General features: G+C 71.2%; 46 protein-coding genes (1 of these 46 only partly in view). 24 read left to right on the forward strand and 22 right to left on the reverse strand.

The window, feature by feature from the left end:
- Nucleotides 1-59: 59 nt before the first annotated feature.
- From ACFWY5_RS14430 to ACFWY5_RS14450, 5 genes are read left to right on the forward strand one after another with little or no spacing between them, the layout of a single operon-like run.
- The gene (locus ACFWY5_RS14430) at nt 60-1,061 is read left to right on the forward strand and encodes a hypothetical protein (protein ID WP_379632160.1); all 1,002 of its coding nucleotides are present in this window, start codon (nt 60-62) and stop codon (nt 1,059-1,061) included.
- Nucleotides 1,062-1,072: 11 nt separating this feature from the next.
- Nucleotides 1,073-3,220, forward strand: a complete 2,148-nt coding sequence (locus ACFWY5_RS14435) for a hypothetical protein (RefSeq protein ID WP_379632162.1) — start codon at nt 1,073-1,075, stop codon at nt 3,218-3,220.
- The gene (locus tag ACFWY5_RS14440; RefSeq protein ID WP_379632164.1) at nt 3,217-5,388 is read left to right on the forward strand and encodes a hypothetical protein; all 2,172 of its coding nucleotides are present in this window, start codon (nt 3,217-3,219) and stop codon (nt 5,386-5,388) included. Before ACFWY5_RS14435 ends, ACFWY5_RS14440 begins: the two co-directional genes overlap by 4 nt.
- A gap of 14 nt (nt 5,389-5,402) precedes the next feature.
- Nucleotides 5,403-7,553 carry a hypothetical protein gene (locus ACFWY5_RS14445; RefSeq protein WP_379632166.1) on the forward strand — a complete coding sequence of 717 codons (2,151 nt, stop codon included), beginning with the start codon at nt 5,403-5,405 and terminating at the stop codon, nt 7,551-7,553.
- Nucleotides 7,550-8,350: a hypothetical protein gene (locus ACFWY5_RS14450; RefSeq protein ID WP_379632168.1), complete on the forward strand. Its 801-nt coding sequence runs from the start codon at nt 7,550-7,552 to the stop codon at nt 8,348-8,350. Before ACFWY5_RS14445 ends, ACFWY5_RS14450 begins: the two co-directional genes overlap by 4 nt.
- Here the strand turns inward: ACFWY5_RS14450 and ACFWY5_RS14455 are convergent.
- Entirely contained in the window at nt 8,301-9,518 is a 1,218-nt protein-coding gene (locus ACFWY5_RS14455) for a hypothetical protein (protein ID WP_379632170.1), read from the reverse strand. The two genes, ACFWY5_RS14450 and ACFWY5_RS14455, sit on opposite strands and share 50 nt — an antisense overlap.
- Entirely contained in the window at nt 9,515-10,615 is a 1,101-nt protein-coding gene (locus ACFWY5_RS14460; RefSeq protein ID WP_379609514.1) for a HesA/MoeB/ThiF family protein, read from the reverse strand. The genes ACFWY5_RS14455 and ACFWY5_RS14460 overlap by 4 nt, the downstream gene beginning before the upstream one ends.
- Nucleotides 10,616-10,843: 228 nt before the next feature.
- On the opposite strand from ACFWY5_RS14460, the gene ACFWY5_RS14465 reads away from it, so the two are divergent.
- Nucleotides 10,844-13,669: a BTAD domain-containing putative transcriptional regulator gene (locus tag ACFWY5_RS14465; protein WP_379632172.1), complete on the forward strand. Its 2,826-nt coding sequence runs from the start codon at nt 10,844-10,846 to the stop codon at nt 13,667-13,669.
- Here the strand turns inward: ACFWY5_RS14465 and ACFWY5_RS14470 are convergent.
- The 3 genes from ACFWY5_RS14470 to ACFWY5_RS14480 all read right to left on the reverse strand — a co-directional run bounded on the left by ACFWY5_RS14470 (nt 13,666) and on the right by ACFWY5_RS14480 (nt 17,381).
- Nucleotides 13,666-15,750: a RecQ family ATP-dependent DNA helicase gene (locus ACFWY5_RS14470; protein ID WP_379632174.1), complete on the reverse strand. Its 2,085-nt coding sequence runs from the start codon at nt 15,748-15,750 to the stop codon at nt 13,666-13,668. The two genes, ACFWY5_RS14465 and ACFWY5_RS14470, sit on opposite strands and share 4 nt — an antisense overlap.
- 168 nt (nt 15,751-15,918) lie before the next feature.
- On the reverse strand, nt 15,919-16,809 hold the full coding sequence (locus ACFWY5_RS14475) for a glycerophosphodiester phosphodiesterase (RefSeq protein WP_379609511.1): 891 nt from the start codon (nt 16,807-16,809) through the stop codon (nt 15,919-15,921).
- A gap of 77 nt (nt 16,810-16,886) precedes the next feature.
- Nucleotides 16,887-17,381, reverse strand: coding sequence for a beta-class carbonic anhydrase (locus ACFWY5_RS14480; RefSeq protein WP_379609510.1), 495 nt, complete (start codon nt 17,379-17,381; stop codon nt 16,887-16,889).
- 138 nt (nt 17,382-17,519) lie between these two features.
- Between ACFWY5_RS14480 and ACFWY5_RS14485 the strand changes: the two genes are divergently transcribed.
- A complete protein-coding gene (locus ACFWY5_RS14485) occupies nt 17,520-17,828 on the forward strand; it encodes a hypothetical protein (RefSeq protein ID WP_379609509.1) in 309 nt (102 codons plus the stop codon).
- 40 nt (nt 17,829-17,868) lie between these two features.
- On the forward strand, nt 17,869-18,255 hold the full coding sequence (locus tag ACFWY5_RS14490) for a VOC family protein (RefSeq protein ID WP_379609508.1): 387 nt from the start codon (nt 17,869-17,871) through the stop codon (nt 18,253-18,255).
- On the opposite strand, the gene ACFWY5_RS14495 is transcribed toward ACFWY5_RS14490, so the two are convergent.
- On the reverse strand, nt 18,252-21,287 hold the full coding sequence (locus tag ACFWY5_RS14495) for a glycoside hydrolase family 3 N-terminal domain-containing protein (RefSeq protein ID WP_379632176.1): 3,036 nt from the start codon (nt 21,285-21,287) through the stop codon (nt 18,252-18,254). The two genes, ACFWY5_RS14490 and ACFWY5_RS14495, sit on opposite strands and share 4 nt — an antisense overlap.
- Before the next feature lie 119 nt (nt 21,288-21,406).
- Nucleotides 21,407-23,917: a DNA topoisomerase (ATP-hydrolyzing) subunit A gene (locus ACFWY5_RS14500; protein WP_379632178.1), complete on the reverse strand. Its 2,511-nt coding sequence runs from the start codon at nt 23,915-23,917 to the stop codon at nt 21,407-21,409.
- Between the two features lie 85 nt (nt 23,918-24,002).
- On the opposite strand from ACFWY5_RS14500, the gene ACFWY5_RS14505 reads away from it, so the two are divergent.
- The 3 genes from ACFWY5_RS14505 to ACFWY5_RS14515 all read left to right on the forward strand — a co-directional run bounded on the left by ACFWY5_RS14505 (nt 24,003) and on the right by ACFWY5_RS14515 (nt 27,117).
- Nucleotides 24,003-24,827: a TauD/TfdA family dioxygenase gene (locus ACFWY5_RS14505; protein WP_184974407.1), complete on the forward strand. Its 825-nt coding sequence runs from the start codon at nt 24,003-24,005 to the stop codon at nt 24,825-24,827.
- 74 nt (nt 24,828-24,901) lie between these two features.
- Entirely contained in the window at nt 24,902-26,161 is a 1,260-nt protein-coding gene (locus ACFWY5_RS14510; RefSeq protein ID WP_379609505.1) for a 6-phospho-beta-glucosidase, read from the forward strand.
- Entirely contained in the window at nt 26,158-27,117 is a 960-nt protein-coding gene (locus tag ACFWY5_RS14515; RefSeq protein WP_379632180.1) for an N-acetylglucosamine kinase, read from the forward strand. Before ACFWY5_RS14510 ends, ACFWY5_RS14515 begins: the two co-directional genes overlap by 4 nt.
- Before the next feature lie 180 nt (nt 27,118-27,297).
- Here ACFWY5_RS14515 and ACFWY5_RS14520 read toward each other — a convergent pair whose 3' ends face one another.
- Nucleotides 27,298-29,352 (reverse strand): type IIA DNA topoisomerase subunit B, encoded by a 2,055-nt coding sequence (locus tag ACFWY5_RS14520; RefSeq protein WP_379609503.1) that lies wholly within the window; start codon nt 29,350-29,352, stop codon nt 27,298-27,300.
- A gap of 246 nt (nt 29,353-29,598) precedes the next feature.
- Here ACFWY5_RS14520 and ACFWY5_RS14525 point away from each other — a divergent pair, with 246 nt between their 5' ends.
- Nucleotides 29,599-29,829, forward strand: coding sequence for a hypothetical protein (locus tag ACFWY5_RS14525; protein ID WP_379609502.1), 231 nt, complete (start codon nt 29,599-29,601; stop codon nt 29,827-29,829).
- A gap of 86 nt (nt 29,830-29,915) precedes the next feature.
- Here ACFWY5_RS14525 and ACFWY5_RS14530 read toward each other — a convergent pair whose 3' ends face one another.
- The gene (locus ACFWY5_RS14530) at nt 29,916-30,698 is read right to left on the reverse strand and encodes a GNAT family N-acetyltransferase (protein WP_379632182.1); all 783 of its coding nucleotides are present in this window, start codon (nt 30,696-30,698) and stop codon (nt 29,916-29,918) included.
- A 31-nt stretch (nt 30,699-30,729) separates the two neighbouring features.
- Between ACFWY5_RS14530 and ACFWY5_RS14535 the strand changes: the two genes are divergently transcribed.
- Genes ACFWY5_RS14535 through ACFWY5_RS14545 form a run of 3 tightly spaced genes read left to right on the forward strand, consistent with a single transcriptional unit; the run spans nt 30,730 to nt 32,515 of the window.
- Complete coding sequence (locus ACFWY5_RS14535) at nt 30,730-31,356, forward strand: hypothetical protein (protein WP_379609500.1); 627 nt, start codon at nt 30,730-30,732, stop codon at nt 31,354-31,356.
- Complete coding sequence (locus tag ACFWY5_RS14540) at nt 31,353-31,922, forward strand: hypothetical protein (protein ID WP_379632184.1); 570 nt, start codon at nt 31,353-31,355, stop codon at nt 31,920-31,922. Before ACFWY5_RS14535 ends, ACFWY5_RS14540 begins: the two co-directional genes overlap by 4 nt.
- Nucleotides 31,919-32,515, forward strand: a complete 597-nt coding sequence (locus tag ACFWY5_RS14545; protein WP_379632185.1) for a hypothetical protein — start codon at nt 31,919-31,921, stop codon at nt 32,513-32,515. The genes ACFWY5_RS14540 and ACFWY5_RS14545 overlap by 4 nt, the downstream gene beginning before the upstream one ends.
- On the opposite strand, the gene ACFWY5_RS14550 is transcribed toward ACFWY5_RS14545, so the two are convergent.
- The gene (locus ACFWY5_RS14550) at nt 32,412-33,524 is read right to left on the reverse strand and encodes a hypothetical protein (RefSeq protein ID WP_379632187.1); all 1,113 of its coding nucleotides are present in this window, start codon (nt 33,522-33,524) and stop codon (nt 32,412-32,414) included. The genes ACFWY5_RS14545 and ACFWY5_RS14550 overlap by 104 nt on opposite strands.
- 133 nt (nt 33,525-33,657) lie before the next feature.
- Between ACFWY5_RS14550 and ACFWY5_RS14555 the strand changes: the two genes are divergently transcribed.
- Entirely contained in the window at nt 33,658-34,398 is a 741-nt protein-coding gene (locus ACFWY5_RS14555) for a YaaA family protein (protein ID WP_379609496.1), read from the forward strand.
- Nucleotides 34,399-34,551: 153 nt separating this feature from the next.
- Here the strand turns inward: ACFWY5_RS14555 and ACFWY5_RS14560 are convergent, their stop codons facing one another.
- Complete coding sequence (locus ACFWY5_RS14560) at nt 34,552-35,772, reverse strand: MFS transporter (protein ID WP_379632189.1); 1,221 nt, start codon at nt 35,770-35,772, stop codon at nt 34,552-34,554.
- 368 nt (nt 35,773-36,140) lie between these two features.
- A complete protein-coding gene (locus ACFWY5_RS14565) occupies nt 36,141-36,728 on the reverse strand; it encodes a TetR/AcrR family transcriptional regulator (RefSeq protein ID WP_379632191.1) in 588 nt (195 codons plus the stop codon).
- A gap of 183 nt (nt 36,729-36,911) precedes the next feature.
- Here ACFWY5_RS14565 and ACFWY5_RS14570 point away from each other — a divergent pair, with 183 nt between their 5' ends.
- Nucleotides 36,912-37,673 (forward strand): ABC transporter permease, encoded by a 762-nt coding sequence (locus ACFWY5_RS14570; RefSeq protein ID WP_379609493.1) that lies wholly within the window; start codon nt 36,912-36,914, stop codon nt 37,671-37,673.
- Between the two features lie 464 nt (nt 37,674-38,137).
- On the opposite strand, the gene ACFWY5_RS14575 is transcribed toward ACFWY5_RS14570, so the two are convergent.
- From ACFWY5_RS14575 to ACFWY5_RS14585, 3 genes are all read right to left on the reverse strand, one after another.
- Nucleotides 38,138-39,778 (reverse strand): RNA polymerase sigma factor, encoded by a 1,641-nt coding sequence (locus ACFWY5_RS14575; protein WP_379609492.1) that lies wholly within the window; start codon nt 39,776-39,778, stop codon nt 38,138-38,140.
- Between the two features lie 241 nt (nt 39,779-40,019).
- Entirely contained in the window at nt 40,020-42,113 is a 2,094-nt protein-coding gene (locus ACFWY5_RS14580) for a SpoIIE family protein phosphatase (RefSeq protein WP_379609491.1), read from the reverse strand.
- A gap of 206 nt (nt 42,114-42,319) precedes the next feature.
- The gene (locus tag ACFWY5_RS14585; protein WP_379609490.1) at nt 42,320-42,889 is read right to left on the reverse strand and encodes an HhH-GPD-type base excision DNA repair protein; all 570 of its coding nucleotides are present in this window, start codon (nt 42,887-42,889) and stop codon (nt 42,320-42,322) included.
- A gap of 207 nt (nt 42,890-43,096) precedes the next feature.
- On the opposite strand from ACFWY5_RS14585, the gene ACFWY5_RS14590 reads away from it, so the two are divergent.
- The 6 genes from ACFWY5_RS14590 (at nt 43,097) to ACFWY5_RS14615 (ending at nt 48,037) form a co-directional block, all read left to right on the forward strand.
- Entirely contained in the window at nt 43,097-43,321 is a 225-nt protein-coding gene (locus tag ACFWY5_RS14590; RefSeq protein WP_184974436.1) for a hypothetical protein, read from the forward strand.
- Between the two features lie 105 nt (nt 43,322-43,426).
- A complete protein-coding gene (locus tag ACFWY5_RS14595; protein ID WP_379609742.1) occupies nt 43,427-44,998 on the forward strand; it encodes a hypothetical protein in 1,572 nt (523 codons plus the stop codon).
- 10 nt (nt 44,999-45,008) lie between these two features.
- Nucleotides 45,009-45,767, forward strand: coding sequence for a thioesterase family protein (locus tag ACFWY5_RS14600; protein WP_379609488.1), 759 nt, complete (start codon nt 45,009-45,011; stop codon nt 45,765-45,767).
- Between the two features lie 11 nt (nt 45,768-45,778).
- Nucleotides 45,779-46,534 carry a LamB/YcsF family protein gene (locus tag ACFWY5_RS14605; RefSeq protein ID WP_379609487.1) on the forward strand — a complete coding sequence of 252 codons (756 nt, stop codon included), beginning with the start codon at nt 45,779-45,781 and terminating at the stop codon, nt 46,532-46,534.
- 25 nt (nt 46,535-46,559) lie between these two features.
- A complete protein-coding gene (locus ACFWY5_RS14610; protein WP_379609486.1) occupies nt 46,560-47,177 on the forward strand; it encodes an allophanate hydrolase subunit 1 in 618 nt (205 codons plus the stop codon).
- Nucleotides 47,174-48,037, forward strand: a complete 864-nt coding sequence (locus ACFWY5_RS14615) for a biotin-dependent carboxyltransferase family protein (protein WP_379632194.1) — start codon at nt 47,174-47,176, stop codon at nt 48,035-48,037. The genes ACFWY5_RS14610 and ACFWY5_RS14615 overlap by 4 nt, the downstream gene beginning before the upstream one ends.
- 258 nt (nt 48,038-48,295) lie before the next feature.
- Here ACFWY5_RS14615 and ACFWY5_RS14620 read toward each other — a convergent pair whose 3' ends face one another.
- On the reverse strand, nt 48,296-49,123 hold the full coding sequence (locus ACFWY5_RS14620; protein WP_379609484.1) for a PhzF family phenazine biosynthesis protein: 828 nt from the start codon (nt 49,121-49,123) through the stop codon (nt 48,296-48,298).
- A 10-nt stretch (nt 49,124-49,133) separates the two neighbouring features.
- Nucleotides 49,134-50,225 (reverse strand): winged helix DNA-binding domain-containing protein, encoded by a 1,092-nt coding sequence (locus tag ACFWY5_RS14625; RefSeq protein ID WP_379632196.1) that lies wholly within the window; start codon nt 50,223-50,225, stop codon nt 49,134-49,136.
- Nucleotides 50,226-50,381: 156 nt separating this feature from the next.
- On the opposite strand from ACFWY5_RS14625, the gene ACFWY5_RS14630 reads away from it, so the two are divergent.
- On the forward strand, nt 50,382-51,104 hold the full coding sequence (locus ACFWY5_RS14630; protein ID WP_379609482.1) for a hypothetical protein: 723 nt from the start codon (nt 50,382-50,384) through the stop codon (nt 51,102-51,104).
- 3 nt (nt 51,105-51,107) lie between these two features.
- On the opposite strand, the gene ACFWY5_RS14635 is transcribed toward ACFWY5_RS14630, so the two are convergent.
- From ACFWY5_RS14635 to ACFWY5_RS14655, 5 genes are all read right to left on the reverse strand, one after another.
- Nucleotides 51,108-52,814, reverse strand: coding sequence for an ABC transporter family substrate-binding protein (locus ACFWY5_RS14635; protein ID WP_379632198.1), 1,707 nt, complete (start codon nt 52,812-52,814; stop codon nt 51,108-51,110).
- Entirely contained in the window at nt 52,811-54,865 is a 2,055-nt protein-coding gene (locus tag ACFWY5_RS14640) for a dipeptide ABC transporter ATP-binding protein (RefSeq protein ID WP_379632200.1), read from the reverse strand. The genes ACFWY5_RS14635 and ACFWY5_RS14640 overlap by 4 nt, the downstream gene beginning before the upstream one ends.
- Nucleotides 54,862-55,770, reverse strand: a complete 909-nt coding sequence (locus tag ACFWY5_RS14645) for an ABC transporter permease (protein WP_379609479.1) — start codon at nt 55,768-55,770, stop codon at nt 54,862-54,864. The genes ACFWY5_RS14640 and ACFWY5_RS14645 overlap by 4 nt, the downstream gene beginning before the upstream one ends.
- Nucleotides 55,767-56,753, reverse strand: a complete 987-nt coding sequence (locus ACFWY5_RS14650) for an ABC transporter permease (RefSeq protein ID WP_379609478.1) — start codon at nt 56,751-56,753, stop codon at nt 55,767-55,769. Before ACFWY5_RS14650 ends, ACFWY5_RS14645 begins: the two co-directional genes overlap by 4 nt.
- Before the next feature lie 77 nt (nt 56,754-56,830).
- A protein-coding gene (locus ACFWY5_RS14655) for an AAA family ATPase (protein WP_379609477.1) crosses the window boundary here: on the reverse strand, nt 56,831-57,671 show its end. Its footprint extends 1,496 nt past the window's final position; 841 of the gene's 2,337 nt are visible here — the last part of the coding sequence; the start codon falls outside the window, past its right edge; its stop codon occupies nt 56,831-56,833.

Consider the following 57,671-nt stretch of genomic DNA (forward strand, 5'->3'; position numbering starts at 1 on the left):
GGGTGGGGCGGGGGGGGGGGGGGGGGGGGGGGGCGCTCTTGCCCCGGGGGGTGGTGGTCGTGGGGCGGGGGCGGCCTTCCCCCCGGCGGCACATCGTGCTGGACCGCGACGACTTCCCGCTGCCACTGCGCGTGGTGCTGGCCTCCGACGCGCTGCTGGCGCTGGCGACGGTGGACGTGATCAGGCAGTCCGGCCGTACGGCGGCGCGGCTCGCACCGGGCACGCCCACGGTGGCGGTGCCCGACCTGCCCGGCGACCCGGTGGCCAGGCTGGTCATCCGGCCACTGGGGCGGGGCCGGGTGCTGGAACTGCCGGTGGACGACCGGCAGCGGCTCGACCTGGACCCGGCGGTGCTGCCGGGGTTCGGCGGGCACCGGGCGCGGCTGGTGGCCCTGCGTCCGCCGGTCACCGTCGAATGGGCGCCCGAGGCGGAGACGGAGGTGCGGCGGGTCCCGCTGAGCGTGGCCCGGCCGGAGGCGGAGATCGGGTGGACGGCGGACTCGCCGTTCCGGCCGGGCATGCGGTGGCGGGTGGCGCCGGGGCCGTGGTCGGAGCCGGTGGACGGGCCGGTCATCACCGTGGACCAGGCCGCCCCGGTCGTGGTGGACGGCGTCGAACTGGTGCCCGATCCGCGGGATCCGAGCGTGTGGGTCTATGTGCCGCCGGGGCCGTTCCTCGACCGCGAGCCCAGCCTCCTGGTGGCGGGCGAGACGGCGTTCCTGCAGCTCACCAGCCGGATCGACCTGCCCGAGCCGGCGAAGGCGGCGCTGCTGGGCGCACTGGCCGGGCGGGCCGGGCAGGTCCGCGCGCTGCCGGTCGAGGTGCCGCGCGTGGCACTGCAGGTGAAGGAGGACGGCGTCTGGCAGGACGTGGCCACCGGCGGCAGCTCGGGGTCGCCGCCCTGGCGGACCGCGCTGTCGGCCGTGCTCGGCCCTTCGCGGGCGGAGGCCGTGAAGGCGGCGTTGTCGGGGACGGCGGGGCGGGCGCGCCTGGTCGCCGAGCTGATCGAGTCGGACATCGTCCGCGTCCAGAGCCGCGATCTCGCGGATCTCATCAAGTAGGGAGAAAGCTCATGCTCTTGTTGCTCGAATCCATCCAGACCCCCGACGCCACCGTCTACCGCGACAGCGACAACCCGCTGAAGTTCTACGTCCTGCCGGAAGATCCGACGATGCGGATGGAGAACGGCAGGCCGGTCTTCAAATACCTGATCTACCGGACGCTCAAGCCCCTGCCCAACGGGGGCAACGGCGCGGCGCTGGTGTTCATGGACATCGAACTGGCGCTCAACGAGACCCAGACGGCCGCGCTCGCGGTCCTTCTGGCCGAGAAGGTCACGCAGGAACGCGGACCGGGCGCCCAGCCGGTGGACCCGAAGGCGATCGTCCTGAGCAAGCCCGAGTTCACCGCGGGCACCGTCACCGTGGACATGCTGGGCGGGTCCGGCAACCTCGTGCAGCGCGTCAACCACGCCGGCAAGCCGTCCATGTACGGCAACAACATCGTGGCCATCTCGGCCGAGCTGACCGAGTTCGGCGCGTCGATCTTCGAGGCCGCGATGAAGACCGCCGGCGCCGGCGGCGTGCGGGTCACCTACGACCTGTCGTTCGCCGCGCGGCTGCCCGAGGTGCGGGCCACGGGCCACTGGACGGCCAGCAAGTTCTACAGCTTCGTCCAGCAGGTCGACTTCGAGGAGAACTTCTGGTCCGAGGACGACTTCACCGAGAGCGTCGACGAGATCTTCATCAACTCCGAGTCGCGCGTCGTGGACATCGACCCCGGCGTGCTGCCGAGAGACCACCCGGTGCTCAACACGGTCAGAGGGCTGATGACCCAGCACCTCGACGACGCCATCAAGCGCAACCTCATCGAGGCCATCCCGCCCGAGAACCGCGACTTCTCCAAGGTCCGCGACGCCGACTTCGAGAACATCAAGCGCAGCGTCATGGTCAACAAGTCGTCGGACGTGTTCATCCAGTTCAGGGAGAAGCAGGTCACGACCGTGACCAAGGGTCCGCAGGCCAACGTCAAGTCGATCGTCGAGATGGGGCTGAAGTTCGAGGACTTCTCCCAGGAGGTGGACGCCGACCATCCGTTCCTGCGCCAGCTCAACCTCACCATCCAGGTCAACGCCGAGTTCGAGGTGCTGCCGATCTTCAGCGTGGACGTGACCGTCGACTTCCCGCCGCACACCGCCAAGCACGGGGTCAGGACGTTCACGTTCAAGAAGGCCGACGACGTGGGCAAGTTCGACGCGTTCCTCGACGGGCAGCCGAAGAAGTTCAAGTACCGCTACGTCGTCAACTACAAGGGCGAGAGCCGTACGTTCACCAGCCCGCTCATCGACCACGAGGGTGACGACCTCAAGATCAACATTGATGACCTCGGTCTCTGGATGGTCGACGTCGAGATCGGCGACATGAACTTCGACCAGGTCACCAAGGCCGTCCTGACGCTGCGGCACCCGGAGATCGCACCGGGCGACCGGCCGGCCAAGACGTTCCAGATCGACAAGAACTTCACCAAGCAGAGCGTCAAGGCGGTGCTGCTGCAGCCCGCGCAGCCGTATGGCGGGTCGCTGAAGTACTTCATGAAGGACGGCAGGGAGTTCGTGCGTGAGCTCGCCGGGCTGACCGACAAGACGTTCATCGTGGACGACCCGTTCTCGGCCAACAAGACCATCCAGGTACGCAGCAGGGGCGACTTCGAGCGTTCCATCGACACGATCTTCATCGACTTCGACTACACCGAGACGGGCAACGACTTCCAGCAGACCCCGTCGGTGATCATCGACAAGGGCAACCGGGGCGTCAACGTCAGCTTCCCGGTCATCGACGAGGCGAAGGGCAAGCTGACCTTCCGGGCGATCACCACCTTCCGCGACGGGCGCGTCTCCGACCCGGGACCGAAGGAGCTGACCGAGCGGACGCTGGTGGTCGGCGAGCAGGCCAACATCCTGAGCGTCACCGTGCTGCCCGACCTCATCGACTGGACCACGGTCAAGCTCGCCACGGTGGAGCTGACCCACGGGGCGGAGAGCGAGACGTTCGTCTTCCGCAAGGGCGAGGCCACCGAGCGGACCTGGGAGCTGGCGCTGCCCGACGGGGAGAAGAAGGAGTACCGCTGGTTCGCGAAGTTCTTCATGGAGAACGGGGACTCGGTCACGGACCGGTCGCAGGAGCCGGTGGACGACGAGAAGCTGGTCGTGGAACTGCCATGATCATCGAGGCTCCGCCGTACTTCATGATCGACGGTGTCACCGTGATGCGGGACCACTCCGACCCGCGCCAGTTCTACTACCTGCCGCTGTCGCCCTCCTTCCGGATGGAGGGCGGCGTGCCGGCGTTCAGCCTGCTGAAGTTCTTCTCCACCTCGGGGACGGGCGGCTTCGCCGACTTCGACGTGCACCTCGGCCTGGGCCCCCAGCAGTTCGCGCAGGTACGCGCGGAGGTCAAGCGGCTGGCCGGGCTGGCCGACGAGCCGAACCTGGCGCCGCTGCCGGTCTTCGACGGCGGCGTCACGCTGATGCTGTTCGGCCAGCAGAGCGGCGGGACCGGCGGAACCTTCGTCAAGGCCATCCGGCACGGCGGCAAGCCGTCCCTGTTCGGCGACAACAACGCCGCCTTCTCCGTCGAACTCGACGCGCGCGGCGTGGAACTGCTCGACCAGGCCATGGAGCTCACGCTGTCGCCCATCGGCGTCGTCTACCAGCTCGACTACCTGGCCCTTCGCCCCGCCTACCACGTACGGCTGAGCATCGACTGGAGCCGGGCCCAGGAGATCCTCGACGAGTCGTTCGGCCAGGAAGGCCTGTTCACCTCCGTCCAGATCCAGGACGTCATGGAGAAGCTGGAGGAGCAGCAGGCGATCGTCTTCGAGGTCGACACCACGGTCCCCGAGGACACCGAGTCCGGCACCTTCGCCGCCCGCAGGGACGCCGCCGCGGCCCGCGTCCGGGGCATGATCACCGACGCGTTCTTCGAGAGCTCGCTGGACCCGCTGCGCGAGCCGCCCGACGGCTGGGACCGGGCCCGTGAGGTGGTCCGCTCGTTCTCCCCCGCGCGCAGCACCCCGCTGGGCGTGTTCACCTACAAGAAGACCCACTTCACCAGGATCGACCGCAAGCGCCTGGACGTGAACCTGTCCGAACGCGCCACGGTCCGCCGCACGATCTACCCGCAGGGGCACCTGAGCGGGTTGTTCCGCGAGAGCGGCGGCGTGGACAGGACCAAGCACGTCAAGGTGATCAACGCCGACCATCCGTGGTTCCAGCGGCGCCGGGTCAAGGTCATCTCGCACGCCGACTTCGCCAAGGACCCGGTGCGCTCGATGACGGCCTTCCTCACCTACCGGGGCGAGGTCAAGAGCGTCCACCTCGACCAGGCCCGTCAGGAGGACACGGTCGAGTGGCTCTCCCACGTCGAGGACGGCAAGCTGATCGAACCGGTCGCCCTGCGCTTCGCCGTGGACCTCCACCCCGACCCGACCGGCGAGCGGCCGCACCGGCTGGAGTCGGAGACGACGCAGGTCACCGGCGAGACCGCGCCGATCCAGCCGCGGGCGCTGTTCGCCCAGGAGCAGATCCCGGTGCTGACCCGCGCGTCGTTCCCGTGGGAACGCTACCCGCTGGTGCAGGTGGAGCTGCGCTACGACGACCCGGGCCACGGCATCCGCCAGCACGACGTCGTGCAGCTCACGCAGGGCCACCCGTCGGACACCTGGGAACGGTTCCTGGTCGGCGAGCCCGCCGGGCCGGTCATGGCGCGGATCACCTACCGGGCCGCCGACAACCGCGACCGGGTCACGCCGCTCGCGCCGGTCACGCAGCCGCTCATCGACGTGCCCGACCCGTTCCCCGCCCGGCTGCGGGTGACGCTGACGCCCGTCCTGGACTGGACGCGGGTGGAACGGGCCTTCGTCGACCTGTCGTACGAGGACCCGGCCAACGGCATCCGGATCGGCGACTCGATCGAACTGGTGCAGGGGCAGCAGCCGCGGCAGTTCGTCGCCGACCGCCTGGACGTGACGGTCGAGCGGGTCGCCTACCGGGTCACGATGCTGATGCGCGACGGGAGCGTGGTCAAGGCGCCGCGGTCCAGCACCCTGCGTTCCCAGATCTTCGTCGGCCCGCGCGGGCAGCGGGCGATCGCGGTGCGGGCGCCCGGCGACTTCGACGGCCTCAAGCGGATCGAGGTGGCGGCCAGGACGCCCGGCGGGTTCTCCGACGCGTTCACCTTCGAGTCGGGTGGCGCCAGCGCCGTTTTCGACTACGAGTTCACCACCCAGGCGGACGACTTCTACGAGCTCAGGGTCGAGCGCTTCTTCACCAACGGGCTCAAGTCCACGCGCGACTGGCAGGTGCACGACACCGACGCCGTCGTCGTCTGACCGGGGAGGCCGGGATGTTGCAGTTGGGGTCGCAGACGTTCGAGGTCGACGGGGTCACGGTGTTCCGCGACCATGCCGATCCTGACCAGTTCTGGTATCTGGCGACGGAGGTGGTGCTGCGTACCCGCTCCGACGGGCGGGCGGCGTTCAGCTTCCTGCAGTACCGGCCCGACGTGAAGGACGCGGGGATCGAGGGCGGGGGCTTCCTCATGCTGGAGACGGCGGTGACCCTGCCCGCCGCCACCCGGAGCAAGATCCTGGGTCAGGCGCAGGCGCTGGCGGCGAACCCCCGGCTGGCGGCGGCGCCGGTGGAGGCCGGCAGCGTGCGGTGCCTGGCGCTGAACCTGGAGGGGCCCGGCGGGACCACGGCGCCGCCCGGCGCGTTCACGCCCGTGACGCGGATCATGGGCGCGGCCAAGCCGTCGCTGGTCGGGGAGGAGACTGCGGCCTTCTCCCTGGTGCTGGACGAGGCGGGGGCGACGATCCTGGAGGCGGCCTTCGCCAACGGGCTGACGCCGATCGGGGTGGTCTACGACCTGACGTACTCGGCGCTGACCCCGGATCTGCACGTGGAGATCACCGCGGACCTTGACCGGGTCTACACCCATTTCTCCGCCGGGCTGGAGGCGCAGATCTACTGGCTGCGGGTGGGGATCGACGCCGGGTTCGAGGAACTGGTCGCGAACGGGGCCATCACGATCAAGGTGATCGACTTCGAGGGGACCGGGGACCAGGCGGAGAAGTGGGCGCTCGACTTCTTCAAGACCGACCTGCTGTCGAAGTGGTTCGAGCCGTCGCTGTCGCTGGGCAAGCTGCAGGGCCCGACGCAACCGGAGGGGCTGGACGCCATCTTCGACCGGGCCAAGAAGCTCATCAAACCAGGAACCCCATCCGGCGGAGGCACCCCACCCGGCGGAACACCCCCAGGCGGCACCCCACCTGGCGGCACCCCGCCTGGCGGCACCCCGCCTGGCGGCACCCCGCCTGGCGGCACTCCTCCCGGGGGCACCCCGCCCGGAGGAACCCCGCCCGGGGGCGCACCACCCGGGGGGACGCCGCCGCCTCCGCCGCCGCGGCCCGCGCCCGGCCCCCAGGAGGGCGGCGCGGCGTCCATCCCGGCGCTGGTCTCCTTCAAGCTCAAGGTCCTCCGTCAGGAGGAACGCAAGAAGGTCACCCTCGTCTTCGAACGCCGCAAGGCCGTCAAACGCACCTACGCCCCCCAGGGCTTCGTCGGCCTCCTGCTCGACGACCTGGCCGACAAATCGTCGTATTTCCTGAAGGTTGATCTGGCCGACTCCTTCTTCAAGAAGATCGACGTCGACGTGGCCGCGCCCGTGGACTTCGCGGGCATCGGCCTGTTCGCCACCGACGTGGCCATCGACTACGGCGGCAACGGCCCCGAGGACTTCCGCCTCACCCAGGCCGCCCCCGGACCGGCCCGCTTCACCACGTTCCTGAACGCCGCCCGTGACCTCGACTTCACCGTCGGCATGGAGCACCACTTCCTCGCCAACTCCGGCTGGATCGGCGAGAAGCTCTCCTACCAGGTCCCGCCCCGGCGTACCAAGGACCGCACGCTCAAGGCCGACCCCCAGGACGACCTCGGCTTCCTCAAGCTGGAGATCTTCCCGAACCGCATCGACCCCGGCATCGTCGACGCCGTGGACGTGGACCTGCGCTACGACGACGGCCACACCTTCCAGCGCCGCGACATCTTCCGCGTCCGCCCGAAGGACGCCGCACAGCAGTGGCGCCTGCGCCTGACCAGGCCCGCGGAGAGGTCGTGGACCGCCCAGCTCACCCACCACCTGAGCGACGGCACCACCCGCGTCACCCCGGCCTTCTCCGGCGACGCCTCCTTCCTGCCGGTCAACGACCCCTTCCCCGACTCCCTCGACATCCTCGCCCTCCCCCTGTTCGAGCAGGGCACGGTCAGGATGGCCTTCCTGGAGGTGGAGTACGACGACCCGGCGAACAACTACCACCGGCGCGCCCGCCTGGAGATCCCCGGCAGCGCCGTGAGCCCGCTGCCCCTGCGCGTCGCGCTCGTCGACCCCGCACGGCGCGAGTTCCGCCACCAGGTCACGATCATCCGCCAAGACGGCGCGCTGATCCGCCACCCGCAGGCCCTGGGCGTGGACACCCTGATCGGGATCCACCTGTGAAAGCGGCCCTGCGCGCGATCGCCGGCCACGACCTGCCGCCGCTTCTGGACGACCTCCTCGACCGGCTGGCGGCCGGCCGCTGGCCGGAGGTGACGTGGCGGTGGAGCCGCCTGACGCCCTCGGGCTGCCCGGTGGAGCTGACGCCGGGACCCGACGGGCTGAGCTGGGCGGCGGAGGTGGCGCCGCCGGAGTTCCCCGACGCGGACCGGCTCGGTGAGGTGCTGCGCGTGCTGGAGGAGGCCGGGCAGCCCTGCCTGGAGCCGCTGCCGGGGCGGGTGGCTTCGGCCAGGTTCGGGGCGTGGATCGGGGGCAAGCCCGACGGGCGGCTCAAGGTGTACGCGGAACTCGCTGACGGCCCGCCGTACCCCATGCCGGAGCCGATCGCGGCGGTGGTGGCGAGGCTGCCGGTGGGCGCCCGCCCGCGCATGGCCGGGACGGAGCCGAAGACGGGCAAGACGGAGCTGTACTTCCGGCTGCCGATGCTGGACGACCCGCTGGATCTGCTGCCGGTGCTGCTGGAGAGCGGCCACGCGGCGGCCGTGCGCGCCCTGGAGGAACACCTCCCGGGCGGGCTCGGCCGCCTGCGCGGCCGGCGGCTCGGGCTGAGCGTCGCCTGGCACAGCGGGTCGCGGGGCAGGCCGCGGCTGGCGCTGTTCGCCTCTGCCAGAACACTCTTCCCTGAGGAACCCGAGCCGCACCCCGGCGTTCGCCGGGGCCTGGTCACGATGGGCCTGGACCCTGAGGGTCTCAGCCTTCCTGTGGTTGTGGCACTCTCGCCCGTCCCCGCGCGGCCCTGAGCCGTCCCGCCCAGTGGACCACGGCCATCGCGGCGGCGAGCGTCTCGGGACCGAGCAGCAGCGTGGCGCAGCCGAGCCGGTACCAGAACGTCACGGTGAGCGGGCCGAGCACGAGACCCTCGGCGGTCCATTCCAGGACGGTGACGATGACCGGCAGCAGCAGGAACCAGAACCAGGCCAGGACCCCGGCGAACCCGGCCAGCCAGACCCACCGGAACCACCGGGCGGCGCGGAGGTCGGCCGGTGCGGCGGCGGCCAGCTCCTCGGCCTGGGCCGGGGTCAGCCGGCCGAAGGCCCGCCGCAGCATGAGCGACTTGACCTCCCACAGGTTGCGGCAGCCGAGCCAGTTGACCAGGACGGCGTACAGGTCGGTGCGCATGAAGATCATGCACTGCCAGAGCAGGCCGGTGAGCTTCACGAACACCCAGACGGCGAGGGTGTCGTCGACGGGCTGCGGCGGGCCGGTCAGGCGGATGCCGAGCAGGACGGCGAGCGTGACCACGTCGATGGCCATGCCGCCGAGCAGCGGCCCGTAGCGTCTGCGCCGGGGAACGCTCCACACCTGGGTGAGGTCGGTCTCGAAGACCAGCAGCATCATGCGCCGGTCCACGCCGAAGCGGGACCTGATGCCGATCGCCCGCGCGGCCAGCCAGTGCCCGGCCTCGTGCAACGCCATCGACGCCATCGAGAACGGCACCAGCAGCAGCGCGCTCAGCCCGATGTCGGCCAGCACGAACGCGTCCTCGCCCGGCTGGGGGAAGAGGCGTGGTTCGACGACGAAGACGGCCAGGCAGAACACCGCGCAGGCGGCGTAGATCGTCCAGGCGACCGGGCCGAAGAACGGCCTGACGTGCTCCTCGCGTACGCCGCCGAGCCAGCGTCTGCCCTGGATGGGCGCGGTCTTGGGCGCCTCCTGTTGTTCGCCGTCGTCGACGAAGCCGAGTTCCTGGAGTACCTCGACGAAGGAGGGCACGTCCACGGGTTCGCCGGCGAACGCCTCGGCCTCGCGCGCCGCCTCCTCGGTGGTGGCGCCGCGCTGCAGGGCGGAGATGACGACGCCGCCGACCGCGGGGATGGTGATGAAGGTGCCCGATTCGGGGTCGCCGACCAGGACCTCCTCGCCTTCCTCGACGAGGCTCAGCGGGCGCAGCCGTACGGTCTGGGTCATGGGGTGCCTCTCCGCGGGGCGAGCGCGCAGGCCGGACAGCCGGGATCGGCCGGGAACGGCTCCCACACCGGCACCAGTCCCGTCCTGAGATCGAGCATCACGCGCGCCCCCGCGGCCCGAGGCGGCTCGAATCCGGTCAGGTAGCGCAGCGCCTCGTAGGCGATGAGCGAGCCCATCTGCGCGGCGATGGGGCCGATGAGCGCGTTGTTGAGCTGGAGCCCCTGGCTGAGCCGCTGGGCGACGCCGCCGGAGGTGGGCGAGCTGGGATCGGGCCGGTCGGACTCGTCGCACAGCAGGCACGGGCTCCTGCCGGGGTCGACGGAGCAGTACATCAGCTGCGTACGGCCCATGCCGCCGGCCACGAGCGGGATGCCGGCGCGAAGGGCGGCCTCGTTGACCCACAGGTGGGCGCCGGGTTCGCCGTCCAGGCCGCCCGCGATGAGGTCGACGCCGTCGGTGAGGTCCTTGAGGTCCTCGGGTCCGGCGATCCACCGGTCGACGGCGCGTACCTCGATGGCGGGGTCGTACTCGCGTACCCACTCCGCGGCCCGCTCGACCTTGGACCTGCCGATGTCGGCGTGGCGGTAGAGGAACTGGCGGGCGAAGTTGCGCGGGGCGACGTCGTCGCGGTCGACGATGGTCAGCCTGCCGACGCCGAGGCCGGCCAGCGACTGCACGACCGAGGATCCCCCGCCGCCGGCCCCGAGCACCAGCACGTGGGAACGGCGCAGCCTGCGCATCATCTCGGCCCTGGACACGCGCAGGCCGGAGAAGGCGCCCAGGAACGTCATGGTGGAGAAGTGGCGTTCGTCGGCCTCCGGGTCGCCGAGCCAGCGTTCGCCCGCGTCCTCCAGCAGCCCGAGCGAGTCGAGCCCGTCGAGTCCGTCGGCGACGTCGTCCTCGCTCAGCTCGACCCCGCGCGCCCGCAGCGCGGCCGACAGCCCGGCGGCGGTGGCGGGGCCCTTGGCCAGTTCGTCGAGGAGGGCGGCGACCTGGCCGCCGGGGTCGGCCAGCGTCAGCGCCTCCCGGGGATCGTGCACCAGGACGAGATCCTCGCCCAGGGACTCCCAGGCGCATTCCTTCAGAACGACTCGCACAGCCTCTCCTCGAAGGACGGTCAGAGCGGATCGGGCGAGGTAGCACCGTCCTCGCCCGATCGCGGTGAATCAGGCGTCCCGAACGGTGGCCTTGACGGCCTCGACCTTGCGAACCTCGATCTTCATGCGAACCTCCCTTCCCCGCGTCTCTACGTGATCAACAGTCCTGTGCAGCGCCACAAAAACGCCATAAAGTCACCACTGACGCCCCCATAACTGGAGGTTCATGTGGAATTCGGTATCCTCGGACCTCTTCTCATTTCCGGCGGCGGCGGCTCCGTCCAGCTCCCCCGCAAGCCGCGCGCCGTGCTCAGCGCGCTGCTCCTGCACCCCAACCAGATCGTCTCCAGGGACCGGCTCATCGCCGCCGTCTGGGAGCGGCCGCCGCGCTCGGCCGTGTCCAACCTGCAGACCTACGTCTCCCAGATCCGCCGCGCCGCCATCGACGTCGAGACGTGCGAGCCCGGCTACCGCCTGCGCGCCGACCCCGGGCGGCTGGACCTGCTGGCCTTCGGCGAAGCCGTACAGGGGGCCCGCGAGCACGCCGCCCGCGACGACCTGGCCGCCGCGCACGTGCTGTTCCAGCGCGCGTTCCGGCTGTGGCGCGGCCGCCCCGCCGAGGACGCGCCGCTGGCGCGCACCCTCGCCGCCCGCATCGCCGAACTGGAGGAGCAGGCCGACCGCGCCCGCGCCGACTGGACCGACGTACGGCTGGCGCTCGGCCACCACCAGGAACTGATCGCCGAGCTGTACGCCCGGCTGGAGGCCGACCCCCTGCGCGAACGCCCCTGGCGCCAGCTCATGCTCGCCCTGCACGGCGCCGGCCGGCGGGCCGAGGCGCTCGACGCCTACATCCGCGCCCGCAAGATCCTCGTCGACGAGCTCGGCGTGGAGCCCGGCCCCGAACTGCGCGAGCTGCACGGCGCGCTGCTCGCCGGCGAACAGGCCCACCCTCCGGTACGGCGGGCCGCCCCCGCCTGGACCGGCCTGTGCCAGCTCCCCGCCGACCTGGGCGACTTCGTGGGCCGGGCCGCCGAGCTGGCCACCGTGACCGGCGCCCTGGACATGGGCGGGTCCGCCCCGGCCATCGTCGTCGTATCCGGGCCGCCGGGGACGGGCAAGAGCACGCTGGCCGTACACGCGGCTCATCGGGTGCGTGAGCGCTATCCGGACGGGCAGCTGTTCGCCAGGCTCGGCGGCATGGACCCCGGCGACGCCCTCGCCGAGCTGCTCAAGGCGCTCGGTGTCGACGGCGAGATGCTGCCCGCGGCGACGGAGGACCGTGCGGCGATGTACCGGGCGCGGGTCGCCGACCGGGCGGTGCTGGTCGTGCTCGACGACGCCCGCGACGAGCTGCAGGTGCAGCACCTGCTGCCGGGCACGCCGCGCAGCGCGGTGATCGTCACCTCCCGCGGCCCGCTGGCCGCGCTGCCCGGTGCGACGGCGGTGCCGCTGGAGGTGCTGCCGTTCGAGGACGCGCAGCGGCTGCTGGCGGGGATCGCCGGGCGGGACCGCGTCGCCGCCGCCCCGGACTCGGCCGAGACGATCGTGCGGGTCTGCGGGCGGCTGCCGCTGGCCATCCGGATCGCCGGAGCGCGCCTGGCCACCCGGCCCGCCTGGCCGCTGGCCGACTTCGCCGAGCGCATCTCCTCGGCCAGCCTCGACGAGCTGCGCTACGGCCGGCTCGACGTGCGCAGCACGTACGCGATGGGCTTCGCGCCGCTGTCGATCGCGGCCAGGCGGGCGTTCCTGATGTTCGGCGTGACCGGGCTCGACAGCGTGGCCGACTGGTCGATGCGGGCGCTGCTCGGCCAGCCACCCCGCCTGGCCGACCAGGCGGTCGAGGACCTCGCCACCGCCGGCCTGATCACCGCCAGCGAGATCGACGGCGCCGGGCAGGCCCGCTACCGGATGCACGACCTGCTGCGCGACTTCGCCAGGGAACTGGCCGTGGACGGGCAGGCCGACGCGCTGCGCCGCCTGTCACAGGAGTCGCTGGAGCGCCTGATGGCCGCCACCACCGAACTGCCGCTGCCGCTCGTGCCCCCGGCGCCCGACGCGCTGCCCCGCACGCCGCCCGCCGGGCCGCGCCGCCGCGCCTGGCTGCTGGCCGAGCGCAAGACGCTGCTGGCCGTGGCGCAGGCCGCCGCCCCGTCCATGGCCGCCCGGCTGGCCGAGGTGATCACGCCGTTCCTGACCATCCGCGGCTTCCACGACGACGCCGACCGCCTGCTCAGCGCGGTCAGCGCCGGCGCCGACCGCAAGACCGCCCGCCGCCTGCGGCTCATGCGCGTCGACGTCGGCCTCGACCGGGGCCGGCACCGCGAGGTCGGGGCCGAACTGCGTGAACTCCTGGCCGCCGCCGAGGCCGACGGCGACCAGCACGAGGCCGCCTACGCCCTCACCATGCTCGGCACCTGCGCCGCCGCCGCGGGCGACCTCGGCCGCGCGCTCGCCCACACGACCCTCGCCGCCGACCGCTTCCTCGAGTACGGCGACACCAACGGCCTGGCCAACGCCTGGATCGCCATGTCCGTCATCCACCTGCACCAGGCCCGATGGCCCGAGGCGGCCGAGGTGTGCGAGCTCGGCCTCGTGCTGACCGGCGGCGCCCAGAACGCCCAGTACCACGCCGATCTCCTGCGCGGCCTCGGCATCGCCCGCTTCGAGATGGGCAAGGTCGAGAGCGCCATCGAGCACTACGAGGAGAGCCTGCGCCTGGCCCGCGAACTCGACTGGGCCAAGGGCGAGCGCATGACGTTACGCCGCCTGGGCGAGGCGCACGCGGCGCTCGGCCACTTCGAGCAGGCGACCGCGATGCTGGCCGAGTGCGGCAGGATGTTCGCCGCCGCCGGTGACGTGCACGGGGAGGCGCTGACCGAGTTCGCGCTGGGCGAGACCCGTCGGTGGCGCGGGGACGAACAGGCGGCCCTCGGCCACTTCCTGACCTGCGCCGCCCTGCTCGGCCCGCTGGGCGAGCCGACCTGGCGGGTGCGCACGCTCAAGGAGATCGCCCGCTCCCGCGCCGCCCTGGCCACCGCCGGGCGCGCCTAGGACGTGGTGGCCAGGACGAACGGCAGCACGGCGGGGGCGCCGGCGTGGCGGATCAGGGCGGCGCCCAGGGTCATGGTCCAGCCGGTGTCGACCCGGTCGTCGACCAGCAGCACGGGACCGCCGCACGCGGCGATCGCGGCCCCGAGCTCCTTGGGCATCGCCAGCGTCGCCCGGATCGCCTGCACCCGCTTGGCGCTGTTGAACTGGCTGCCCGGCGAGCCCGCCCGGTAGCCCAGCTCGCCCAGGTAGGTGAGCCGGCCGACCTGCGCCAGCCGTTCCGCGAACCCGCGCACCAGCGCCGGCCGCGAGCCCGACGGCACGCTGACCACGGCCACCGGCCGCTCGCGCCACTCCCACGCGGCCAGCACCTGCACCACGGCCTTGAACATCTCGTCGGAGACCGCCGCGTCGCCGCCGGCGAACAGCTCGCGCAGCCGGTTGCCCCATCCGATGTCGGTCAGCCGCCCGAGTGCGCGCCCCGGCTCGGCGCCCAGCTCGGGCTTGATCCGCCCGGACAGGTCGGACAGGCCCGTCGGCCACTGCTTGCGCGCCTCGATCTCCACGCCGGGCCGCCCGAGCCGCCGGCGGGCCGACTCGACCGCCTGGGCGCCGATCTCGGCCGAGCGGTGCTGCCCGGTGCAGTTGTCGCAGCGCCCGCACGGCTTGGCGGCCTCGTCGTCGAGCAGCTTGCGCAGGAACTCCTCGCGGCACTCGCCGGTGCTCTGGTAGGCGAGCATGGCGTCCTGCTCGGCCTTGCGCTCGGCGGCGATGCGCGAGTAGCGCTCGGCGTCGTAGTCCCAGGGCTCGCCGGTGGCCTCCCAGCCGCCCTTGACCCGGTGCACGGCCCCGTCGACGTCGAGGACCTTCAGCATCATGTCCAGGCGGCTGCGGCTGAGGTCGACCCGGCTCTCCAGCGCGGGCGTGGACAGCACGCCGCCGCTCTCCGCCAGCGCGGCCAGCGTCGCGCGTACCTGCTGCTCAGGTGGGAAGGCCAGCGAGGAGAAGTAGGCCCAGATGTCGCGGTCCTCGGTGCCGGGCAGCAGGATCACCTCGGCCCGCTCGACGCCGCGCCCGGCCCGGCCGACCTGCTGGTAGTAGGCGACGGGCGACTGGGGCGCGCCGACGTGGATGACGAAGCCCAGGTCGGGCTTGTCGAAGCCCATGCCGAGCGCGCTGGTGGCGACCAGCGCCTTGATCTTGTTGGTGAGCAGCGCCTCCTCGGCGGCCAGGCGCTCGGCCGGGTCGGTCTGGCCGGAGTAGGCGGCCACCTCGTGGCCCTGCTCGCGCAGGTAGCCGGCGATCTCGTGGGCGGCGGCGACGGTCAGCGTGTAGACGATGCCGGAGCCGGGCAGCTCGTGGAGGGTCCGCGCCAGCCAGGCCAGCCGCTGCTCGGCCGTGGGCAGCTTGACCACGCCGAGGTGGAGGCTCTCGCGCTCCAGCGGCCCGCGCAGCACCAGGGTCTGCTCGCCCATCTGCTCGGCGACGTCGCGGGTCACGCGCGCGTTGGCGGTGGCCGTCGTGGCCAGCACCGGGATGCCGGGCGGCAGCTCCTCGAACAGCGTCGCCAGCCGCCGGTAGTCGGGCCGGAAGTCGTGGCCCCAGTCGGAGATGCAGTGGGCCTCGTCGACCACGACGAGCCCGGCGCTCTCGGCCAGTTCGGGCAGGACGTTGTCGCGGAAGTCGGGGTTGTTGAGCCGTTCGGGGCTGACCAGCAGCACGTCGACCAGGCCGTCGGCGACCTGCTCGTAGATCCGGCCCCATTCCTCCGGGTTGGCGGAGTTGATGGTGACGGCCCTGATCCCGGCCCGCTCGGCGGCGGCGATCTGGTTGCGCATGAGCGCCAGCAGCGGCGAGACGATGACCGTGGGCCCCTCGCCCAGATCGCGCAGCAGCCCGGTGGCCACGAAGTAGACCGCCGACTTGCCCCAGCCCGTGCGCTGGACCACCAGCACCCGCCTGCGGTCGACGACGAGCGCCTCGATGGCGGACCACTGGTCGTCTCTGAGGCGCGCGTGGTCCCCCGCGAGCGCCCTGAGTCGCGTCTCGGCCTCTTCGCGCAGCGCGGCGGTGTCGTCAAACATGCTGTCCTTGTTACCAGTCCGCGCCGACGAAATCACATCGACTCCTCGTTACGGCCCAGCCACCCCACCCCCACCCGCCGCACGGGGCGGGCCCCCGTCCAGGGAGACGCTCCTCCGGCGAGACGGGGCGGGCCGCCGTGACGCGCGCCCCGCCGGCCCCCGAAGTGGTCAGAGCAACGGCACGACAGGCCTGGTCACAAGGGGCAGCCCGGTCCCCACCACGGGTGTGGGAACCGGCGCCGGAGCCGTGGGAGCGGGCGTCTCGGGAGGGCAGACCCGCCTGTTCGTCATGGAGACCAGCTCGGGCGGCGCGGTGAAGCACACGTGGGTCTCCAGTGCCCGCCGCAGCGCCTTGGGCCGGTTGGTGATCAGCCCGTCCACCCCGGCCGCGACGACCCGGCGCAGGGCAGGGCGCCGGTTCACGGTGAAGGCGAGCACCTTGAGACCCAGCCGGTGCGCCCGGCGGACGTAGGCGGGGGTCATGGCGCGGTGTTTGACGCTCACGTACTCGGCGTACTCGGCGATGTCGGTCAGCTCGGCCGCGGCCGGCGACCTGCTGAGGACCGCCCGCTCTCCCCTGGCCTGGAACTTCTTGATGAACTGCCAGTCGAAGCTCTGCACGATCGTCAGCGGCGGCGCGAGCGCCATCAGCCCGGCCAGGCGCTCGGCCACCTCGGGCGCGTCGGCGGGGTGCTTGACCTCCAGCAGCAGCCCGGGGCCGCCCTTCATGGCCTCCAGGACGGCGCGCAGCGTCGGCACCCGTTCCCCGGCGAACTTCTGGTCGAACCAGGTCCCGGCGTCCAGCCTGCTGATCTCCTCCAGCGTGAAGTCCCGCACCCGCCACGGGGCGCGGTCGGGGAAGACCTGCTCGACGTCGGTGGTGCGGGCCAGCGACGCGTCGTGGATGACCACGAGGTGGCCGTCCTGGGTCTGGTGGACGTCCAGCTCGTAGAGATCGGCGCCGGCGGTGCCGGCGGCGCGGAAGGCGGCCAGGGTGTTCTCGGGCGCCACCTTGGGAGCGCCTCGATGGGCCACGATCAGCGGGTCCGGATCAAACATGATCCCTATTCGAGCGCATCCGGCGATCTTTGCCCGGTAGGACATGCCGTAGCGGTCGAATAGGGCATTTGTCCAGGTCAGAGCTCCACGGGCTGCAGCTTCCCGGTGTGGACGTCGTAGATCGCTCCGCCCACCGGCAGCGGGTGCGGGAAGAACGGGGTGGTCCTGATCCGGGTCAGGTCGTGCCGCAGGGCCTCCCGCTGGTCGGGGACGGTGTGGAACTCCAGGCTGCGGGTGTCCACGCCCTGCTTCTGTGCGAGGGCGTGCACGTCGTCGTCGGAGACCTTGGACATGCCGCAGTCGGTGTGCGGCATCACCAGGACGCGCTCGACGCCCAGGAGGAAGACCGCCAGCACCAGGGTGCGCAGGACGTCGTCGGTGACGCGGGCACCGGCGTTGCGCAGGATCTTGGCGTCGCCCGGCACCAGGCCGAGCAGCCCCAAGGGGTCGATGCGCGAATCCATACACGTCACCACCGCGAGCCCGCGGGCCGCGCTTCCGGTGAGGTCGGAGCCGGTGAAGCCGGCGGCGTACTTGGCGTTGTCGGCCAGCAGGTCGTCGAATTCACTCATGAGTCAGATGATGCCGCACACGCGTTTCATGAGTATTTCCGGGGTGCCCAGCAGGGTGAAGTTGGCGAACATCCCACGATCACCCCTTACTCTTTGTGATGATGCTGTAGCCGCACGTGAGTGATTGAGAAGGTTGCCGTGAGCCGGTCAGAAACCCTCGCCGCCTATCTGCGTTCCCAGGCGCGCCGCCGCCTCGACCGGGTGGAGTCCAACGACGAGGGCAGGAACGCCCGCGGCGCGCTCGCGCTCTTCGACGCGGCCGCGTACGCGGCCAGCCTGCCCGACGACGACCCGCTGATCGCCATGCTCGACAAGGCCGGCTGCTACGGCCCGCTCGGTTGCGAGGACTTCGACCCCGGCGAGGCCGGGGCCCGCCTGATCCGCGACTGGCAGGCCGGTGAGCCCCACGAGCTCCTGCTGGCCCTGCCCGCCACCGTCACCGCGTGAGCCAGGTGTCGGGCGCCGAGGATGAGGTAGAAGTCTGGGCATGACAGGCATCGCCAGATTCCGCACCACCGTGCTCGACTGCCCCTCGCCCATCGAGCTGGCCCGCTTCTACTCCGAACTGCTCGGCTGGCGTGTCGTCAGCGAGGAGGACGAGACCTGGGTGGTCGTCACCGACGGCGGCCCGCCCGCCCGGCTGGCCTTCCAGCTGGCCGAGGACCACCAGCCGCCGGACTGGCCGGACCCCGCCCGGCCCCAGCAGTTCCACCTCGACGTCACCGTCGACGACCTGGACGTCGCCGAGGAGCAGGTCCTGAAGATCGGCGCGCGCAAGCACGAGTACCAGCCGAGCGAGGACGACACCTTCCGTGTCTTCCTCGACCCGGCCGGTCACCCGTTCTGCCTGTGCGTGGGCGAGACCTCGGACTAGCCCGCGAGCAGTTTCACGGCACCGGTCAGGTCGCCCGCCGCGAGCGCCTGGTCGGCCAGCGCCTGCGCCGCCGGGTCGTGGCCGGCCGCCTGCGCCGGATCTCTGGCCACCGAGACGAGCGCGTCGCCGTGCGCGTAGGTGTCGGTACGCGACCTCTCCAGCAACGCGGCGGCCACACCCACCGCCCGCAGCACGGTACGGCCGTCGCGCACCGACCCGTCGGCGTTCCAGTGGCGCTCGGGCAGCACCGCGCCCAGCACCGCAGCGGCCGCCTTGGACAGCCCGTCGCCCCTGCTCAACTGCTCACGCAGGGCCGCCAGCCGCGTACGCGCCCGATCGGTGCGCAGCCCGAACCCATAGGGGAACAGCGGACGGTACACCGGATCTCCCACGTTGATCGGCACCTGCTCCATCGAGGCGGGCCAGGTGAAGGGCAGCCGTCCCGTGTACGGCGCCGCGCCGAACATCGGATCCGACACCCCGGCCCCCTCGGTCCCCGGCAGCCAGGCGGCCACGACCGCCTCGACGCCCGACAGGTCGCCGAGCAGCAGCGGCCGTCCCGACACCACCACGACGACGCAGCGCAGCGCGCCGCAGACCGACGCGACCGCCGCCTTGTCGGCAGCCGACAGCTCAAGGGTGCGCCCCTGGCGCCCGACGTCGCCGATGCCCTCGGCGTACGGCGTCTCGCCCACGACCACGACGCCCACGTCATGACCGGCGGTCGGGGCGGAGGCGTCGGCCGAGTAGGTGACGGAGGAGGCCCGGCCGCGGATGCCCTCCAGGATGGTGGTGCCCGGCGTGGTCGGTCCTGAGGCGCCCTGCCAGCTGATCGTCCAGCCGCCGGACTGGTTGCCGACGTCGTCGGCGTTGGACCCGGCCACGTACACCTTGGCGGTCCGGGGCAGCGGCAGCACGGCGCCGTCGTTCTTCAGCAGGACCTGCGACTTGGCGGCGGCCGTACGGGCGAGCGCTCGATGGCCGGGCGAGCCCACGGCGGCCAGGCCCGAGCGGTCGGCGAAGGGGCGCTCGAACAGTCCCAGCCGGAACTTCTGCGTCAGGATGCGGCTCACCGCGTCGTCCACGCGCGCGAGCGTGACGCGGCCCTCGGTCACCTCGGCGGTGAGCGCGGCCACGAACTGCGGGTACGCGTACGGCACCATGATCATGTCGAGCCCGGCGTTGATCGAGGTGCGCACGTCGGACGGGTAGTCGCCGGGGATCTGGTCGATCGCCGCCCAGTCGCTGATCACGAAGCCCTTGAAGCCGAGCCTGCCCTTCAGCACGTCGGTGATCAGTTCGCGGTGGGCGTGCATCTTGGTCGGGCCGACGCTGGAGTAGGACGGCATGACGCTGCCCACGCCCCGCTTGATCGCCTCGGCGAACGGCGCCAGGTGCAGCGCCTCCAGTTCTTGCCGGGTTCCGGTGAAGACGCCCTGGTCGATGGTGTAGTCGCCGGTCGAGGAGGTGCCGTAGGTTGTGCCGCCGTCGGCGACGTAGTGTTTGGCGGTGGCCAGCACGCCGTGGTCCTGCAGGCCGTCCACGATCGTGGCCATCCGGCCGGCCAGCGCCGGGTCCTCGCCGAACGACTCGTAGGCGCGCCCCCACCGCTCGTCCCGCGAGACGCACAGGCACGGCGCGAAGTCCCAGGGGATGCCGGTCGCCTTGACCTCCTTGGCGGTGATCTCACCCGTCTTCTCCACCAGGGCCGGGTCACGCGTGGCGCCCAGGCCCACGTTGTGCGGGAAGATCGTCGCGCCGATCACGTTGTTGTGCCCGTGCACCGCGTCCACGCCGTAGATGAGCGGAATCTGCAGCCGGGTCTGCCGCGCGCGCAACTGGAACCCGTCGACCATGTCGGCCCAGCCCTTGGGCGTGTTCACCGACGGCGCCGAGCCCCCGCCCGACAGCAGCGATCCGAGCAGGTACTCGGCGATGTCGTCCTGCTTGCCCAGCGCGCCGCGCTCGGCCTGCGTCATCTGCCCGGCCTTCTCGGCCAGCGTCATGCGCCCGAGCAGGTCACGCACCCGCTCCTTCACGCTCCTGCCCTTGTCGAGGTACGGCAGGCCGTGCGCGTTGACCACGATCGCGGGCTCGTCGGCGGGCGGCCTGACACCCTCACCCGACAGCACGACCGGGATCGTCTCGGCGACCTCGGCCTGCCGGTCGGCGAGCGTCCTGACGGTGAACGCCTTGGCCGTGCCGGAGGCGGTGCCCGCGGGGAAGGTGAGCACGCCGTCGGCCGGGGTGTAGTCCTGGCCGGGGGTGGCGGTGCCCGCGCCGGTCCGGTACGTGACGTTGGCGTCGGCGGGCAGCGGCTTGCCGTCGGCGGTGGTCACGGTGACCTTGACCTCGGCGCCGCCCTTCTCGTTCACGGGGTAGACCGGGGCGTCGGTGCTCAGCCTGACCGGTCTGGGGGGCGCGGTGCCGTACACCTGGACGTCGTCGAAGACGAGGGTGCCCGAGGCGGTGGGGAAGCGGATCGCGTACCCCCACATCGCGACCAGGTCCAGTTCGCCGTCGGTGGGGGCGCCGCCGGGCTGGTAGTCGCCGCGCCGGACGAAGCCGGCGAACGGGACCTGGATCTGCCGCCAGCCCGCCGTGTCGTCGGTGAAGGACGACTCGAACAGCTCGGCGCTGCCCGCGCCGGCGCCGCCGTCCTTGACCTCGAAGAACACCCGCTGGCCCGAGGCGGTGCCCTTGACCCAGAAGGAGAAGCCCGAGTAGGGCGACCAGTCCTGGGTGGCGGCCAGGTCGTGTGACCAGCCGCCCCACTGGCTGACGGTGTACTCGGCGTTCAGGGCCCGGTTGGTGCTCGCCGCGCCGGGCCGGTCGGGCGCGGCGGCGATCGCCAGCCGGGGCGTGGAGGCCGCGTCGTTGCCCCACGGGTAGACGCCCGCGGGGACGGTGTCGGACTCGAAGTCGGTGACGTCCAGCGGCTCCGCCGCCGCCTGCGCGGGGGCGGCCAAGAGCGTGGCGCCCAGCAGGGCTAAGAGTGCGAGAAAGCGCGTTCTGCGGCGGTGGGGGGTCACGACGCCTCCAGGATCTCGACGAGACCCCATAGTGACCCGAATCGCCAAGCCAGGCTAGAGAGCGCTCTCTCCGATTTCTGACCGGGCTTTGCCCTCGGGTGAGGGCAAAGCCGGGCGGGTCAGAACAGCTCTTCGGCTCCCGCCTGGGCGGGGGGCTGCGTGGCGGGCGGAGTGTCGGCGGCCAGGGAGCCGCCCACCGCGCCGATCGTGTGGGTCAGGCGCAGGCCGGAGCCGTCGCGGCGGCTGATCTCCTCGGGCAGCGGGATGGGCTTGCCCGTCGCCGAGACCGCCTTGGCCGGCGCGGGGCCGACCCAGGCGAGCAGCAGGACGTCCTCGCCCTTCAGGAAGCGCTGGGCGCGTACGCCGCCGGTGGCGCGGCCCTTGGCGGGGAACTCGGCGTAGTCGGAGACCTTGCCGCCGCCCACCTGGGTGCCGGGCAGGGCGGTGGCCGATCCCGCGACCGTGACCACCTGGGCCGGGCGGGACGGGTCGACGGCGCCGAAGAAGATGACCCTGGCGTCGCCGTCGAGCCTGATGCCCGCCATGCCGCCCGCCGGCCGGCCCTGGGGGCGTACGGAGGAGGCGGAGAAGCGGAGCATCTGCGCGTCGGAGGTGACGAAGACCAGATCGGCGTCCTCGGAGTCGAGTTCGACGGCGCCGATCACCTGGTCGCCGTCCTTCAGCGTGATGACCTCGAAGTCGTCGCGGTTGCCCGGGTACTCGGGCACGACCCGCTTGACCACGCCCTGCGCGGTGCCCAGCGCGAGGCCGGGGCTGTCGGGGTCGAGCGAGCCCAGGCCGACGACGCTCTCACCGGAGTCGAGCGTGATGAACTCGGCCACCGGATGCCCGCCGGACAACGACGGCGGGTTGGCCGAGGGCGGCAGCGTGGGCAGGTCGGCCACGGCCACGCGGACCATGCGGCCCTCGGAGGTGACGACGCCGACGCTGCCGAGCGCCGTACTTCGCACCGCCGAGACCAGCACGTCGTGAGCGGTGCGCTCGCCTTCGCCGGGCAGCGCCGTGGCGTCGGGGGTACGGGCCAGCAGCCCGGTGGACGACAGCAGCACCAGGCACGGGTCGTCGGCGATCATCAGCGACGCCACCGGCGTGCGGGCCACTCCGGCCGACTCCAGCAGCACGGTACGGCGCGGCGTGCCGTACTTCTTGGCCACCTCCGCCAGCTCGCCGGAGACCACCTGACGCAGCCGCGCCTCGGAGCCGAGGATCTCGCTGAGCTCGGCGATCTCCGCGCTCAGCCGCTCCTTCTCGCTGTCGAGCTCCAGCTTGTCGAAGCGGGTCAGGCGGCGCAGCGGCGTGTCGAGGATGTAGGCGGCCTGGATGTCGGTCAGCTCGAAGACGTCCATCAGGCGCTGGCGGGCCTGACCGGAGTCGTCGGAGGAACGGATGACCTGGATGACCTCGTCGATGTTGAGCAGCGCGATGATGAGGCCGTCGACCAGGTGCAGGCGCTCCTGCCGCTTGCGGCGGCGGTACTCCGAGCGGCGGCGCACGACCGTGATGCGGTGGTCGACGTAGACCTGGAGCAGCTCGCGCAGGCCGAGCGTGCGGGGCTCGCCGTCGACGAGCGCCACGTTGTTGATGCCGAAGGTCTCCTCCATCGGCGTCAGCCGGTAGAGCTCCTCCAGCACGGCCTCGGGGACGAAGCCGTTCTTGATCTCGATGACCAGGCGCAGGCCCTTGTGCCGGTCGGTGAGGTCCTTCAGGTCGGCGATGCCCTGGAGCTTCTTGCTGGTCACCAGGTCCTTGATCTTGGTGACCACGCGCTCGGGGCCGACGGCGTAGGGCAGTTCGGTGACGACGATGCCCTTGCGCCGCGGGGTGATCTGCTCGACCGTGCACTTGGCGCGCATGCGGAAGGTTCCGCGGCCGCTCTCGTAGGCGTCGCGGATGCCCTGCAGGCCGATGATCGAGCCGCCGGTGGGCAGGTCGGGGCCGGGCACGTACCGCATCAGCTCGTCGAGCGAGGCGTCCGGCTTCTTGATCAGGTGGCGGGCGGCGGCGACGACCTCGCCGAGGTTGTGCGGGGCCATGTTGGTGGCCATGCCGACGGCGATGCCGGTGGTGCCGTTGACGAGCAGGTTGGGGAAGGCGGCCGGCATGACCGTGGGCTCGGTCTCCTGGCCGTCGTAGTTGGGCTTGAAGTCGACGGTGTCCTCGTCGAGCGACTCCACCATGAGCATGGCGGCGGGAGCCAGCCTCGCCTCGGTGTAGCGCATGGCGGCCGGCATGTCGTCGGGCGAGCCGAAGTTGCCGTGGCCGTCGACGAGCGGCAGCCGCATCGAGAACGGCTGCGCCAGGCGCACGAGCGCGTCGTAGATCGCGGAGTCGCCGTGGGGGTGGAGCTTGCCCATGACGTCGCCGACGACGCGCGAGGACTTGACGTGCCCGCGGTCGGGGCGCAGCCCCATCTCGCTCATGGAGTAGAGGATGCGGCGCTGCACCGGCTTCAGACCGTCGCGCGCGTCTGGCAGCGCGCGTTGGTAGATGACCGAGTAGGCGTACTCGAGGAAGCTGGTGCGCATCTCGGAGGAGACGTCGATGTCGACGATCCTCTCCTCGAAGTCCTCCGGAGGCGGGGTCGTGGTGCGTCGGGCCATGTCGAACATTTTGACGGAGGATCGGGGGTGTCCGCGACTCAATGGGCAGACGAGTATCTTGACCAAGCAGTTGCTTGGGACGTACGTTCAGGCCATGATTGAGTTTCACCCTGTGACCAAGCACATCGGCGCCGAGGTGACCGGGGTCGACCTGCGCAAGCCGCTGGCGCCGGAAGAGGTGGCCACACTCCGCGAAGGCTGGCTGCGCCACCTCGTGCTGTTCTTCCGCGACCAGCACATCGACGACGACCAGCACCTGCAGTTCGCGCTGAACTTCGGCACGCTCAACCATCCGGCGTTCAAGAAGGACTCCAGCAGCCCGATCCACGTGCTGGACCAGACCGACCCCAAGGGCGAGGGCGGCGACGAGTGGCACAGCGACAACACCTTCGAGCCCACGCCGCCCATGGGCTCGCTGCTGCGCTGCGTCCAGTTGCCGAGCGTCGGCGGCGACACCTGCTGGGCCAACACCTACCTGGCGTACGAGACGCTGTCGCCGTCCCTGCAGCGGCTGTGCGACGAGCTGACGGCCGTGCACGACATCACGATGTCGATGAAGAAGGCCATCTCCAAGGGACACCCCTTCGATCTTGAGGAGATCCAGGCCAAGTGGCCGCCGATCGAGCGGCCGGTCGTCCGCACCCACGCCGAGACGGGACGCAAGGCGCTGTTCGTCAACCGGGCCTCGACCACCCGCCTGGCCGGGCTGACCGACCGGGAGAACGAGGCGCTGCTACCACTGCTCATCGACCACATCCGCTCCCCCGAATACCAGGTACGCCTGCGGTGGCGGCCGGGCACGATGGCGTTCTGGGACAACCGGCCCACCCAGCACTACGCGGTGGCCGACTACACCGAGCGCCGCCGGATGCACAGGGTCACCGTCAACGCCTTCCCCGAACACCAGGACGGCGCCTAGGAGCCCCCTTCCCCCAAGGGCGCCCTTGACCCTAGAATGAGTTAGGAAACTTTCCTAATAAGCTGGGAGTCAGGGTGAAACTCGCCGTTGTCGGGGGCGGCTCGACGTACACGCCGGAACTGATCGACGGGTTCGCCCGCCTGCGCGATGATCTGCCGATCACCGAGATCGCGCTGATCGATCCGCACGCCGAACGCCTCGAACTGGTCGCGGGCGTCTCCCGCCGCATGCTCGCGCGAGCGGGGCATCCGGCGAAGGTCGTCGCCACGTCCTCGGTCGAGGAGGGCGTGGCCGGGGCGCAGGCCGTCCTCTTCCAGCTGCGGGTCGGCGGCCAGGCCGCCCGCAACGTGGACGAGACGCTGCCGCTGCGGTGCGGCTGCGTGGGCCAGGAGACGACCGGCGCCGGCGGCCTCGCCAAGGCGCTGCGTACCGTCCCGGTCGTGCTCGACCTGGCCGAGCGGGTGCGCGAGCACGCCCCGGACGCCTGGATCGTCGACTTCACCAACCCGGTCGGCATCGTCACCCGCGCCCTGCTCGACGCCGGGCACCGCGCGATCGGCCTGTGCAACGTCGCCATCGGCTTCCAGCGCACCTTCGCCCGCTACCTCGGCGTCGAGCCGGGCCGGGTCAGCCTCGGACACGTCGGCCTGAACCACCTCACGTGGGAGCGCGCCGTCTACCTCGACGGCGAGGACGTCCTGCCCCGCCTGCTGGCCGAGCACGGCCAGGAGATCGCCGACAACATCGGGCTGCCGCCGGAGCTGTTCGCCCGCCTGGGCGTCGTGCCCTCCTACTACCTGCGCTACTTCTACGCCCACGACATCGTCGTCGCCGAGCAGCGCACCAAGCCCTCGCGCGCCGACGAGGTCGCCGCGATGGAGACGCGGCTCCTGGAGATGTACGCCGACCCGGCCGTCGACACCAAGCCCGAACTCCTGGGCAAGCGGGGTGGCGCCTTCTACTCCGAGGCCGCCGTCGCGCTCATCGCCTCCCTGCTCGGCGACCGCGGCGACGTCCAGGTGGTCAACACGCGCAACGCGGGCACGCTGCCGTTCCTGCCGGACGAGGCGGTCATCGAGGTGCCCGCCACGATCACCGCGACCGGCGCCGTCCCGCTGCCCATCGACCCGCTCGACCCCCTCTACGCCGGCCTGATCGCCAACGTCTCCGCCTACGAGAGCCTCGCCCTCGACGCCGCGATCCACGGCGGCGCCGACCGCGTGCGCAACGCGCTGCTCGCCCACCCGCTGATCGGCCAGGAAGCCGTCGCGGGCGAGCTCACCGACCTGCTGCTTGAGGCCAACGCCGCGCACCTGCCGTGGGTGAAGCCGTGAGCACGCTGCTCGCCGTCGACGGGGGCAACAGCAAGACCGACGTGCTCGTGCTCTCCTCCGACGGCACCGTGCTGGCGCGCGGGCGGGGCGGGCCGTTCGTCCCGCAGAGCGCCGGCGTCCCCGCCGCCGCCGACGTCCTCGAAGAGGCGGTACGGCAGGCGCTCGGACCCGGCGCGGCCCCGCCGTACGCCGACCGGATGGCCGCCTACCTGGCCGGCGCCGACCTGCCCGAGGAAGAGGAGGCCCTGGCCGCCGAGTTCGGCGCCAGGGGCTTCGCCCGCGACATCGTGGTCGGCAACGACACCTTCGCCCTGCTGCGCGCCGGGGCCTCAGGCCCGTCCGGCGTGGCCGTGGTCTGCGGGGCCGGCATCAACGCCGTCGGCGTCTCCCCCACCGGGCAGGTGGCCCGCTTCCCCGCGATCGGGCCGCTCGTCGGCGACTGGGGCGGCGGCGTCGGGCTCACCAACGAGGTCATGTGGCACGCCGCGCGCGCCGAGGACGGCCGCGGCGGCCCCACCGCCCTGGCCGGCCTGGTCACCACCCACTTCGACGCACCCACGGTCGAGCAGGTGGCGCTCGACGTGTACTTCGGCCGCCTCGACCCGCTGCGCCTGCTGGAACTGACCGCCGGCCTGCTGGAGGTGGCCGCCGCCGGTGACGAGATCGCGACCGGCCTGGTCACCCGCATGGCCGACGAGATCGTCGGCATGGCCAGGGTCTGCCTGACCCGCCTGGACCTGCTGGAGACGCCTACCGAGGTGGTGCTGGGCGGCGGCGTGCTGCGGGCCAGGCACCCGCTGCTGATGGAGCTGCTGGACGCCCGCTTCGTCAAGCACACCCCGGCCGCCAAGCCCCTCGTGACCGACACCCCGCCCATCGTGGGCGCGGCACTGAACGGCCTGGACGCCCTCGGCACCACCCAGGAAGCCGAAACCCGCCTCCGCGCCCAGTTCTGACCGGGGGGCTGCCGTCCGGAGGGCAGCCCCCACCGGACAGCCGCCCCGCCCAGGACCCACCGCCCGTTCTGGGACCACCACCCCGCCCTGGGACAGCCGCCCGCCCTGGAAGCAGCGCTCGGCCTGGAGGGCGCATGCCGAAGCCGCCGCACGTGCTGTGCGGCGGCTTTCCCGTGGTGGCTAGGCGTCGATGTGGTCGCGGTCGACCTCGGCCGCGCTGCTGACGATGAACTCGCGCCGTGGCGCCACGTCACTGCCCATCAGCAGGTTGAAGATGCCCTCGGCCGCCTCGGCGTCCTCGATGCGCACCCGGCGCAGGATCCGGTGGCGCGGGTCCATCGTGGTCTCGGCCAGTTGGTCGGCGTCCATCTCGCCCAGGCCCTTGTAGCGCTGGACCGGGTCCTTCCACCGCTTGCCGCGCCGTTCGAGATCGCGCAGGACCTTGTGCAGCTCGGTGTCGGTGTAGCAGTAGATGTACTTGTCCTGGCCCCGGCCCGGGTTGGTGAGCTCGATGCGGTGCAGCGGCGGCACGGCGGCGAATACGCGCCCGGCCTCGACCATGGGCCACATGTAGCGGTGGAACAGGGTCAGCAGGAGGGTCCTGATGTGGGCGCCGTCGACGTCGGCGTCGGCCATCAGGATGATACGGCCGTAGCGTGCGGCCTCCAGGTCGAACGAGCGGCCGGACCCGGCGCCCACCACCTGGATGATCGCGGCGCACTCGGCGTTCTTCAGCGTGTCGGCGACGGACGCCTTCTGCACGTTGAGGATCTTGCCGCGGATCGGCAGCAGCGCCTGGAACTCCGAGTCGCGGGCCAGCTTCGCGGTGCCGAGGGCGGAGTCACCCTCGACGATGAACAGCTCGCTGCGGTCGACGTCGTCGCTGCGGCAGTCGACCAGCTTGGCGGGCAGCGCTGAGTTTTCCAGTGCGCTCTTGCGGCGCTGGTTGTCGCGGTGCTCGCGGGCGGCGATGCGGGCCTTCGCGGCGGCCACGATCTTCTCCAGCATCGCGCGCAACGGCTGCTTCATGCCGCGCGGCGGGTTGGTGAAGACCGCCTTGAGCTCGCGCGAGACCACGTGGGAGACGATGCGGGTGGCCGCCGAGGTGCCGAGGACCTCCTTGGTCTGGCCCTCGAACTGCGGCTCGGGCACCCGGACGGTCACGACGGCGGTCAGGCCTTCGAGGATGTCCTCCTTGGTGACCGGGTCGTCGCCGTTCTTGAGCAGCCGGGTCTCGCGCAGTTGCTCGTTGAGCGTCTTGACCAGCGCGCGCTCGAAGCCGGTGACGTGCGTGCCGCCCTTGGGGGTGGCGATCACGTTGACGAACGAGCGGATGGTCGAGTCGTAACCCTTGCCCCAGCGCACCGCCACGTCGACGGTCAGCTCGCGCTGGACCTCGGTGGGGGTCATGTGGCCCTGGTCGTCGAGGACCGGGACGGTCTCGTGGAAGTGGCCGAGCCCCTGCAGCCGCTGCACCTCGCAGACGGCCTCGTCGCGCGCCAGGAACTCGGTGAACTCGGAGATGCCGCCGTCGAAGCGGAACTCCTCGGTCTGGCCGTCGTGGATCAGGGCCAGCGTCAGGCCGGGCACGAGGAAGGCGGTCTGGCGCAGCCGTACGTGGATCTCGTCGATGGAGACCTCGGCCTCGGCCAGGAAGATCTGGGTGTCGGCCCAGAAGCGCACCCGGGTGCCGGTGACCTTCTTGCGCAGCTTGCCGCCGTCGCGCAGGCCGGACTTCTTCTTGAACTTGGCCGTGGGGCCGTCGCCGTCGAAGACGCCGGGCACGCCGCGCCTGAAGCTGATCAGGTGGATCTGCCCGTCGCGGTCGACCTCGACGTCAAGACGCGAGGACAGCGCGTTGACCACCGAGGCGCCCACGCCGTGGAGTCCGCCGGAGGCCGCGTAGGAGCCGCCGCCGAACTTTCCGCCCGCGTGGAGCTTGGTGTAGACGAGCTCCACGCCGGGAAGCCCGCTCTTGGGCTCGATGTCCACCGGGATGCCGCGGCCGTCGTCACGCACCTCGATGGAGCCGTCCTCGAACAGCTCGACCTCGATACGGGTGCAGTGACCGCCCAGCGCCTCGTCGACGCCGTTGTCCACGATCTCCCAGAGGCAGTGCATGAGACCGCGGCTGTCGGTGGACCCGATGTACATGCCAGGGCGCTTGCGGACGGCCTCGAGGCCCTCAAGCACCGACAGGTGACGAGCTGTGTAACCCGCCTCCACTACCGTCACTCCCGCTCCTCTGGTCTAGCCATCGAACACGTGTGCGTAGCTTACCGTTCTTCCCGCTGACGCGCGTACAAGCTTGCCATCCCGGCACGTTTGCCGTTACCAACCGGCTGATCATCATTACTTTCGGACACATTCCGCTCTCGGCGTAGCGACGCGCCGGTTGGGAACGTCCAGGTCCGGTTAGATGTTGTCTCAAGTGACTGCGCCAGATCCTCGCTTCGGCGGGGGTGACCAGAAAGGCGATACGTGACTGGAGCTCTCGCCCCCGTTAAGCCGCTGACGGCCCTCGACCGTTGTGACCGTTGCGGTGCCCAGGCCTACATTCGTGCGACCCTGCCGGTTGGTGGGGAGCTGCTGTTCTGCGCCCACCATGGGCGACAGCACGTGGCGGCACTGCGCGAGAAGGGCGCCGACATCCTGGACGAATCGGCCCGACTCAGCGAAACCCCTTCAATTGCCCCCGACAGTGAGCGCTGACCCAGCACTCGCTCCGAGATAACCACATATAGCGTGACGCACGACGCGGCCGCCCCTTCAGGCGAGGGGCGCCGCGTCGTGCTGTTTCAGGACCCCTGTGTACGGCCCGGCGCCCCCAGACCTTCGCCCACCCGGTAGTGGTAGCCCTCCCCGGCCACCTCGAAGCCCTCGCCGCGGTAGAGCTCCCTGGCGTTCTCGTTCGCCTCGGTGACCACCAGGTAGGCCGACGAGATCCCGGCCGACACGGCGCGCCGTACCAGCGCCCTGATCACGCTGCGGCCCAGCCCCCGGCGGCGGGCGGCGGGCAGGGTCGCCATGCAGTAGATCCCGAGCGTGTCCCCCTGCGGCACGCCGCGGCCCACGGCCAGGGGCACGCCGTCCCGCTCGACGGCGGCGTACCAGGCGGGCACCCCGGTCACGATGCGCCGCGCGTCGCCGATCCGGTCGGCGTAGCGGCCGTCCACGGACCACCAGGCGTCCATCCAGGCGTCCCAGGGCTCGTCCTCGATCCGCACGGCGTGCGCGGGGGCCTCGGGCAGCTCGGGCTCCTCGGGCGTCTCGGGCGGGGAGGCGAGGCGGGCGACCATGGCCAGGACGGGCCGCGTACGCCGGTAGCCGCGCCGTTCCAGGACCCGGTCGAGGCCGGGATCGCCGACCGTGAAGACGGGCTTCAGGCCCCGCTCGGCGTAGAACCTTTCCGCGTATTCCAGTGCCGCGTCCATGTCCTCAGGTACATTCCGGGCATATACCGAGTTCGCCCGATCGGTGACGCCACCGGCGTATCGCAGGACCCACCCGTCGCGCTCGTGCTGTTCGAACGCCGGCCACGCCTCGTGCACCAACCTGCGAAAATCCATGACAAAAGCCATGAACGGCACGATATCTATTACGATTCCCCAGGTGTCCTCCCCATCCCACGAAACGTCGCCGCGCGGCCGGGCCTGGATGTGGTTCGCGGGCCTCGCCGCCGTGATCCTCCTCCCGCTGGCCATCGCGTGGCCGCTCGGCGGGCTGGCGGACGCGGGAAAGAACGAGCCGCCCAAGACCGCGCTGGGGCAGAAGCTGACCGGCAACCGCTTCCAGCTCGTGCCGAAGAAGGCCGCGTACACCACCAGCGACCCCAACCCGTCGCCCTTCGGCGAGCCCGACAAGGGCCGGTACGTGGTGCTCGACCTGGACGTGACCAACGTCAGCCGGTTCCCCGCGTCCCTGTCCGACATGGCCGCCCGCCTCGCCATCAAGCTCGACGGCAAGCCGCTCGACCAGGTCATGTCCATCAAGGACCAGCTGATCCTGCGTCCGGGCGACAACCGGGGCAGCCTGCTCAATCCCGGCATGGCCGAGACCGTCCGCCTGTCGTGGGAGGTCGCCGCCGAGGCTCCGGACCCCACGCGGCTGAGCGTCGCCGTCCACGACGAGGACTACCAGCCGAGCTGGTCGCTGCTGGGCTACTACTCGGGCACCTCGCTCTGGTACCGGCAGGACGATCCGCGCTGGATACTCGACACCCCGCTGGAGCGGGCATGAACAAGCTGATCGCGCTGGTCGCCTCGGTGCTGCTGCTCGTGGCCGTCGGCGCCGCCCAGCGGCTACGGCCCGACGCCGACCGCGTCTACCAGCCCCTCTCCTCGACCGGCGCCGTCGGCCAGGACGTCCGCACCACCCCGTACACCGTTCGCGTGGAGCGCGCGGAGGCCGGCCGCGAGCTGGTGCTGACGGGTTTCCTGGACAAGAAGGAGAAACGCGTCACCAAGGGCGTGTGGGTCGTGGTCCACCTGACCGCCACCGCCACCCAGGAGCGGGTCCAGCTGGGCACCGTGGAGCTCCAGGCGTTGAACGGCACCCGCTACGCGGCCACCGACCGCTTCTCCACCCTCGACTCGGCCGACCTGGAGGCGGGCATCCCGCAGCGCGGCACGATCGCCTTCGAACTGCCGCCGGATGCCGTCAAGGGCGCGATCCTGCGGATCACCAAGGCCAGATACACCACCATCCACCGGCTCAACGCCGCGCTGGGCCCCGGGGTCGAGGTGCCGCTGGGACTGTCCGGCACCGCCGTACCGACGGTGACGATCGAGGAGGACGACGCGTGAGCGGGCGGCGCGCCAAGCGCGACAAGGGCATAAGGCACCTCTGGTACGGCCTGGGCCTCGCCGCGGCCGTCGCGGCGCTGGTGGCCGTGCAGGTCGTACCCAAGCTGGAGGACTACGGCCTGCGCTCGGGCGGCGAGCCGATCGACGCCGCGGCCGGGGCGGGCGCGGCGTTCGAGGGATCGACGTGGCGGCTGATCGGCATCGGCCAGACCTCGGGCGACGACCTCCCGCCCGGCACCACGGCCGTCACCGCGGTCATCGGCGTCACCCCGCGCGACGCGGCGGCCAGCAAGGCCATGTCCAAGGGCTGCGAAACGGCCGTCCGCGACGCCCGCGCGCGCACCTGGACGCCGACCACGCGGGTGAAGGGCGTCCCCAAGGTCTCCACGCTGTGCACCCGGATCGACGAGAAGACCTACAAGCCGATCCTGGCCAAGCCCGGAGTGGAGGCGAAGTTCCAGGCGAGCTTCGCCGTCCCGGCCGACGCGGTCAGCTCTCTGCGGGTTGAGGTGCGTCTTCGCGACCACCACGAGAATTTCGTACGGCTGACGCCATCCGCAGCGCCATCTGCAGGGCCGCCGCCAGCAGGCTGATCCGCAGCACCTCGTAGACCGCCGTGACCCCGAACTTGATCGGCCCGTGCCACACGGTCCACCAGTTGCTCTCGTGCGCCCCGACCAGGTTGACCACGCCGATGAACGCCCAGTCGTGGCCCACGCCCAGCAGCGTGTAGCACAGGCAGAACACCAGGAAGAAGACCGGCCCGGCGCGCAGCACCATGCGCAGGCCGTTCAGCATGGGCGTGTACTTGTCACGCAGGTCGCGCGAGACGAACTCGGCCACCTTCCGCACCGGCTCCGGCGCCGCCTCCTTCACCCGTCCGGCGCCCGACTCGACCCGGGTGCCCTGGATCAGCGCCTCGCCCTGACCCATCTCACGGCCGTAGACGACGGCGGCGATCGTCACCCAGACCAGCGGCAGGACCAGCGCGTCCTTGAGATTCGGCACGACCACGGCGACGGCCTCGCCCACCGGCCCCAGCACGCCGCCGATGACGTCGGCGGCGGCCACCCAGGCGGACCTGGAGGTCAGCCACGCGATCCGCTCGCCGATCCAGTGCTCGACGCTGATCACCGCGAAGAACATCCACATGGACTCCAGCGCGATGGACAGCAGCCCGAGGCGCCCCTTCGGCCACCGCTCGTACGCCTTGCCGACCGCGACCCGGGCCGCGAACGCGCCCAGGGCGATGAACGAGGTGGTGAGCAGCGGGTTGAAGGTAAGGTTCTCGATCTCCTGCACCCCGAAGAGCTCCTGGGACAGGATGCTGTACTGCTGCACGTCGTCGGTGAACAGCCCCCAGGCCCCGTAGAAGGCCAGGAACGGCAGCATGGTCTGCGCGATCAACGTCGACAACCGCCCGCCCTGCCCTTCGGCGGCGCCGGTCAGGATCGCGTTCCTGCGCAGCACCTGCAGCATGGCCACATACGAGGCCAGGGTGGCCAGCACGGCCAGGCTCATGACCGCGAAACCCAGGTACTTGCGCGGGGCCTCGACGTCACCGGCGTACACGGCGCCGACGAGGATCAGGTCGTGGACCACGCGGCCCACCGTGTAGAAAAAGGCGAGGGGCAGGAAGGACCGCACTGCCAGGACAAGTGCATCCCAAGGCAGCCAAACTGGGGAGAGTGACGCTTTCATCGCTGTGGATGCTACCGGCCCTAAGCTGTCTGACGTGCTGATTCTGCTGCCGCCGTCCGAAGGCAAGGCGCCGGAGGGTTCCGGCGCCCCGCTGGGCGAGCTCTCCTTCCCCGCGCTGGACAAGGCCCGCAAACGCGTGCGAACCGCCGTCGCCAGGGCGTCCAAGCGCCGCGACGCCATCGACGTCCTCGGCCTCACGCCGGGTCTGGCAGCCGAACTGGAGAAGAACCTCGCACTGGAGAGCGCACCGGCGCTTCCGGCCGCCGAGCTCTACACCGGCGTCCTGTACGACAACCTCGGCCTGGCCACCCTCTCCCCCGCCGAACTCCGCAGGGCCGAGGAGTCGCTGCTCATCTTCTCCGGGTTGTGGGGCGTGCTGCGGATCACCGACCGGGTCCCGCCGTACCGGCTGTCCATGGGCGTGACCCTGCCCGTACTGGGCGGGCTCGCCGCCTTCTGGCGTCCCTTGATCACCAAGCAGCTCGACGGGCTGCCCGGGCTGGTGGTCGACATGCGCTCCGGCACGTACGCGGGGGCGTGGAAGCCGGGCGAGCGCTCCGTCGCGGTGCGGGTCTTCCGCGACGGCAAGGTCGTCAGCCACATGGCCAAGGCCACCCGGGGCGCGATCGCCCGCGCGCTGGTGCGTTCGGGTGAGGACCCCACGACCCCCGCCGACCTAGCCAAACTCCTCGACACGTACGGCTTCGCCACCACCCTGGGCCCCCGCCCCAAACCGGCCCACCCCTGGCACCTCGACGTGGAGGCCACCGCCTAGCTCAGACGGCTGGGGAGCACAGGCAGGCGGACAGGGGCGAAGGCACCACAGGCGGCGCACAGCTCGGACGACCCAGGCAGTTCCTGAACAGCTCACGCACCACAGGCGGCGCGGGCGGTGTGGGAGCCCGCAGGAGGCGTGGGGGTGGGTGGTTCAGGCGGTGATTTGATCGGGTTCGTCAGAGAACGTCCTGACGTCCTTGCTGGCCGCGGCCACCCCCGCCACGACCAGCATGATCCCGCCGATCCCGACCAGCGCCCACGCCCCGCCGAACGCCGCGGCCAGCGACCCGCCCAGCACCGGCGCCAGCGGGTTGAGCCCCCGGCTGACCAGCGTGAGCGCCGCGCCCACCCGCCCGAGCATGTCCTCCGGCACAAGCCGCGAAACCACCGCGGACACCACGACATTGAACGTCGGCGTAGTCAGCGAGAACAGCAGCAGCGGCACCATCGGCCACCACGGCCCGAACGGCAGCGCCATAGCCACGATCGCCCCACCGAACACCGTCGTGAACACGATGGCCAGCTTCCCCGCCGCCAGCAGCCGCCCCAGCCACCCCGACAGCAGCGCACCGGCCAGCCCGCCGATCCCCATGGCCGCGAACACGGTCCCGGTGTTGAGCGCGTCACCCCCGCGCTCGCCGATCAGCACCACCAGCGGAATCAGAAAGGCGCCGCCGAGCAGGTTGAGCATCATCGCGATGAGAAAGATCTCCCGCAGCCCCCGGCGCCGCCACACCCACCCGACGGCTTCCCCCGCCTCCCGGCGCATCCCCTTCTTGACCGGCCCAGGACTCCCCTGAGCCCGCCGCGGCACCCTGGCGAACAAAGTAGCCACCAACGCCACCAGGTAGCTCAAGCCATCCACCACAAAGGGCACAGCCTGCCCCAGCCCATACAGAAACCCACCGACCGGCGGCCCAGCCAGCGCCGCCGCATGCCGCCGCGACTCCTCCTGCGCATAGGCACTCCGAAGCTGCTCAGGCGCCACAACTCCACGAATCGCCGTATCCCAGGCAGGCCCCACAAAGGCCACACAAACCCCATCCACCACGGCCAGCACCACCAACACCCAAACGTGCGCCTCCCCTGCGAGCACCGCCCCGGCCAGCACAGCCGCCGCCAGCACCTGCACCGCCTGCGCCCCGAGCAACGTCCGCCGCCGATCCCACCGATCGACCCACACCCCGGCCGGCATCTGCGCCACGATCATCGCCGCCGCCTTGGCCCCGGCCACGACGCCCGCCAGCCCCGGCGAACCGGTGAGCGCGAGCACCAGCATGGGCATCGCGATCCTGGTCATGTCGGTTCCGAGCTGCGAGATCGCACCACCGATCCAGAGCAGCCGGAACTGCTTGTTCCTACGCAAGGACACGAGACTTCCTCAACCAAGGCCGAAGGGGACGTTCCACAACCACCAAAACCCGAACGAAGCCCGCCACCCTACCCGACCCTCACCCCACAACCCGCCCCACCAGCACCCACCCAACCCCAAACCACCACAGGCCAGCCAACCCCCGAACCCACCACATGCCACGGCCGCCAACCCCCGGACAAACCCCCCGGCCGTCGAGCCCGGAAGCCCCCGCGGCCCGTCGGACGCAGGAGCTCTTACGGCAGTCGGGCGCGGGAGCTCTTACGGCGCTCAGGCGCGAGAGCCCCACAGCAGTAGCCCCTCACAAGCCCTCGCCGAGCCCGGCACGAGCAGGCGATCGCCGAGCCCGCCACAAGCCCTCGCGGCCGTCAGCGCGGCACGAGCCCGTCAGTGACCGCGTCGATCAGCCGGTCCATGATCGCCGGATACAGCTCAGCGCCCAACTCGTCGGCATGCAGCGGCACCAGCAACACGGCCCGCAGCACTCCCACCACCACCCGGGGATCCCCCGCCAGCCGCCCCTCCACGAACTCCAGCAGATCCGCCAGCGGCCCGCTCTCCGCCTGCGCCATCCGCTCGGGCGTGAGCTTGGTGGCCAGCAGCGCGACCTCCTCAGGATGCGCGAGGAGCCGCCGATAGAGCGGATTGACCTCCAGCTCCGCCACGGTGGCCCGCAGAAATCGGCGCAGCGAGTCCCGGGTGTCCTCGCCCCGGCTCAGCCCTTCGTCGATCACCCGCCGCCTGACCTGCTCGCCCTGCCGGAGCATGGCCTCCAGGTAGAGGTCCTCTTTGGAGTCGAAGAAGGCGTACAGGGACGTCTTGGCGATTCCGGCGGGCTCGGTGAGCTCCTGCAGGGACGTCTTGCGCAGTCCTTGGGCCGCGAACAGCCGCGTAGCCGCCTCCAGCAGCTGCTCGGTGATCCGTGCCCGCTCACGCTGGTTGAATGCCGGCGGCATGCGCAGTGCCTCCTGTGAACAAAAGTCCGTATCGTTCACAGCGTACTACGCCACCGCCCCGACGACCGCACACCCCCGCGCCGGCCACAACGCACCGTTCCAACAAGATCGACTACGCGACTCACACAGGGCAGAGCGCGATCCGGCAGGCCCGCGGACGCCCGTACCTGATAAGGGTCGTCCATGGGCTCCTCACTGATCAACATCACCCCGCTGCTGCCCGTCGCGCTCGCCCTGCTGGTCGCCGCGGGCGCGACGGTCGCCTGGCTGGGGCGCCTGGGCCACGGTCCCGCCGTGGTGACCGCCTGCGCGCGAGCCGCCGTCCAGCTCGGCGCGGTCTCCGTCGTGATCACCTGGGTGCTGACGCTGCCGGCCGCGACAGCCGCGTTCGTCCTGCTCATGTACGGCGTGGCCGCCTTCACCGCCGGCCGCCGCATCACCGGCGGCCAGGGCGGCTGGTGGTGGGCCGGCGTCCCGATCGCCGCCGGCACCGTGCCCGTCCTGGCACTCCTGATGGCCTGCCAGGTGATCTCCACCGACGGCCTCGTCGTCATCCCGATCGCCGGAATCCTGCTGGGCGGCTGCATGACCGCCACCACCCTGGCCGGCAAACGCGCCCGGGACGAACTGGCCCAACGCCACGGCGAGGTCGAAGCCGCCCTGTCCATCGGCCTGCTCCCCAGAAGCGCCCGGCTGGAGATCTGCCGCCCCGCCGCCGCACAGTCCCTGGTCCCGGCCCTGGACCAGACCCGCACCGTCGGCCTGGTCACCCTGCCCGGCGCCTTCGTCGGCATGCTGCTGGGCGGCGCCACCCCACTGGCAGCCGGGCTGGTCCAGCTGGTGGTCCTCATAGCCCTGCTCGCCGCCGAGGCCGTCGCCTGCGTCACCACCATCGAACTGGCCGCCCGCGACACCTGGCCCCGATCGTCAGCTCACCAAGAGTAACGACCGGCTCCCTCGCAAAACACTTCCCCCCAAAACCACACATCGCCACAAGGCGACTACCTTTGGCACCATTCGGGCAGATAAATGCATATATGTCCGATCAGCCGAGGAGGCCCGCCGTGCGACGTCTAACGGGAACCATCGTGGCCACCGCGGTCATCACCGTGACCTCATGGGCAGCCCCTCCCGTCGACGCCCAAACGCTCGGCGCACACTGCGACACGGTGACAGCCACCTCCACCGCCCAAGGCGAAGCCCACCAAGCCAAACGCTGCCAGTAACCCGAACCCCCGAATCAGCCCACTCCACCACCGCGCGGCGCCGGAAAGCACCGGGCGCACCGGCCGGGCACGCATCTCGGAGGCCCCCGGCGCTCACCACCGGGGCGGGCGGAGGAAGGCGTCCTGGTAACGCGGAGGCCCCGCACCCCCACAAGGGGTACGGGGCCTGCAAAAACCAGCTGACTAGTCCAGGTAGTCCCGCAGGACCTGGGACCGCGACGGGTGTCGCAGCTTGGACATCGTCTTCGACTCGATCTGGCGGATCCGCTCCCGGGTCACGCCGTAGACCTTGCCGATCTCGTCCAGCGTCTTCGGCTGCCCGTCGGTCAGCCCGAAGCGCATCGACACGACGCCCGCCTCTCGCTCCGACAAGGTGTCGAGAACGGAGTGCAGCTGCTCCTGCAGCAGCGTGAAGCTGACGGCGTCGGCCGGAACGATGGCCTCGGAGTCCTCGATGAGGTCACCGAACTCGCTGTCGCCCTCCTCGCCCAGCGGCGTGTGGAGGGAGATCGGCTCGCGGCCGTACTTCTGGACCTCGACGACCTTCTCGGGCGTCATGTCCAGCTCACGGGCGAGCTCTTCCGGCGTGGGCTCGCGGCCGAGGTCCTGCAGCATCTGCCGCTGGACCCGGGCCAGCTTGTTGATCACTTCGACCATGTGGACCGGGATGCGGATGGTCCGCGCCTGGTCGGCCATGGCGCGGGTGATCGCCTGCCGGATCCACCACGTGGCGTACGTGGAGAACTTGTAGCCCTTGGTGTAGTCGAACTTCTCGACCGCGCGGATCAGGCCCAGGTTGCCCTCCTGGATCAGGTCCAGGAAGAGCATGCCGCGGCCGGTGTAGCGCTTGGCCAGTGAGACCACCAGGCGGAGGTTGGCCTCCAGGAGGTGGTTCTTGGCGCGGCGGCCGTCCTCGGCGATCCACTCCAGCTCCGCCCGCACGTCGACGGGCAGGTTGTCGACCTCGCCGCCGAGCTGCTCCTCGGCGAACAGGCCGGCCTCGATGCGCTTGGCCAGCTCGACCTCCTGCTCCGCGTTGAGCAGGGGGACCTTGCCGATCTGCTTGAGGTAGTCCTTGACCGGGTCGGCGGTGGCTCCCGCGGCGGCCACCTGGGCGACCGGGGCGTCATCGTCGTCGTCGGAGAGGATGAGGACTTCTTCCTCGTTCTTCTCCGGCACCGCGGCGGCGGCCGCGGCTTCGGCCTTGGGCTCTTCCTCGGCGTCGTCGTCGGACTCTTCGCCCTCGGTCTCGGCCTCGGCGACGATCTCCTCGTCGTCGACCTCGATGTCCTCGAGGTCTTCGAGATCGACATCGCCCTCAAGGTCGATGTCCTCGTCGTCGGCGCCTTCCTGGGCCTTGGGCTTGGTGTCGGCCGGGCCGGTGTTGTTGTTCTCCGGCTTGTCGGCCTTCTTGGCAGGTGCGGCCTTCTTGGCCGCCGGGGCGGCCTTCTTGGCAGGAGCAGCCTTCTTGACGGGCTCGGCTTCAGCCGCGCCCACGACCGCGGTCACGGTCTCGGGCTGCTGCTCCTTGGCGGCCGCTGCGGTCTTCGTCTTGACGGGGGCAGCGGTGCGGCGCTTTGCTGGACCACGAGACTTCTTCGGTGCCGCCGAATCCGCGGCGGTCACCACCACGGTCACGCCCTCTTTACTGAGGTTCCGCAAGAACGCGGCGGCGTGCGACATCGGGATGTCCGCCTCCTCGAAGGCTTGGCGGACATCCTCAGACTCGAGGAAACCCTGCGAGCGCCCACGCTCGAGCAGTCGCTGAATGACGGGCTCGTTCAGCTCTTGTGGCTTCGAGCGAGTCGAACTTGCAGGCGACACGAACACCTCTCGAACGAACGCGTGGCGACAATGGACCCAGATCCCCGCTGGGGGGCTATGCCTCTCTAGGAGTACGGCGAGGCCGTGCGAAGCGCAAACGGACCATCCAGCATTCTGGCATGACCCAGCACTTCATACGGCCACCTCCCGGCGGTTGACCTCCACCCTAGGCCGACCCGGACAGTAGTGCGTACGTAAGGGCGGCACTGATACCCGAAAGCAACCCTTATGACTGTTTCATTCAGTCACTCTTCGTGGCCGGCGGAACATGAATGGCCAGCGCGGTAACGTCATCATCCTGTTCATATCCCGACAACATCCGGTCTACCAGGAAGTCCAGCAGCATATGCGGACTACTGACCACCTCGGGCGGAGCTTCGGTCACAACAGAGCAAAGTTCCGCGAGACCGGCGTCCAGCCCGCGCTTCCTGTTTTCCACCAGACCGTCGGAGTAGAGCACGGCCGTATGGCCAGGCGGCACCACGAACCGGAACTGCCTTCGGCTGGTCGGCCAGCCTAGCGGAGTACCTGGCTCGGCGTCGCACAGAATCGCCGTACCCTGCGGTGAAACCAGCACGGGCGGCGGGTGGCCGGCCAGCGCCAGCGTCCCTTCTCCCGTCACCGGCTCGACCACCATGTACGCCAATGTCGTGACCTGCTCCTCCTCTTCGGTGGCCTCGAAGACCCGGTCGAGACCGGTCAGCACGGCCGCCGGAGGCGGGTTGGTCAGCGCCAGCGCGCGCATGGCGTTGCGGATCCGACCCATGCCCGCGGCGGCCTTGACGCCCTTGCCCATGACGTCGCCGACCACCGCGGCCACCCGGCCGTCCTGGAGCACGAAGGCGTCGTACCAGTCGCCGCCGACCTGCACGTGGCGGCTTCCGGAACGGAAGCGCTGCGCCAGCACCAGCCCCTTGACCACGGGCAGCCGGTCGGGCAGCAGGCTGCGCTGCAACGTCTCGGCGGTGCGGTGCTCGCGCTCGAACAGCGTGGCCCGCTCGACGGCGAGCGCGCACTGCCCGGCCAGCGCCTCCAGGAAGACGCCGTCCTCCTGTGAGATCTTCTGCGGCCGCGTGAAGGAGAAGCGCAGCGCGCCCAGCGCCCGGCCCGCGGCCAGCAGCGGCAGGCCCACCCAGGCCCGCTCGTCGCTGTGCTTGAGGTAGGCCGACAGGACCTCCTCGCTGCCGCCGGCTTCCAGCAGCTGCGACTTGAGGCTCTCCGGCGACTCGGCGAAGACCGGCCGGCGGCTGTTGACCGCGATCGTCATCACGCTGGTGTGGGCGAGCGGGATCTCCTCGCCCGCCGCCCCCGGCACCTCGGGCACGCCCTCGCCGTTGATCAGCTGCAGCATGGCGCGGTCGGGATCGAGCAGCGCCACCGCGGAGCGGTCGGCGGCCAGCGCGGTGCGTCCGACGTCGATGATGACCTGGACCACGTGCTCGACCGTCAGCGCCTCGGCGAGCAGCGCGGTCGCGCCCTGCAGCCTGGCCGTGCGCAGCGCGGCGGCGCCCAGCTGGTCGGTCAGCCTGCCGCGCATCTCCTCGGCCTCGCGCTGCGGGGTCACGTCGGTGTTGGCGCCGACCCACTCGACCACCCGGCCATGCCTGATGATCGGTACGGCCCGCACCTCGAAGTGCCGGTAGCCGCTGGCCCGGGTGCGCACCCGATAGTTCCACTCGAACATGGTCCGCCCGCGCAGGGCCTCGCGCCAGGCCTCCTCGGTCTGCTGACGCTCGTCGGGATGGACCGCGTCGAGCCAGCCCTGCCCCAAGTACTCCTCCAGGCCCTGGCCGGTGATGGCGCGCCACTGGGGCGCGTCCTCGACCACCGCGCCCGTGGGCGAGGTGATCCACACCAGCTGCGACTGCGCCTCGACCAGCGAGCGGTAGCGCTCCTCGCTGCGGCGCAGCTCCTCCTCGGTCTGGCGGCTCTCGGTCACGTCGAGCCCGACCAGCGCGACGGCACGCAGCTCGCCGCCCTCGTCGTGGATCGGCGAGAACGACAGCGACCAGTGCCGCGAGTCACCCTCGGCCGAGCGTACGCGCACCCGGCTCTCCGTGACGGGCCCGTCGCTCTCGATCACGGCCTGTACGGCATGCGTGATCAGCTGGCTGAGGTCGGCGGTGAGCGTCTCGACCGGCGGCTTTCCGATCAGCTTGTCCGCGGGCACGCTGACGACGTCGGTGAACACGTCGTTGACCCGCTGGACGCGGCCTTCGACGTCGAAGAAGGCGAAGGCGAACTCCGCCTCGGAAAGCAGGCCCTTGAACAGGCCGGAGTCTGAGATGTCCACATCCGACTCCCGGGGACGGGGAACGGAGGTCTCGGCGCTCATGGTCGGCACCTCCGTCGCGTGCCAGGGTCTCCCACGCGGCACATCTCCATAACTGTGTATCGGCGTAGCGCAGCTCCGGGCGACCGGATTCTGCTGTACATCATCGGCGATGGGTGTGCGCGGACGGAAGCCCCCGCCACCCGCGGGTCTCCACTATGGACAACGCATCCTGTCAAAATCGCTCCACATTACGCAGCAAGATCAGGCTACTTGGCCTTCGCCGCCCTTTTGGCCTCTTGCTTGGTTGCCCTGACCTTGCCCAGGCTCTCCGGGTCGGTGACGTCGGCCACCGACCTGTGGGAACCCTCCTCGCCGTAAAGTCCGGCCGCCTCGCGCCAGCCGGGTGGCCGCACGCCGAGCTGCTTGCCGAGCAGAGCCAGAAAAATCTGTGCCTTCTGCTTGCCGTAGCCCGGAAGATCTTGCAGTCGCTTGAGCAAGTCCTTGCCGTCCGCGGCGTCGGCCCAGATCCGCTCGGGCTCGCCCTCGTAGCGTTCCACGAGGTAGGCGGCGAGCTGCTGGACGCGGCCGGCCATCGCCTTCGGATAGCGGTGCACGGCGGGTTTCTCGGCCAGCAGCGCGGCGAACGCCTCGGGGTCGTAGGAGGCGATCTCCCCGGCCGTGAGGTCGTGCCCGAGCCGCTCCGAGATGGTGTGCGGGCCGGTGAACGCCCACTCCATCGGGATCTGCTGATCAAGCAGCATGCCGACGAGCAGGGCGAGCGGGCTGCGGCCGAGCAGCTCGTCGGCCTCCGTCCGCTGGGCGAGCTGGATGCGCATGGCACCAGCTTCGCACGAAAGGGTCTCTCACGTTCGGTGGTCGGCATCGGTGGACCTACAGCTAGGCGAGAACGTCTAGTAAACGTAGGGAACACAGTCGGCCTGGAGGCTTGACACCGGCCCGAGAACAGATGAAATGAGAGCGCAAGTCGCCCGCGTCCGTCTCCGGGGGGTTTGCCCTCGGGCTTGCAGAGGAATCTCACGACTATGCTCGCTCTGGCCACACGCATGCTCAAAGAGCCAGTTAGTCATCGGCTGGCCGAAGAGTTTCTCACCGTGCCTGTCGACACGATCGACCGATGTGTGGCCGATGTGTGCGCCTGCGCGGAGCACCTCGGCATCGAGGCGACTCCCCAGATCGTGGAGCGCATCGCGCGCGAGCACCTGCTCGCCATCGTGAACTCCGCGCCCCCGCCCCGTAGCGCCCGATAACATCGGGGTCACCAGGCTGCGTGAAACGCGCCGTTTGTGCCTGGAATGCGAGAGAGTGAGGGCGTGCGCCGACATCGAACCGATCCTGATGAAGTCTTCCAGGAGATGCTGCAGGCGGCGCGCGAACTTCTCGCCGTACGGACGCCGCTCGACGCGGAGCTGATGGTCTCCGACATGATCGGCGCCTGGTGGGGAAAGCGCGTCAAGGGCGGCGACGTCGAGCAGGTGCTCGGCGAGGGGCTGGTCGACTACGCGGCCAAGGCCGGCACGCCCGCCTCGCTGACGTTGCTCATCTGCCTGGCCTACCTCGGCACCGCGCGTCAGGGCGCCAAGGCCGAGGGCGCGGCGCTGGCGATGATGGAGGGCGGCGTGGCCAGGCCCGGCTGGGCCGACCGGGTGGGCGCGGTCAAGCCCACCGGCTGTTACGTCTCCCGCGACGCCTACGGCGACCAGGACACCGTGATCTGCACCTTCGCCTACAGGTGGGGCGAGGCCGCCGCCGACCGCCCCCAGGACCGGCACGCGCTGGTCATGGTCGTCGACCACAACATGAACGGCATGGCACGCGACGCCTGGGTCTCCTCCCACGTGGAGAAGCTCCTGGACCAGGCCAGGGCCGAGGCGGAGGCCGACCCGATGCTGCTGTTCGAGGAGATCGAGCCGCAGCAGGCGCGGGCGCTGCTGGAGTCGGCGATGAAGGCCACCGGCGGAGCGCAGGAGCTCGACGGGAGAGAGCGAGGCACGAGCCAGCGAGCGGCGAAGCGGGCGCGACCGTCACATACCGTGCCCAAGACGCCGCCGCCGGTCAGCGACAGCTACAGCGCCTACCACGCCTTCGCCCGCTCCCGGCTGAAGGCGCTGCCGCCCGGCCGCAAGCGCCCGGCGCCGCTGCACATCGAGGCGCCCTACAGCCGCGAACGGCGGGCCATGCTGGCCGCGGAGTTCCTGTCCTCCGACGCCGCCGAGCACCTGTCGGACCCGTCGGCGGCCTCGCGCTGCGCCGACCACATCATCGACTACGGCTGCGAGCGGGACTTCAACCGGCCGATGCGGGTCAGCCCGGTCAAGTGCGAGACGTTCCTGCTGGACTGGCTGCCGCGCAAGGTGATGCTGAGCCGGGCCGAGCAGGAGGCGATGCCGCACGTGCTGTCGGCGTGGGTGCGTTTCGCGGCGGGCCGTACCGGACTGCCGGAGCGTGGACTGCGCGCGACGCAGGACGCGGTGTGGGAGGCGACGGCGAAGTTCCCCGAGGCCTACCGCGACCCGACCTCCTTCGGCCTGGACCTGCCGCTGCTGGAGCGGCTGCTGCCGGACGGCGACCTGTCGGCGCTGGCCAGGCGGGTCTTCGCCTTCCCGTTCCTACAGGGCGTGCACGGTGACATCGACCTCGACAAGCTGGATCCCGCCGACCAGGCCGACCGGCGCACGCTGCTGCGCTTCGACCACGTGGGCGAGATCGACGAGGAGCACCTGGCCTGGCACGAGGAGATCGCGACCAGGCTGTGGGACGGCGACCCGCCGCAACTGTGGGAGGCCGCCCAGCGCCTGCTCGACCTGGGGCACGACCGCCACGACGTGCTGCACGTGCTGATCGAGATCGCCGAGCGCATCGGCGGCGACCCCGAGGAACTCGCCGCGGCCCTCGACGACATCGCCGACATCCCCGACGAGATCTAGAACCATGCCGATGTACTCCTGGCTGGGCCCCGGCCGCTACCTCGCCACCGAGCACACCCAAGGTCCCTGGCACCCGGGCTTCCAGCACATGGGCCCGGTCACCGCCCTGATCGCCTACGAGCTGGGCCGCACCGCGCCGGTGCCGGGGCTGGAGCTGTCCCGGCTGGCCGCCGACGTCTTCGGCCCCGTCCCCGTCGGTGAGCTGGAGGTCAGCGCGGAGGTCATCCGCGACGGCAGGCGGGTGCAGTGCCTGGCCGCCACCGTCCGGGCCGGCGGGCGCGAGTACGTCAGGGCCACCGCCTGGCGCATCCGCGAGAGCGACAGCCCCGAGATCGCCGCCTCGCCGCCGCCGGCACCCGTCCCGGACGAGCCGGGCCCGCCGTCGTGGCTGTCGACCGGTTTCGGGTACGGCAGAGCCATGGACTGGCGTTTCGTCAAGGGCACCCCCATGGAGACCGGCCCCGCGACGGCGTGGATGCGCATGCGCGTCCCCCTGGTGGAAGACGAGCCCACGACCCCGCTCGAACGCCTCCTGGCCGTGGCCGACAGCGGCAACGGGATCAGCCACGCCCTGCCGTTCGAGACGCACATGTTCGTCAACCTGGATCTCACGGTCGCGTTGTTCCGCACGCCCGCCACCGAGTGGATCTGCATGGACGCCGAGACCGTCGTCGGCCCGTCCGGGCGCGGCCTCACCCGATCGGCCCTGTTCGACGAACACGGCGAGGTCGGCGCGGCCACCCAGACGCTCTTCGTCGCGCCACGGTAGAAGATAGGGCCATGGTGATCGACCTCAACGCGGATCTCGGCGAGGGATTCGGCATCTGGCGGCTCGGCGACGACCTGGCGCTGCTCGACATCGTGACCAGCGCCAACGTGGCCTGCGGCTTCCACGCCGGCGACCCCGTGACCATCAGGCGTACCTGCGCCGCCGCCGTCGACCGGGGCGTGTCGATCGGCGCGCAGGTCTCCTATCGCGACCTGGCCCACTTCGGGCGCAGGGAGATGGAGGTCGAGCCGGAAGAACTGTGCGCCGAGGTGCTCTACCAGCTCGCCGCCGTCGACGGCATCGCCCGCGCGATGGGCGGCCGCGTCTCCTACGTCAAGCCCCACGGCGCCCTGTACAACCGCATCTGCCGCGACCCCGGCCAGGCCGCGGCGGTCGTCGACGCGGTGGCCGACTACGACCCCACGCTGCCGATCCTCACGCTGCCCGGCTCCGTCGTCCACGACCTCGCCGCCGCCGAGGGCGTACCCACGATCACCGAGGCCTTCGCCGACCGCGCCTACACGCCGGCGGGCACGCTGGTCCCCCGGCGCGAGCCCGGCGCCGTGATCCACGACCCGGCCGCGGTCTCCGCGCGCGCCGTGCGCATGGCCGTCGACAAGAGCGTCCTGGCCGCCGACGGCACCCAGGTCGCGGTCAGCGCCCGCTCCATCTGCGTCCACGGCGACACCCCTGACGCGGTACGGCTCGCGCAGGCCGTACGCGATCGGCTGCTTGAGGCCGGTGTGGTCCTGCAGGCGTTCGCATGACCGCGGCGGCGCGGTGAGTGGCGCGGTGATCAGGGCGGCAGGTGAGCACGGGCTGCTCGTGGAGACCGGGTCGCTGGAGGTGTCCCACCGGCTGGACGCGCTGCTGCGGGCCGAGCGGCCGGGCTCCGTCGTGGAGATCGTGCCGGGGCCGGAGACCGTGCTCGTCGTCGCGCCGGGCGCCGACCAGCTACGGCTGCGCGAACGGCTGGCGGACCTGGCGCGGGCCGCGGCGGAGCCGCCGTCCGGCGACCGGGCGGACGCGACCCCGGTCGTCGTGGTGCCGGTCGTCTACGACGGCGCCGACCTGGCCGACGTGGCCGGGGAGACCGGGCTGACACCGGCCGAGGTGGTGGCGCGGCACAGCGGGCGGGAGCTGGTGGTGGGGTGGCTGGGCTTCGCGCCCGGGTTCGCCTACCTGACCGGGCTCGACCCGGTGCTCCACGTGTCCAGGCTGGCCACGCCCCGCACGTCGGTTCCGGTGGGCTCGGTGGCCATCGCCGGGCCGCACTCGGCGGTGTACCCGAGTGCCTCGCCCGGCGGGTGGCGGTTGCTGGGGCGTACCGATCTCCGGGTGTGGGACGTGCGGGCCGAGCCGCCGTCGCTGTTCCGGCCCGGCACGCGCGTGCGGTTCGAGCCCGCATGATCGAAGTGATCAAGCCCGGTCCTTACGCGACCGTCCAGGACCTCGGCCGCCCCGGCTACGCGCACCTGGGCGTACCGCGCTCGGGCGCCGCCGACGCCGCCGCGCTGCGGCTGGCCAACCGGCTGGTGGGCAACCCGGAGGGGTACGCGGGCATCGAGCTGACGTTCGGGGGCGCGCGGCTGGCGTTCCCTGCGGGCGCGTGGATCTCCGTGACCGGCGCGCCCTGCCCGCTGACGGCCCCGCCGCCGGCCGGCGCGGGGATGGGGGCGCCGTTCTGGGTTCCGGCGGGGGGCGAACTGCGGTTCGGGATGCCCGTCAGTGGCCTGCGCACGTACGTGGCCGTCCGGGGCGGGATCGCGGTCGAGCCGGTGCTCGGCAGCCGCTCCACCGACTCGCTGTCCGGCCTCGGGCCCGCCGTGCTGCGGGCCGGGACCGTCCTGCCCGTCGGCCCGGCGGACGGGCTGGCGGAGATCTCGGTCGACGTGGCCCCCCTGCGCGAGCCGGGGGCGGCCGTGCTGCGGGTGGTGCCGGGGCCGCGTGACGACTGGTTCGTGCCGGAGGCGCTGAAGGAACTCTGCGGACGGCCCTACCAGGTGAGCCAGGACAGCAACCGGGTCGGCGTACGGCTGAGCGGGCCCGTCCTGGAGCGTGCCCGGCAGGGGGAACTGCCCAGCGAGGGCATGGTGGCGGGGGCCGTCCAGGTGCCGCCGAGCGGCCAGCCGATCATCTTCCTGGCCGATCACCCGCCGACGGGCGGCTACCCGGTGATCGCCGTCCTGTCCGCCGCCGACCTCTCCACCGCCGCCCAGCTCCGCCCGGGCGCCACCACCCGCTTCACCCTCCACAAACCCCGAACCTGACCACCTGGCCACCGGAAAGGATCGGGCCGGACCACAGGGGGCGCGGCGGCTTGGTCGCACACGGGGTCCACCCGGTCACGGGCAAACCCCAACACTGCCTGACCTGGGCCGGGCGATCTGGTCGGCGTGGGCCGTGACGGCGGGGACCACGTCCGACGTGAGAAGCGACCCCCACGATCGGCGCCCGCCGACGACGGCGGGTGGCGTGGGGGCGGCTCGCCGTAACGAAAAAGAAAGCGCCCGAACGAAAAGAGAGAGCTAGAGAGACACGACGCCACGAACGCAGGTGACGCAGGCGCCGCCGACCCAGATGACATCCGCCTCGGTGGAGATGTGGACGCGGCCGGCGCGGCCGAGGGCGGTGCCCTGGGAGGCCGTGTAGGGGGCGGTGGCGCGGCCGGTGCGCAGGAGCCAGCGGGCCAGGGACGCGTTCAGGCTGCCCGTGACCGGGTCCTCCGCCGTGGCGCCGTGCAGGGGGAAGAACGCGCGCACCTCGAACGCCTGCGGCGACCCCTCCGGGTACGGCCCCGCCACCCCGATGTCCAGGTCCACGACGCCGGGCCGCACCTCCAGCACCTCCCGCGCGCTGCCCAGCAGCACCGCCACCCACCCGGGCCCGTTGTCGGCCCACTGCGCGTCCACGATCGCGGTGCGGTCGATGCGGAGCGTCTCGGCCAGGCGTTCGATCAGTTCTTCCTCCACCGGCCCCTCGCGTAGCAGCGGCGGCGCGGCGAAGGCCAGCCCGCCGGCGGTGCGCCGCACGTCGACCAGGCCCGCGCCGCACTCCTGCACGATCGTGTCCCCGCCGGCGGGCTTGCCCCCGGCCTCCAGCCAGGCGTGGCAGGTGCCGAGCGTGGGGTGGCCGGCGAACGGCAGTTCGGTGGTGGGGGTGAAGATCCGGACTCGGTAGTCGGCCTCGGGGGTGGTGGGCGGCAGGACGAACGTGGTCTCTGACAGGTTCGTCCAGTGGGCGAAGCGCCGCATGTCCTCGGTGCTCAGCCCGTCGCCGTCGAGGACCACGGCCAGCGGGTTGCCTCGGTAGGCGGTGTCGGTGAAAACGTCGACCTGCGCGAAGTCTCGGGTCATGACTCCAGTGTCACAGCTCGGCCAGCAGCGCCCGCATCCCGGTCACCGCTTCGGCGAGCGGGCCGGCGGGGACGTCCTCGAACAGTTCCACCTTCATGTCCTTGGGCTCCCACACCCCGGCCACCCGGCCCTGGTGGACCACCACGGGCGAGATCCAGCCCGCCGCACGGCTGACCTTGGGCTTGACCGCGGGCGGGACGAGTGCCGCCAGGTTCCGGGGCGCGGCGAGGATGTACTGGTCGAAGCCGGGCAGCAGGTGGACCTCCTCCGACGGCCGGGTGGCGGCCAGGTCGTCCAGGTGCTCGGTGAGGGCCTGCAGGGGCTCGCCGTCCACGTCGATCTCGGTCAGCTCGGGCGCCAGGTCGCGGAACCAGCCCTTCAGCACCGACTTCTTCGCGACGCCGCCGAACAGCCACCTGTCGAACGTCTCCGGCGAGGCCGGTCCGTGGGCGCCCAGGTAGTCGCGCAGGACGCGGACGCCGGCCTCTTCCTGGGGCGGCGGTTCGGCGGGCCAGGACGGCAGCCAGTCGCGCGGCGTGGTGAAGGTGACCTTGCCGTCGCGGGGCGGGCCGTAGCACAGCTCGCCCAGCCTGCTCAGGGGTTTCAGCAGCGCGCCCCATCCCGAGGTGAGCGCCTCGCGCAGGTGGGCGTCGCCGGTGCCGGCCACGACGGCGTCGACCAGTTCCTCGCGGGTCAGCGGGGTCCGGCCGCCCAGCGCCTTCGGGACCGCCTCGACGATCGCCGTGATCTCGGCCGCGCTCACGCCGTGGCCGCGCTGCCACACGCCCTTCTCCCAGAACCGCAGCGTGGCCAGGGCGGCGCAGTAGTCGGGCAGCCGGTCGCCCGGCACCAGGTGCAGGGTGCCGCGCATCACCCAGGTCTTGGCCAGCGTGCGTTCCTGCCACAGGGCCCGGTCGACGGCGCCGGGGTCGGGGCGCGCGCTGCGTACCGCGACCGCCTGCTGGGCCGAGGAGGCCACCTGGGTCTGTATCCCGCACAGGCGCCTGGCCACCGCCACGGGGTCGTCGGCACCGGGGCCGCTCACGTGCTGGCGCCGCAGCCGCCATGCCAGTACCTGCGACCAGGTCACCGCAACATTCACGTGCCCCTTTCTACACCTGACCCGCCTGGACGCTCATCTTGACTGAAAGTCGCGAGAAGTAGTCAAGGTGTCACAGTGCGGCTACTGGCCCGCCCCCGCGGGCCACGGAGAACATGGCGTCCCTGGCCGCGACGGTGCGGCCGAAAGGAGAGCGACGTGAGCAGAGAACCGATCACCACGGAGACGCGGCGCGAGGTGGAGCGATTGCTGGATTTTTCCGCCCATGTTGGCGGCATCAGCGAGGAGGACGTCCTGGAGGTGCTCAGCGAGCGCGGCATCACCACGCTGCCGGAGTTCGTCGGCCACGCGCTCACCCAGCCTCCGCCCGCCCAGCCCAGCCGGGTGAGCGGCCTGAGCACGCTGCACGGGCCGGCGAGCGACCCCGCCATCGTGCACCGGCCGCCGCGGATGGCCCTCGTGGTGGACGGCGTGGCGTACGACCCGGCCGACATCACGCGCTTCAACGGCCAGCCGCTCACCTTCGCCCTCGACGACACCGGCCCCACCCTGCACGCCTTCACCGACGGCCGGCACCTGCGCGCCGCCGCCTGGGCGGCCGCGCAGACGCGCCCGCGTGTCCAGGCGGCGGCGAGGGAGGTACAGATGTTCGAGCACCACCACTACGGCGGCGACTGGTTCTGGCTGCAGGCCGGCTACTACTGGCCCAACCTCGCCATCAAGCGGCGCGGCGGCTGGCCCACCTCGCCGTCCTGGAACGACACGATCAGCTCCATGAGCACCAACGACTGCCACGTGGCCTACTACGACCACATCGATCTGGGGGGCGCCTCGCTGCACGTCCAGCCGTACCAGGAGATGCGGGAACTCGACAGTCTCGGCTGGAACGACCGCATCTCCTCCGTCATCAACTACGGCTAACCGTCACTTGGTGAAGCCGATGTCCTGGTAGCGCAGGTCGTAGAAGCCGCGGGCGCCCGCGTTGGCGAGGTTGGCCTTGGTCGCCACGTTCTGCGGGCGCTGATACAGCGGCAGCACGTTGACCTCCTGCCAGATCAGCTTGTCGGCCTGGTTCGTCTCGGTCCGCGCCTGTGCGGGGTCGAGCGCGGACCCGGCCTTCTGCATGGCGGCGTCGATGGCCGCCGAGCCGGTCCTGCCAAAGTTGGCGTTCCAGGTCTTGCCGCCGTCGGGCGAGTTCACGTAGATGCCGTAGCTGCTCGACACGGGGTACGGCGTGCCGATGTAGGCGAACGGCGTGATGTCGAAGTTGCCGGGGATGACGTACTTGGTGAAGAAGTCGTCGCTCGGCACCGCCTTCAGCGTGAGCTTGACGCCGATCTGGGCGAGCATGTTCTGGGCCAGCTCGCCCTCCGACTTGCTCAGCTGCACCCCGGTCGGCACGACGAACCGCAGGTCAAGCGGCTTGCCGTCCTTCTGCCTGACATTGCCCACGAGCTTCCACCCGGCGGCGTCCAGCATCTGCTTGGCCTTCTCCGGGTTGTAGACGCCGAGCTCGCCGGCGTTGTCCTGGTAGCCCTCCTGGGTGTTCATGAAGAAGTGGTTGTTCAGCAGCGTGATCGGCCAGTCCAGGCCCTGTAGGTCGGACTGGGCGATGGCCTGCCGGTTGATGCCGAGCTGGATCGCCTGCCGGACGTTGACGTCCTTGAGCGGTTCGCTGGAGCCGTTGAAGGTGAAGTGGCGGAAGTCGGGGCCGGCGGCCTGGCGTACCTCGGCGCCCGAGGTGGACCTGGCGCGGGCGTAGTCGGGGGCGGAGGGGCCGACGTCGGTGATGTCGAGCTCGCCGTTGCCGAACGCGCCGATCAGGGAGTCCTGCTCGGAGGCGCGGTAGATGATCTGGTCGAGCTTGGCCCGGTCGCCCCACCACGTCTCGTCGCGGACGATCGTGATCGTCTTGGCGGTCTGGTCGAAGGCCTTGAACGCGAACGGCCCCGCCGTCACCGGGATCTTGTTGAGCCAGCCGGTGTTGAAGGCCTCGGGCGAGCCGTTGGCGGACTTCGGCAGCAGCGGCCCGAACAGCGACTGCCAGTCGGCGAAGGGCCGGGCGAACGTGACGACCACCTCGTAGTCGTCCTTGCCCTTCCTGACGCTCTCGATGTCCTGGTAACCGGTCGGCGAGACGATCCGGAAGGCGGTGTCGCGGCCGTTGAGCGCCTTCCACTGGGCCGCGTAGTCCTCCCACGTGATCGGGTCGCCGGTGGACCACTTGGCCTTCGGGTTGAGCGTGTAGGTGACCACCTGCTTGGGAGCGCTCTCGGTGATCTTCGCATCGACGAGGTAGTCGGGGTTGACGGAGATCTCGGCCTTCTCGTTCGAGCGGAAGGGCCACGGGAGCAGGGCGTTGCTGACCACGGAGGCCATGAGGAGGTTGCCGTCGACGTGGTTGCGGTTCCACTGCGAGGGAAACTCGTTGAGCCCCCAGCGCAGTGTGCCGCCGTCGCGGACCTGCTCGCGCGGCTGAAGGTTGATGTCGAACGCCTTGACCGCGGCGCCGTCGCCGGACGGTCCGGCGCCGCTGCCGCCCGCCGATCCGCCGCTGCCGCCGCCACCGCAACCCGCCAGAGCCAGCGAGCCGGTCAGCACGGCGGCGAGGGCGAGACGTGATGCCTTCATGGATGTGACTCCTCGTGGTTCTGTACGACTTCGAGCTTCTCGGCGTAGTGGCAGGCCACGCCGTGGTCGTGGGCCAGCGCGCGTACCTCGGGCTCGCTTTCCACGCACCGGGACCGCTCGCTCTCCGCGAGCGTCCTGAACTTGGGGCAGCGGGTACGGAAGCGGCACCCGGAGGGAGGGTCGGCGGGGCTGGGCAGGTCGCCGTCGAGCAGGATCCGGCGCCGGGTGCGCTCGCGCCGCGGGTCGGGCAGCGGGATCGCCGACAGCAGCGCCTGCGTGTAGGGGTGCATGGGCCCGTCGTAGACGGTGTCCACCTGGCCGATCTCGGCGATCCGGCCCAGGTACATGACGGCCACCCGGTCGGCGATGTAGCGCACGACGGCCAGGTCGTGCGCGACGAACAGGTAGGACAGGCCGAGCCTGGACTTCAGCGAGTCGAGCAGGTTGATCACGCCGGCCTGGATCGAGACGTCGAGCGCGGAGACCGGCTCGTCCAGGACGACCAGCCTGGGTTCGAGCGCCAGCGCGCGGGCGATGCCGATGCGCTGGCGCTGGCCGCCGGAGAAGTCCTGCGGGTAGCGGGCGGCGTGGGACTCGTCGAGGCCGACCAGCCGCAGCAGCTCGCGCACCCGCGAGCCGGTGTCGCCGCGCCGGTGGGTGCGCAGCGGCTCGGCCAGGATGTCGTGCACGGTCATCCGCGGGTCGAGCGAGGCCAGCGGGTCCTGGAAGACGACCTGCATGTCGCGCCTGATCGCCATCCGGTCGCCGGCGGCCATGCGCGCGGTGTCCCGGCCGAGCACGACGATCCGGCCGTCCTGCGGCTTGACCAGCTCCAGGATCTCCATCAGCGTCGTCGTCTTGCCGCAGCCGGACTCCCCGACCAGCCCGAGCGTCTCGCCCTGGCGGATGTCGAAGCTGATCCCGGCCACCGCCTGCACGGTGCCGACCCTGCGCTTGAACAACGAGCCCTTCATCAGCGGATACTGCTTGACCAGCCCGTCCACGTGCAGGACCACCTCCTGCGCGCCCCGCCCCCCGCGGACGGCCGCCGCGGCCTGGGCGGCGTGCCGGCCCGGCGGCCTGACCCCGACGTCGGCCCAGCGGATGCAGGCCGCCTCGTGGCCGTGCCCGACCTGGAGCAGCGCCGGTTCGGCCACCGAGCACTCCTCGACCGCCATCGGGCAGCGCGGCTCGAACGGGCACCCGGGCGGCAGCGCGGCGGGCGAGGGCGGCGCGCCCTCGATGGGCACCAGCGGCTGCCGCCCGCCCCGGTCGACGCGCGGGATCGAACCGAGCAGCCCCACCGTGTACGGCATGCGCATCCGGTAGTAGATGTCGTCCACCGCCCCCACCTCGACCGGCCGCCCCGCGTACATCACCAGCACCCGGTCGGCGAACCCGGCCACCACCCCGAGATCGTGGGTGATCATGACGATCGCGGCGCCGGTCTCCCGCTGGGCCGTCTTCAGCACCTCCAGCACCTGCGCCTGGATGGTGACGTCGAGCGCGGTGGTCGGCTCGTCGCAGATGATCACGTCGGGGTCGTTGGCGATGGCCATGGCGATGACCGCCCGCTGGCGCATGCCGCCGGAGAACTCGTGGGGAAAGCCCAGCGCCCGCTGACCCGGGTTGGGGATGCCGACCAGGTCGAGCAGCTCCACCGCCCGGACCATGGCCTGCTCCTTGGTGACCTTCTGGTGGACGCGCACCGCCTCGGCGATCTGGTCGCCGACGCGGTAGACGGGGGTGAGGGCCGACAGCGGGTCCTGGAAGACCATGGAGATCGTCTTGCCGCGCAGGGCGGTCAGCCGCTTCTCCGGCGCGCCGATGAGCTCCTGGCCCGCGAGCCGGACCGAGCCGGTGACGGTGGCGCTCGGGGGCAGCAGTCCCATGACCGCGGCGGAGGTGACGGACTTGCCGGAGCCGGACTCGCCGACGATGCCGAGGACCTCGCCGGGCCGTACGGCATAGCTGACTCCGCGCACGGCGCGCACGTCGCCGAAGGTGACGTGCAGGTCGCGCACCTCCAGCACCGGCTCCCCCGCGGTCATCGCCGCCCCTTCCGTGCGGCGGACGGGTCGAACGCGTCGCGCAGGGCGTCGCCGATGAGGTTGACGGCCAGCACGGTGACCACCAGCAGCGCGGCCACGAACCAGAACGTCCACGGCGCGTAGACGGCGGTCTTGGCGCCGTCGGCGATGAGCGTGCCGAAGGAGACGTCGGGCGGCTGGATGCCGAAGCCGAAGTACGACAGCGAGGTCTCGGTGAGGATGGCGGCGCTGACGTTGAGCGTGGCGTCGACGATGAGCAGCGACGACAGGTTGGGGATCACGTGCCGGAAGATGATCGTCACGGGCGGGACGCCCATGAAGCGGGCGGCCTGGATGTACTCGCGGTGCTTCAGCGAGATCGTCATCCCCCTGACGATCTTCGAGGTGACCATCCAGAGGAACAGCGCCAGCATGACCACGAACAGCACCCACTGCCCGTCGCCGAACAGCGGCGACATGATCGCCAGGATGAGGAAGGCGGGCAGCACGAGCAGCAGCTCGGTGATCCAGCTCAGCGTGCGGTCGGTCCAGCCGGCGAAGTAGCCGGCGAAGGCGCCGACGATCGCGGCAAGCGCCGTGGACAGCAGCGCCGCCAGCAGACCCACGATCAGCGACTTCTGCATGCCGCGCAGCGTGACCGCGTAGACGTCGGCGCCGGTCTGGAGCGTTCCGAACCAGTGCCGCGAAGAGGGCGGCTGCAGGAAGGCGGTGAAGTCCTTGTCGGTGTAGGTCCACGGGCTGAACAGCGGCCCCACGAAGGCCAGCAGGAACATCAGCGCCAGTACGGCGAAGCCGATCCGCCCCTGCGCGGAACCGAAGAAGCGGCTGCCCACCATCCGCAGCCGCGAGGGCGCGCGCGGCGGCTGCCGGAGCTCTTCGGCGAGCTCCTCCTCCTGCAGGCTCATGCCGTTCTCACCCGCGGGTCGAGGGCGGCGTGGAGCACGTCGGCCGCGAGCGAGGCGGCCAGGACGGCGATGGCGGCGAGGAAGGCGATGGCGGCCACGGTGTTGACGTCGTTGGTGAAGATCGAGTTGATCAGCTGCTCGCCGAGCCCGTGCCAGCCGAAGATCTTCTCGGTGAACGTGGCCCCGGTCAGCAGCGTGCCGAAGGTGAAGGCGAAGTAGGTGACGACGGGGATCAGCGCGGTGCGCAGCGCGTGCCTGGTCAGCGCCTTGCGCCTGCTCAGCCCCTTGGCCACGGCGGTGCGGATGAAGTCGGCGCCGAGCACGTCGAGCATCATGTTGCGCTGGTAGCGGCTGAAGGTGGCGATCAGGCCGAGCGACAGCGAGACCGTCGGCAGGATGAGGTGTTGCAGCCGGTCGAGCACGCCGCCCCAGAACCCGGTGTCGAGGCCGTCGGAGTACTCGCCGCTGACCAGGAAGACCTGGGCGCCGAAGAGGTTCTCGTTGAGCCAGGTGCCGACGAGGATGAGCATGGTGGCCAGCACGACCACGGGGATCGCGAGGACGAGGAACGACATCCCCGTCGAGAGCCGGTCGAACAACCCGTACTGCTTGACCGCCGCGTACGCGCCCACCAGCACGCCGACCAGGCTGCCGCAGATCAGCCCGAGCAGGACCAGCCGGAAGGTGACGCCGGCCCGCCGGGCGAGGTCCTCGTTGACGGAGGTGCCGGTGACGGTCTTGCCGAAGTCGCCGTGGAGCACCCCGGCCGCCCAGGTCGCGTAGCGCTGGATGAGCGGGGTCTTGTCGTTGAGGTTGAGCGCGGTCAGCTGGGCGTCGACGACGGCGGGCGGCGGCTTGGGGGTGCGGTCGGCGTAGTTGGAACGCGGGTCGAGCGCGCCGGCCGCCAGCATGTACGCGAGACTCGACGCCACCGCGACCAGCACCAGATAGTTGAGCAGCCTGCGAGCCAGGAACCCCGCCATCCACACCTCCCCTCCGTAGTCATAGTGCTACACCATGTAACGGAGGGGCCGCAGCCAAGTGTCAAAGAGGAGTTACGTTAGCGTCCGGATAGTTCGTCCACCGCTGCCCGGACATCCTCGCTGGTGATAGTGGTCAGCTCGGCGGAGCTGGCGTCGACGCCCAGCGCGGCCAGGCGCACGTCGCGCCGGAGCGCGGCCCGCTCGAACAGCGAGCGGGCGAAGCGGCCGTTGCCGAGCCCGTCGATGAGCTTCTCCCCGCACACCCAGGCGAACACCTCGTCGAGGTCGCGCAGGGCCGCCTCGTCGAAGCGGTCGCCGGCTTTGTCGGCCAGCAGGGCGGCGATCTCCGACAGCTCACCCGGGCTGTAGCTGGGGAAGGCCACGCGCTGGTTGAAGCGGCTGGCCAGGCCGGGGTTGGTGGCCAGGAAGGCGTCCATCTCGCGCTGGTAGCCGGCCAGCACGATGACGATCCGGTCGCGGTCGTCCTCGGCCCGCTTGAGCAGCGTCTGCACGGCCTCGTTGCCGAAGGCGTCGCCGCCGGAGTAGCCGGGGTTGACCAGGCTGTAGGCCTCGTCGATGAACAGCACCCCGCCGAGCGCCCGGTCGACCAGCTCGTTGGTCTTGATCGCGGTGGCGCCGAGGTGCTGGCCGACCAGGTCGGCGCGGTGAGCTTCGACGACGTCGGGCCTGGCCAGCAGGCCGAGCGCGGCGAAGATGCGGCCGATGACGCGGGCCACGGTGGTCTTGCCGGTGCCGGGCGGACCCGCGAAGACGAAGTGCCGGGTCTGCGGCGGCGTGGGCAGCCCGCGCTCCTGACGCATCCTGGCCACCTGGAGCTGGGCGGCGATCGCGTGGACCTGGCGCTTGACCGGCTCCAGGCCGGCCATGCGGTCGAGGTCGCCGAGCGCCTCCTCCAGC

Origin of the sequence: Nonomuraea sp. NPDC059007 (assembly GCF_042740555.1) — a bacterium.
Taxonomy (GTDB): Bacteria; Actinomycetota; Actinomycetes; order Streptosporangiales; family Streptosporangiaceae; genus Nonomuraea.

What these genes read in the sequence shown, in the direction of transcription:
- ACFWY5_RS14500 (WP_379632178.1), bottom strand. Translation starts at nt 23,917, where the DNA reads ATGTTCGACATGGCCCGACGCACCACGACCCCGCCTCCGGAGGACTTC.
- ACFWY5_RS14540 (WP_379632184.1), top strand. Translation starts at nt 31,353, where the DNA reads ATGAACAAGCTGATCGCGCTGGTCGCCTCGGTGCTGCTGCTCGTGGCC.
- ACFWY5_RS14505 (WP_184974407.1), top strand. Translation starts at nt 24,003, where the DNA reads ATGATTGAGTTTCACCCTGTGACCAAGCACATCGGCGCCGAGGTGACC.
- ACFWY5_RS14440 (WP_379632164.1), top strand. Translation starts at nt 3,217, where the DNA reads ATGATCATCGAGGCTCCGCCGTACTTCATGATCGACGGTGTCACCGTG.
- ACFWY5_RS14570 (WP_379609493.1), top strand. Translation starts at nt 36,912, where the DNA reads ATGGGCTCCTCACTGATCAACATCACCCCGCTGCTGCCCGTCGCGCTC.
- ACFWY5_RS14435 (WP_379632162.1), top strand. Translation starts at nt 1,073, where the DNA reads ATGCTCTTGTTGCTCGAATCCATCCAGACCCCCGACGCCACCGTCTAC.
- ACFWY5_RS14475 (WP_379609511.1), bottom strand. Translation starts at nt 16,809, where the DNA reads ATGTTTGATCCGGACCCGCTGATCGTGGCCCATCGAGGCGCTCCCAAG.
- ACFWY5_RS14595 (WP_379609742.1), top strand. Translation starts at nt 43,427, where the DNA reads ATGCTGCAGGCGGCGCGCGAACTTCTCGCCGTACGGACGCCGCTCGAC.
- ACFWY5_RS14645 (WP_379609479.1), bottom strand. Translation starts at nt 55,770, where the DNA reads ATGAGCCTGCAGGAGGAGGAGCTCGCCGAAGAGCTCCGGCAGCCGCCG.
- ACFWY5_RS14635 (WP_379632198.1), bottom strand. Translation starts at nt 52,814, where the DNA reads ATGAAGGCATCACGTCTCGCCCTCGCCGCCGTGCTGACCGGCTCGCTG.
- ACFWY5_RS14580 (WP_379609491.1), bottom strand. Translation starts at nt 42,113, where the DNA reads ATGAGCGCCGAGACCTCCGTTCCCCGTCCCCGGGAGTCGGATGTGGAC.
- ACFWY5_RS14530 (WP_379632182.1), bottom strand. Translation starts at nt 30,698, where the DNA reads ATGGCTTTTGTCATGGATTTTCGCAGGTTGGTGCACGAGGCGTGGCCG.
- ACFWY5_RS14565 (WP_379632191.1), bottom strand. Translation starts at nt 36,728, where the DNA reads ATGCCGCCGGCATTCAACCAGCGTGAGCGGGCACGGATCACCGAGCAG.
- ACFWY5_RS14490 (WP_379609508.1), top strand. Translation starts at nt 17,869, where the DNA reads ATGACAGGCATCGCCAGATTCCGCACCACCGTGCTCGACTGCCCCTCG.
- ACFWY5_RS14590 (WP_184974436.1), top strand. Translation starts at nt 43,097, where the DNA reads ATGCTCGCTCTGGCCACACGCATGCTCAAAGAGCCAGTTAGTCATCGG.
- ACFWY5_RS14640 (WP_379632200.1), bottom strand. Translation starts at nt 54,865, where the DNA reads ATGACCGCGGGGGAGCCGGTGCTGGAGGTGCGCGACCTGCACGTCACC.
- ACFWY5_RS14620 (WP_379609484.1), bottom strand. Translation starts at nt 49,123, where the DNA reads ATGACCCGAGACTTCGCGCAGGTCGACGTTTTCACCGACACCGCCTAC.
- ACFWY5_RS14650 (WP_379609478.1), bottom strand. Translation starts at nt 56,753, where the DNA reads ATGGCGGGGTTCCTGGCTCGCAGGCTGCTCAACTATCTGGTGCTGGTC.
- ACFWY5_RS14455 (WP_379632170.1), bottom strand. Translation starts at nt 9,518, where the DNA reads ATGACCCAGACCGTACGGCTGCGCCCGCTGAGCCTCGTCGAGGAAGGC.
- ACFWY5_RS14615 (WP_379632194.1), top strand. Translation starts at nt 47,174, where the DNA reads ATGATCGAAGTGATCAAGCCCGGTCCTTACGCGACCGTCCAGGACCTC.
- ACFWY5_RS14605 (WP_379609487.1), top strand. Translation starts at nt 45,779, where the DNA reads ATGGTGATCGACCTCAACGCGGATCTCGGCGAGGGATTCGGCATCTGG.
- ACFWY5_RS14480 (WP_379609510.1), bottom strand. Translation starts at nt 17,381, where the DNA reads ATGAGTGAATTCGACGACCTGCTGGCCGACAACGCCAAGTACGCCGCC.
- ACFWY5_RS14585 (WP_379609490.1), bottom strand. Translation starts at nt 42,889, where the DNA reads ATGCGCATCCAGCTCGCCCAGCGGACGGAGGCCGACGAGCTGCTCGGC.
- ACFWY5_RS14445 (WP_379632166.1), top strand. Translation starts at nt 5,403, where the DNA reads ATGTTGCAGTTGGGGTCGCAGACGTTCGAGGTCGACGGGGTCACGGTG.
- ACFWY5_RS14470 (WP_379632174.1), bottom strand. Translation starts at nt 15,750, where the DNA reads ATGTTTGACGACACCGCCGCGCTGCGCGAAGAGGCCGAGACGCGACTC.
- ACFWY5_RS14600 (WP_379609488.1), top strand. Translation starts at nt 45,009, where the DNA reads ATGTACTCCTGGCTGGGCCCCGGCCGCTACCTCGCCACCGAGCACACC.